Annotated in this window: 48 protein-coding genes and 2 pseudogenes (1 of these 50 cut by a window edge); 46 read left to right on the top strand and 4 right to left on the bottom strand. The window is 71.8% G+C overall.

Annotation, left to right across the window (positions count from 1 at the left end; genetic code table 11):
• Positions 1-199: the 5' portion of a protein kinase domain-containing protein gene (locus ABD369_RS02335; protein WP_344634479.1), read on the bottom strand. 2,096 nt of this gene lie to the left of the window's left edge; 199 of the gene's 2,295 nt are visible here — the first part of the coding sequence; its start codon is at positions 197-199; its stop codon lies beyond the left edge, outside the window.
• A gap of 536 nt (positions 200-735) precedes the next feature.
• Here ABD369_RS02335 and ABD369_RS02330 point away from each other — a divergent pair.
• From ABD369_RS02330 to ABD369_RS02210, 25 genes are all read left to right on the top strand, one after another.
• On the top strand, positions 736-1,683 hold the full coding sequence (locus ABD369_RS02330) for an ABC transporter ATP-binding protein (RefSeq protein ID WP_344634478.1): 948 nt from the start codon (positions 736-738) through the stop codon (positions 1,681-1,683).
• Positions 1,680-3,101: an ABC transporter permease gene (locus tag ABD369_RS02325; RefSeq protein WP_425557517.1), complete on the top strand. Its 1,422-nt coding sequence runs from the start codon at positions 1,680-1,682 to the stop codon at positions 3,099-3,101. Before ABD369_RS02330 ends, ABD369_RS02325 begins: the two co-directional genes overlap by 4 nt.
• A gap of 4 nt (positions 3,102-3,105) precedes the next feature.
• Entirely contained in the window at positions 3,106-5,856 is a 2,751-nt protein-coding gene (locus ABD369_RS02320) for a bifunctional YncE family protein/alkaline phosphatase family protein (RefSeq protein WP_344634477.1), read from the top strand.
• A gap of 839 nt (positions 5,857-6,695) precedes the next feature.
• Positions 6,696-7,679 carry an ABC transporter ATP-binding protein gene (locus ABD369_RS02315; protein WP_344634476.1) on the top strand — a complete coding sequence of 328 codons (984 nt, stop codon included), beginning with the start codon at positions 6,696-6,698 and terminating at the stop codon, positions 7,677-7,679.
• 71 nt (positions 7,680-7,750) lie between these two features.
• Positions 7,751-8,473 (top strand): ABC-2 family transporter protein, encoded by a 723-nt coding sequence (locus ABD369_RS02310; protein WP_344634475.1) that lies wholly within the window; start codon positions 7,751-7,753, stop codon positions 8,471-8,473.
• Entirely contained in the window at positions 8,470-9,252 is a 783-nt protein-coding gene (locus ABD369_RS02305; protein ID WP_344634474.1) for an ABC transporter permease, read from the top strand. Before ABD369_RS02310 ends, ABD369_RS02305 begins: the two co-directional genes overlap by 4 nt.
• A gap of 56 nt (positions 9,253-9,308) precedes the next feature.
• The gene (locus tag ABD369_RS02300) at positions 9,309-10,418 is read left to right on the top strand and encodes an SDR family NAD(P)-dependent oxidoreductase (RefSeq protein ID WP_344634473.1); all 1,110 of its coding nucleotides are present in this window, start codon (positions 9,309-9,311) and stop codon (positions 10,416-10,418) included.
• Positions 10,419-10,449: 31 nt separating this feature from the next.
• Positions 10,450-11,589 carry a phosphotransferase gene (locus tag ABD369_RS02295; protein WP_344634472.1) on the top strand — a complete coding sequence of 380 codons (1,140 nt, stop codon included), beginning with the start codon at positions 10,450-10,452 and terminating at the stop codon, positions 11,587-11,589.
• Positions 11,589-12,926 carry a glycosyltransferase gene (locus ABD369_RS02290; protein ID WP_344634471.1) on the top strand — a complete coding sequence of 446 codons (1,338 nt, stop codon included), beginning with the start codon at positions 11,589-11,591 and terminating at the stop codon, positions 12,924-12,926. Before ABD369_RS02295 ends, ABD369_RS02290 begins: the two co-directional genes overlap by 1 nt.
• Positions 12,927-13,003: 77 nt before the next feature.
• Positions 13,004-14,317, top strand: a complete 1,314-nt coding sequence (locus tag ABD369_RS02285; protein ID WP_344634470.1) for a glycosyltransferase — start codon at positions 13,004-13,006, stop codon at positions 14,315-14,317.
• Positions 14,318-14,376: 59 nt separating this feature from the next.
• Positions 14,377-14,661 carry an acyl carrier protein gene (locus ABD369_RS02280; protein WP_344634469.1) on the top strand — a complete coding sequence of 95 codons (285 nt, stop codon included), beginning with the start codon at positions 14,377-14,379 and terminating at the stop codon, positions 14,659-14,661.
• Positions 14,658-15,710, top strand: coding sequence for a cysteine peptidase family C39 domain-containing protein (locus tag ABD369_RS02275; protein ID WP_344634468.1), 1,053 nt, complete (start codon positions 14,658-14,660; stop codon positions 15,708-15,710). Before ABD369_RS02280 ends, ABD369_RS02275 begins: the two co-directional genes overlap by 4 nt.
• Positions 15,698-16,309, top strand: a complete 612-nt coding sequence (locus ABD369_RS02270) for a hypothetical protein (protein WP_344634467.1) — start codon at positions 15,698-15,700, stop codon at positions 16,307-16,309. Before ABD369_RS02275 ends, ABD369_RS02270 begins: the two co-directional genes overlap by 13 nt.
• Complete coding sequence (locus ABD369_RS02265) at positions 16,306-17,772, top strand: glycogen synthase (protein ID WP_344634466.1); 1,467 nt, start codon at positions 16,306-16,308, stop codon at positions 17,770-17,772. The genes ABD369_RS02270 and ABD369_RS02265 overlap by 4 nt, the downstream gene beginning before the upstream one ends.
• Positions 17,769-18,896 carry a hypothetical protein gene (locus ABD369_RS02260; protein ID WP_344634465.1) on the top strand — a complete coding sequence of 376 codons (1,128 nt, stop codon included), beginning with the start codon at positions 17,769-17,771 and terminating at the stop codon, positions 18,894-18,896. The genes ABD369_RS02265 and ABD369_RS02260 overlap by 4 nt, the downstream gene beginning before the upstream one ends.
• A complete protein-coding gene (locus ABD369_RS02255; protein ID WP_344634464.1) occupies positions 18,889-19,680 on the top strand; it encodes an SDR family NAD(P)-dependent oxidoreductase in 792 nt (263 codons plus the stop codon). Before ABD369_RS02260 ends, ABD369_RS02255 begins: the two co-directional genes overlap by 8 nt.
• The gene (locus tag ABD369_RS02250) at positions 19,677-20,552 is read left to right on the top strand and encodes a sugar phosphate isomerase/epimerase family protein (protein WP_344634463.1); all 876 of its coding nucleotides are present in this window, start codon (positions 19,677-19,679) and stop codon (positions 20,550-20,552) included. Before ABD369_RS02255 ends, ABD369_RS02250 begins: the two co-directional genes overlap by 4 nt.
• The gene (locus tag ABD369_RS02245; RefSeq protein WP_344634462.1) at positions 20,549-22,138 is read left to right on the top strand and encodes a GMC family oxidoreductase; all 1,590 of its coding nucleotides are present in this window, start codon (positions 20,549-20,551) and stop codon (positions 22,136-22,138) included. The genes ABD369_RS02250 and ABD369_RS02245 overlap by 4 nt, the downstream gene beginning before the upstream one ends.
• Positions 22,135-23,274, top strand: a complete 1,140-nt coding sequence (locus ABD369_RS02240) for an NAD-dependent epimerase/dehydratase family protein (protein WP_344634461.1) — start codon at positions 22,135-22,137, stop codon at positions 23,272-23,274. The genes ABD369_RS02245 and ABD369_RS02240 overlap by 4 nt, the downstream gene beginning before the upstream one ends.
• The gene (locus ABD369_RS02235; RefSeq protein WP_344634460.1) at positions 23,271-23,930 is read left to right on the top strand and encodes a D-sedoheptulose-7-phosphate isomerase; all 660 of its coding nucleotides are present in this window, start codon (positions 23,271-23,273) and stop codon (positions 23,928-23,930) included. Before ABD369_RS02240 ends, ABD369_RS02235 begins: the two co-directional genes overlap by 4 nt.
• Entirely contained in the window at positions 23,927-24,526 is a 600-nt protein-coding gene (locus ABD369_RS02230) for a D-glycero-alpha-D-manno-heptose-1,7-bisphosphate 7-phosphatase (protein WP_344634459.1), read from the top strand. Before ABD369_RS02235 ends, ABD369_RS02230 begins: the two co-directional genes overlap by 4 nt.
• A gap of 1 nt (position 24,527) precedes the next feature.
• On the top strand, positions 24,528-25,976 hold the full coding sequence (locus tag ABD369_RS02225) for a class I adenylate-forming enzyme family protein (protein WP_344634458.1): 1,449 nt from the start codon (positions 24,528-24,530) through the stop codon (positions 25,974-25,976).
• Positions 25,973-27,067: a galactose-1-phosphate uridylyltransferase gene (gene galT, locus ABD369_RS02220; RefSeq protein WP_344634457.1), complete on the top strand. Its 1,095-nt coding sequence runs from the start codon at positions 25,973-25,975 to the stop codon at positions 27,065-27,067. The genes ABD369_RS02225 and galT overlap by 4 nt, the downstream gene beginning before the upstream one ends.
• A 122-nt stretch (positions 27,068-27,189) precedes the next feature.
• The gene (locus tag ABD369_RS02215; protein WP_344634456.1) at positions 27,190-28,104 is read left to right on the top strand and encodes a GHMP family kinase ATP-binding protein; all 915 of its coding nucleotides are present in this window, start codon (positions 27,190-27,192) and stop codon (positions 28,102-28,104) included.
• Positions 28,105-28,118: 14 nt separating this feature from the next.
• A complete protein-coding gene (locus tag ABD369_RS02210) occupies positions 28,119-28,679 on the top strand; it encodes a chorismate pyruvate-lyase family protein (RefSeq protein ID WP_344634455.1) in 561 nt (186 codons plus the stop codon).
• Here ABD369_RS02210 and ABD369_RS02205 read toward each other — a convergent pair.
• On the bottom strand, positions 28,610-29,542 hold the full coding sequence (locus ABD369_RS02205) for a helix-turn-helix domain-containing protein (RefSeq protein WP_344634454.1): 933 nt from the start codon (positions 29,540-29,542) through the stop codon (positions 28,610-28,612). The two genes, ABD369_RS02210 and ABD369_RS02205, sit on opposite strands and share 70 nt — an antisense overlap.
• A gap of 330 nt (positions 29,543-29,872) precedes the next feature.
• On the opposite strand from ABD369_RS02205, the pseudogene ABD369_RS02200 reads away from it, so the two are divergent.
• A pseudogene (locus ABD369_RS02200) lies at positions 29,873-30,278 on the top strand (transposase); the annotation flags it as partial.
• Position 30,279: 1 nt separating this feature from the next.
• Here ABD369_RS02200 and ABD369_RS02195 read toward each other — a convergent pair.
• A complete protein-coding gene (locus ABD369_RS02195) occupies positions 30,280-31,089 on the bottom strand; it encodes a hypothetical protein (protein WP_344634452.1) in 810 nt (269 codons plus the stop codon).
• 696 nt (positions 31,090-31,785) lie between these two features.
• Here ABD369_RS02195 and ABD369_RS02190 point away from each other — a divergent pair.
• The 17 genes from ABD369_RS02190 to ABD369_RS02110 all read left to right on the top strand — a co-directional run bounded on the left by ABD369_RS02190 (position 31,786) and on the right by ABD369_RS02110 (position 51,004).
• On the top strand, positions 31,786-32,994 hold the full coding sequence (locus ABD369_RS02190) for a sedoheptulose 7-phosphate cyclase (protein ID WP_344634451.1): 1,209 nt from the start codon (positions 31,786-31,788) through the stop codon (positions 32,992-32,994).
• A 95-nt stretch (positions 32,995-33,089) separates the two neighbouring features.
• Complete coding sequence (locus ABD369_RS02185) at positions 33,090-33,464, top strand: cupin domain-containing protein (protein WP_344634450.1); 375 nt, start codon at positions 33,090-33,092, stop codon at positions 33,462-33,464.
• The gene (locus ABD369_RS02180) at positions 33,461-34,762 is read left to right on the top strand and encodes an aspartate aminotransferase family protein (RefSeq protein WP_344634449.1); all 1,302 of its coding nucleotides are present in this window, start codon (positions 33,461-33,463) and stop codon (positions 34,760-34,762) included. The genes ABD369_RS02185 and ABD369_RS02180 overlap by 4 nt, the downstream gene beginning before the upstream one ends.
• Positions 34,759-35,775 (top strand): ABC transporter ATP-binding protein, encoded by a 1,017-nt coding sequence (locus ABD369_RS02175; protein WP_344634448.1) that lies wholly within the window; start codon positions 34,759-34,761, stop codon positions 35,773-35,775. The genes ABD369_RS02180 and ABD369_RS02175 overlap by 4 nt, the downstream gene beginning before the upstream one ends.
• Positions 35,772-36,578, top strand: coding sequence for an ABC transporter permease (locus ABD369_RS02170; protein WP_344634447.1), 807 nt, complete (start codon positions 35,772-35,774; stop codon positions 36,576-36,578). Before ABD369_RS02175 ends, ABD369_RS02170 begins: the two co-directional genes overlap by 4 nt.
• Entirely contained in the window at positions 36,575-37,381 is an 807-nt protein-coding gene (locus ABD369_RS02165; protein WP_344634446.1) for an ABC transporter permease, read from the top strand. Before ABD369_RS02170 ends, ABD369_RS02165 begins: the two co-directional genes overlap by 4 nt.
• A 3-nt stretch (positions 37,382-37,384) precedes the next feature.
• A complete protein-coding gene (locus ABD369_RS02160) occupies positions 37,385-38,857 on the top strand; it encodes a hypothetical protein (protein ID WP_344634445.1) in 1,473 nt (490 codons plus the stop codon).
• 14 nt (positions 38,858-38,871) lie between these two features.
• Positions 38,872-41,001: a glycosyltransferase gene (locus ABD369_RS02155; protein ID WP_344634444.1), complete on the top strand. Its 2,130-nt coding sequence runs from the start codon at positions 38,872-38,874 to the stop codon at positions 40,999-41,001.
• Positions 40,994-42,136 carry a sugar phosphate nucleotidyltransferase gene (locus tag ABD369_RS02150; protein ID WP_344634443.1) on the top strand — a complete coding sequence of 381 codons (1,143 nt, stop codon included), beginning with the start codon at positions 40,994-40,996 and terminating at the stop codon, positions 42,134-42,136. The genes ABD369_RS02155 and ABD369_RS02150 overlap by 8 nt, the downstream gene beginning before the upstream one ends.
• Complete coding sequence (locus ABD369_RS02145; RefSeq protein ID WP_344634442.1) at positions 42,129-43,154, top strand: ROK family protein; 1,026 nt, start codon at positions 42,129-42,131, stop codon at positions 43,152-43,154. Before ABD369_RS02150 ends, ABD369_RS02145 begins: the two co-directional genes overlap by 8 nt.
• Positions 43,151-44,065, top strand: a complete 915-nt coding sequence (locus ABD369_RS02140; RefSeq protein ID WP_344634441.1) for a sugar nucleotide-binding protein — start codon at positions 43,151-43,153, stop codon at positions 44,063-44,065. The genes ABD369_RS02145 and ABD369_RS02140 overlap by 4 nt, the downstream gene beginning before the upstream one ends.
• Positions 44,062-44,607 (top strand): NUDIX domain-containing protein, encoded by a 546-nt coding sequence (locus ABD369_RS02135; RefSeq protein WP_344634440.1) that lies wholly within the window; start codon positions 44,062-44,064, stop codon positions 44,605-44,607. Before ABD369_RS02140 ends, ABD369_RS02135 begins: the two co-directional genes overlap by 4 nt.
• Positions 44,604-45,455 carry an HAD family hydrolase gene (locus ABD369_RS02130; RefSeq protein ID WP_344634439.1) on the top strand — a complete coding sequence of 284 codons (852 nt, stop codon included), beginning with the start codon at positions 44,604-44,606 and terminating at the stop codon, positions 45,453-45,455. The genes ABD369_RS02135 and ABD369_RS02130 overlap by 4 nt, the downstream gene beginning before the upstream one ends.
• Positions 45,439-47,535, top strand: a complete 2,097-nt coding sequence (gene malQ, locus ABD369_RS02125; RefSeq protein WP_344634438.1) for a 4-alpha-glucanotransferase — start codon at positions 45,439-45,441, stop codon at positions 47,533-47,535. Before ABD369_RS02130 ends, malQ begins: the two co-directional genes overlap by 17 nt.
• Positions 47,536-47,566: 31 nt before the next feature.
• Positions 47,567-48,532, top strand: coding sequence for an adenosine kinase (locus tag ABD369_RS02120; RefSeq protein WP_344634437.1), 966 nt, complete (start codon positions 47,567-47,569; stop codon positions 48,530-48,532).
• Positions 48,529-48,867, top strand: coding sequence for a hypothetical protein (locus ABD369_RS02115; RefSeq protein ID WP_344634436.1), 339 nt, complete (start codon positions 48,529-48,531; stop codon positions 48,865-48,867). The genes ABD369_RS02120 and ABD369_RS02115 overlap by 4 nt, the downstream gene beginning before the upstream one ends.
• 58 nt (positions 48,868-48,925) lie before the next feature.
• Positions 48,926-51,004: a radical SAM protein gene (locus ABD369_RS02110; protein ID WP_344634435.1), complete on the top strand. Its 2,079-nt coding sequence runs from the start codon at positions 48,926-48,928 to the stop codon at positions 51,002-51,004.
• 563 nt (positions 51,005-51,567) lie between these two features.
• Here ABD369_RS02110 and ABD369_RS02105 read toward each other — a convergent pair.
• Positions 51,568-51,846: pseudogene (locus ABD369_RS02105) on the bottom strand (histidine kinase); the annotation flags it as partial.
• A gap of 359 nt (positions 51,847-52,205) precedes the next feature.
• On the opposite strand from ABD369_RS02105, the gene ABD369_RS02100 reads away from it, so the two are divergent.
• The 3 genes from ABD369_RS02100 to ABD369_RS02090 all read left to right on the top strand — a co-directional run bounded on the left by ABD369_RS02100 (position 52,206) and on the right by ABD369_RS02090 (position 57,344).
• Positions 52,206-52,517, top strand: a complete 312-nt coding sequence (locus ABD369_RS02100) for a hypothetical protein (protein WP_344634434.1) — start codon at positions 52,206-52,208, stop codon at positions 52,515-52,517.
• 415 nt (positions 52,518-52,932) lie between these two features.
• Positions 52,933-55,563, top strand: a complete 2,631-nt coding sequence (gene lanL, locus ABD369_RS02095; protein WP_344634433.1) for a class IV lanthionine synthetase LanL — start codon at positions 52,933-52,935, stop codon at positions 55,561-55,563.
• Positions 55,564-55,574: 11 nt separating this feature from the next.
• Positions 55,575-57,344, top strand: a complete 1,770-nt coding sequence (locus tag ABD369_RS02090; RefSeq protein WP_344634432.1) for an alpha/beta hydrolase family protein — start codon at positions 55,575-55,577, stop codon at positions 57,342-57,344.
• Positions 57,345-57,671 lie beyond the last annotated feature (327 nt).

Genomic DNA, 57,671 nt, shown 5'->3' with positions numbered 1-57,671 from the left:
GCAGCTGAGCGACACAGGGGCTCTCGACGGAGCGGACGGCTTCGATCTCACGCCGGAAACGGTCCCGCACCGCAGGACTGTGCAGCAGGGCCGGCCGGATCGTCTTCACGGCGGCGAGCGTCCCGTCCTCGGCCAGCCCCAGCAGCACCTCACCCATGCCGCCGACTCCCAGCCGCTTCACGATGCGGAACGGCCCCACACTCCGTTCGTGAACATCTCCCACCGCGGCCCCTTCGCGTCCGTTGGCTCCGTCCCACCACGCTGACCATCGAGATGATGATTCCACAGCACGGACGCTGGATCAGCAGGAATCCCAAGGGGATTGAGGCAAGACACCTCCTCGGTGGGGCACCGGCCGGACCGACCCCGGAGAGCGAGATTGCAGGACCGTCCGCGCACCTCCACGCCGGGCCGCACACGGTCCGCGGGAGCGGCCGGGCGTACCCCGTCCGGGCTGCCGCGGGCGCGGTGCAGACCGGTCCCCGCCCTCGGACGGCTCGCCGAGGGGCGCGGACGCACCCCTGAGCAGCGGGTGACAACGCGCCCGGAGCCCAGGTGTTGGTGACCAGGTGAACCGCTTCCACCCGTCCTGCCACTCCCAGAGAAGCAACGGCAGTACCAGCCGCACGTCGCCAAAGACTCGACCGTCTGCTGTTTCATCGGTGTTCAACCGAGCGCTCCTGACGGCGCCCAGTCAACGCCCTACGTTTCCTGAGGGGATTGCGAGAAGGGGCCATGGGCGACACACAACTTGCCGCACGCGTACGTGGATTGACGAAGTGCTTCGGTGACGTCGTGGCGCTCGACGGTGTTGATCTGGACCTGGCGCCCGGGCGGATCCACGGGCTGGCCGGACCGAACGGTGCCGGGAAGACGACGCTGCTCGGGCTGCTGCTCGGGCTGGCCGTCGCCGACGGCGGCGAGTTGGAGGTGTTGGGCAGACCGGTCGGGCGGGCCCTGGCGGCGCCGCACGGAATGGCCGGATTCGTGGACGGGCCCGGGTTGTACCCGTCGCTGACCGCGCGGAAGAACCTGGCCGCGCTGGCGGCGCTGCACGGGAAGGACACGCGGGCGGGGCGGATCGACGAGGCGTTGGCCGAGGTCGGGCTGACCGAGGTCGCCGACGACCGGGTGCGGGGGTTCTCGCTGGGGATGCGGCAGCGGCTCGGGCTGGCCGCGGCGCTGCTCACGGATCCGCGGCTGCTGGTGCTCGACGAGCCTTCCAACGGTCTGGACCCGGCGGGCAAGCAGCATGTGCACCGGGCGTTGCAACGGCTCGCGGCCGACGGGGTGACGGTCGTGCTGTCCAGCCACCGCATGGACGACCTCCAGGCGCTGTGCGACGAGGTCACGATCCTCGCGACCGGGCGCGTCCGGTTCTCCGGCCCGCTGGAGAAACTGGCGGCCGAGAACCGCGAGCTCGAGCACCGCCTGCTCACCTCCGATCCGCGGACCGCGCGGCGGGTGGCCGCCGAAGCTGCGGGGGCGCGGGTCGTGGCGGAAGCCGGGACGCGGCGTGGGAACGAGGCACTGGTCGTGCGCGCCTCGGCACCGGCCGTCGAGGAGTTGGTGGCCGCGCTGGTGCACGCGGGCGTGCGGGTGCGCGAAGTCGCGCCCGTGGTCCCGCCGTTGGAGGCCGCATTCCTCGCCCTGACCGAACAGCAGCAGGAAGGTGAGCGATGAGCACGGCCATGGCCCCGGGCGCGGTGGCCGGTGCCGGCGTCGCACCCGAGGCGCGCCGGGTGCCGGTGAGCCGCGTGTACCGCTTCGAGGTGGTCAAGCTCGTCTCGCAGTGGCGGATCCGGCTGCTGATGCTGGCCTGTTGGACCCTGCCGGGGCTGTTCGTGGCCGCGGTGGCCCAGCAGGGGACGCTGCCGTCCGACACGCTGTTCGGCCGTTGGATGCACGCCACGGGCTGGGCCGGCCCGCTGGTGGTGCTGGGGTTCTCGGGCTCGTGGGCGCTGCCGCTGCTGACCTCCGTGGTCGCGGGCGACGTGTTCGCCGCCGAGGACCGGCTCGGGACCTGGCGGCACCTGCTGGTGATGGTCCGCTCGCCGCGGCGGATCTTCGTGGCGAAGGCACTGGCGAGCGGAACCGTGATCGTGCTGCTGGTGGCCGGGTTGGTGGGCGCGAGCACGGTGGGCGGGCTGGCCGCGGTCGGGAACAGGCCGCTGGTCGGCGTCGACGGGCACCCGCTGTCGCCGTCGGACGCGGCCGGGAGCGTGCTGCCGGCGTGGGGGTGCGCGCTGGCGCCCACGCTGGCGCTCGCGGCGATCGGGCTGCTCGGCTCCGTCATCCTGGGGCGCTCGCCGATGGGGCTGCTCGTCCCCGCGTTGGCGGCGGTCGCGATGCAGCTCGCGCAGACGCTGCCGCTGCCGGTGGCGCTGCGCCTCGCGCTGCCCGGCTACGCCTTCGTCTCCTGGAACGGGCTGTTCGCCAGCCCCGTGCAGCTCGATGAGTTGCTGATTTCCATCGTGGTCAGCCTGGTGTGGGTCGTGGTGGCGACCGCTGCGGCCTACCTGCTCTTCGTGCGGCGGGACTTCACCAATGGCAACGAGGACGGCGTGGGGCGCCGCGCGCTCGTCTTCGGGGTGCTGCCGCCGGCCGGGCTGCTCGCGCTGACCTTCGTGGCGATCGCCGTGGCCACGCCCTCGACGGGCTCGGGGATTTCGCAGGCGAAGGTGCAGCAGTCGGTCGCCACCGTGTTCGCGCACCTGTACCGGCTGCAGACCGAGCAACTGCACCGCCCTGCCGTCACTGAGGCACAGCTGCAGGTCACGGCGGAGTGCGAGCGGGGTGACGGCCAGGTCGACCCGGTGGGGCCGGGCAACGACTGGCGCTGCGTCGTCACCTGGCACCTGCCCGGTACGGCCGCGCCGGGGACGGCGATCTACCAGCTCGACGTCGCCTCGGACGGACGGCTGACGGCCGACGGCGACGGACCGAAGGAAGTGAACGGCTACTTCCTGGTGCACACCCCGACCGGGGACGCGCCGAACCCGCTGTGGCAGTTCGACGGCCAGGTCGAGTTGCTCTCCTCCGCAACGAACTTGGCGAGCCGAGCGAACTACGCGAACTCGACGAATTCAACGAAGGGATGACGCCATGCAGGTAACGCGTCGTCGACGCGTCCAGAAGGAGCACTTCGTCCTTCTCGGTCGGCGTACGGGCCGCCGTGCCACACTCGCCACGGCGTGCATCACGGCGGTGGCCGTGGCCACGGGCACGGCATTCGCGACCACCCATCAGTTCGGTACGGACCAGGTCGGCCAGGTCACCGCCAATGGCCAGGTCATCTCCAGCGACCAGTACATCGCCCCGTACGGCAGTCGGCTCGTCATCAACGACGGCAAGGTCATGGCGTCCACGGCCAGCCCGGACGGCGGTCACCTGGCCGCCTCGGTCGCCGACGGCGACGCGTCGCTGGTCGTGGTGGACCTGAAGACCGGGCGGGTGCAGCAGCGCGTCGGCAAGGCCAAGGTGGACGACCTGCACCTGACCGACGGGTCGGTCGGCCAGGCGGCCCCGGTGTACTCGCCGGACGGCTCGCAGCTGTGGCTGGGCCAGCTCGACGGCTACACCAGGTTCTCCGTGAACGCCGACGGATCCCTGTCCAACCCGGTGAAGGTGTCGATCCCGGCCGACGGGGACAAGCACGCGCTGGCGTCGGGTGCGGTGTTCTCCGCCGACGGCTCGACGGTGTACGCGGCGGTCAACGGGCAGAACCGGGTGGTCGCGATCAACGCGGCGACCGGAGCGATCGGGCAGAGCTGGACGGTCGGCAACGCGCCGCGCGGCATGGTGCAGGTCGGTCACAAGCTGTACGTCAGCAACGAGGGCGGGCGCGCGGCCACGCCCGATGACGACACGCTCAACTCCTACGGCACGCAGGTGCCGGCCGACCCGGCGACCGGTGCCACGACCACGGGCACCGTCAGCGTGATCGACCTCGCGGACCCGGCCGCCACCAGCGGGTCCATCGCCGTCGGCCTGCACCCGACGGCGGTGTACGCGAAGAACGGGGCGCTGTTCGTCACCGACACCGCCACCGACGACGTGTCGGTCATCGACACCAAGCAGGACAAGGTCGTGCAGCGGATCTCCACCAAGCCGTGGCCGGAGGCCTCGGTGGGCTACGAGCCCGACGCGGTGACGCTCACCGACGACGGGCATTTGCTGGTCACCCTCGGCCGCGCCAACGCGGTGGCCGTCTACCGCTACACCAGCCCGCAGGAGCCGGTCAGTTACGTCGGCCTGCTGCCCACGGACTACTTCCCGACGGAGATCACCACCGTCGGCTCGAAGGTGGTCGTCTCCAACACCCGCGGCGTCGACGCGCGGCGGCCCAACTCCACCGGCGCGCACAACACCCACGACACGACCTCCAGCCTGACCCGGTTCACGCTGCCCGGTGACCGGGAGATCCGGTCCCAGACCGCCAAGGTCTTCCGGCAGAACGGCTGGACCAGCGGCTCGGTCCAGACGGCCGGCCGGCACAAGGCGAAGCCGGTGCCGGTGCCGGCGCGGATCGGCGACCCGTCGACGATCAAGCATGTCTTCCTGATCGTCAAGGAGAACCGGACCTACGACCAGCTCTTCGGCGACATGGCGAAGGGCAACGGCGATCCGAAGCTGACCCAGTTCGGCACGAACGTGACGCCGAACCAGCACGCACTGGCCGAGCAGTTCGGGCTCTACGACAACACCTACGACATCGGCACGAACTCCGCCGAGGGCCACAACTGGCTGATGCAGGCCGACAACCCGGAGTACACCGAGTCCTCGGCGGGTGAGTACGAGCGCAGCTACGACACCGAGGACGACGGCCTGGGCCACCAGAGGTCGGGCTTCCTGTGGACGGGCGCGCAGGCGGCGGGCCAGGACGTCCGGGACTACGGGGAGTTCCACCAGTTCCTGACCAAGCCCGACGGCGCGAGCTGGCAGAACCTGTACTGCGACGCGAAGAACATGGACGCGACCGGGCAGGACAGCGCCTACCCCCTCAAGTCGTCGTCGCCGATCCCCTCGCTCAACAGCGTGTCGGTACCCGGCTTCCCCAAGTTCGACCTCGAGGTTCCGGACCAGTACCGGTACCAGATCTGGAAGCGGGACTTCGAGCAGAACGGTCCGGCCAACCTCAACATGCTGTGGCTGTCCAGCGACCACACCGGTGGTCCGGCGAGCCCGGCCGCGCAGGTCGCCGACAACGACCTGGCGGTCGGCAAGATCGTCGACGAGATCTCGCACAGCGAGTACTGGAAGGACTCGGCGATCTTCGTGGTCGAGGACGACTCCCAGGCCGGCCTCGACCACGTGGACGGCCACCGCGCCCCGATCCAGATCATCAGCCCCTGGGCGCAGCACGGGACCGTCGACAGCCGGTACTACTCACAGATCACGATGATCCGCACCATCGAGCAGATCCTCGGGATCCACCCGATGAACCAGAAGGACAGCGCGGCCAGCCCGATGGCCACGGCCTTCACCGACAAGCCGGACTTCACGTCGTTCACGGCGGTGCCCAACCGGACCGCGCTGACCGACGGCCTGTCCACGCCGCCCTCGTGCGGTGTCGACGTGCCCGGGGCTCAGGACGGCCACGCGGCGGCGGCTCCGGCCACGACCGCGCCGCCGGCGGCGGAGCAGGCCGTCGCGGCCCAGTGGGCCGCGTGGAAGGCGAAGCAGCGGCTCACCGGCCCGAACGCGGTGCCGGACTACGCGAACCCGGCGCAGATGAACCACCTGGTCTGGTACGAGACGCACAACTGGACCACCCCATACCCGGGCGAGAGGGAGATCCATGCGCCGGACGACGTGCCCGGCGCGTACCTGCCGTCCGCGGAGAACGACGGCTGATCCTGCTCCGATCCCGCTAGAACCCCGATCGGGCCCCGGGCCGGCGCCACCGCCGGCCCGGGGCCCGCCTGTTCCCACATGCGGATTCGGAGCCGGGATGCTTCAGCGCCCTCGCGCGCTGATCCCGGAGGGTGCGTGGGACCTGCTCGACGACCCCGCAGCGGCCGCGGCCGACCTCGGCACTCACCTCCCAGAGGAGGGCACACCGGTCTTCCCGCCAGGCCAGGCGCCAGGCCAGGAGCGGCATGGCCGGGATCCGCCGGACGACGCCGCGCAGCCTGGCGCCGGCGCCGGCCCGCTCGTGTCGGTCGGACCCGGAGCCGAACGTGAATCCGGCGTCCAACAGCAGCGAATCGCCGGCAGAGCGCTGGGCGTCGGGGCGGCGCGACCGGCGGGGGCAGAACCGTGTCGTGACGGTGGCGACGTCTGGTGGCGGCGATGCCACCCGCCCCCGACGCCGGCCCGCCCCGACTGCGGTGAATGACCTCGAGTGGTACTCGAGCGGGATTTCAACGTACGGGTGGCCCGTTTATGCAACTGCATAAACGGGCCATCCGCAACCTATGGTGATGCCTTCGGCGGGATTCCATACTGAGTGCGAGAGCACGGATGGACCAGCGGAAACCGGGAGAATAAGTCGTGAGCCGTCACAGAGTTGTCAAAGGATTAATTGTCACCGCTCTCGCCGTTGTCGGAGTCCTTGTCTCCGGGCCTGTGCGAGGCGCTGATTCACCGGTGATTACGCGAGCGGTCACGGCGGATTCCGAAGCGGCCTCGACCGTCACGGCCGGCGCGACGGACACGACTCCTGCGCTCGCCCCCGACAACCCGATCTGGCAGTGACGGATATCCGCGAGGCCCGGATCGTGGTCGAGGGGCTCCGGAAGAGTTTCCGGCTGCGCCCGGCCGGTGGGCGGTGGTTTCGGCGGGCAGCCGACCGGACGGCCGGTGAGGTCACCGCGGTCGACGGCATCGGCTTCCACATCGAGCCGGGCGAGGTGGTGGGATTTCTCGGGCCCAACGGGGCAGGCAAGACGACCACGCTCAAGCTGCTCTCCGGCCTGCTGCATCCGACCGCCGGGGAGGTTCGGGTCGGCGGCTACCGGCCCGCCGACCGGGACCGGGATTTCCTGCGTTCGATCGCTTTCGTGATGGGCCAGCGCCAGCAACTGGTGTGGGACATCCCGATCAAGGACTCCCTGGAGCTGAACCGGATCGTCTACCGGGTGCCGGACGGTGAGTTCCGGCGCACCCGGCAGGAACTCGTCGAGATGCTCGAGCTCGGCCCGCTGCTGGGCCGGACCGCCCGGACGCTGTCGCTGGGGCAGCGCATGCGCTGCGAGATCGCGGCGTCGCTGATCCACTGCCCCAGCCTGCTGTTCCTCGACGAGCCGACGCTCGGCCTGGACATCTCGATGCAGCGGCGGATCCGGACCTTCGTCCGGGAGCACAACCGCCGCCGCGGCACCACCGTCCTGCTGACGAGTCACTACATGGGCGACATCGCCGAGTTGTGCGACCGGGCGCTGGTGATCCACGAGGGCGGCCTGGTGTACGACGGCGGGCTGGACGCGCTCAGGGCGCGCATCGCGCCGTTCAAGCGGATCTCCGTGAAACTGCGGGGCGGGGCAGCAGAGCTCGGCAGTCTCGGCACGGTGGTCTCGCAGAGCTCGGAGGAGGCGGAGATCCGGGTCGAGTCCACAGCGGCGCCCGATGCGGTGGCCCGTCTACTGGCCATCGACCAGGTGTACGACTTCCAGGTCATGGACCCCAGCCTGGAGGACGTGATCGGGCAGTTCTTCACGGAAGGCCTGTCCCGATGAGGGCGGCACTGCTCCTGTACCGGGCGTACTGCGCCGGTTCGTGGGGCGTTCAACGGCGGTATCCGGCGGCCATGTGCATATGGGTCCTCGGGGTCGCCCTGGAGCCCGTGCTCTACCTGGCGGTCTGGCACACCGCAGCCGGCGGCGGGCAGCTGGGCGGGTTCTCCGGCGGCGACTTCGCCGCCTACTACCTGCTGGTCATGCTGGTGAACCACGTGAGCTACACCTGGTTCTTCATGGTGATGGACCGCAGGGTCCGCGAGGGTGGCTTCTCCGCCCTGCTGCTCAGACCGGTGCATCCGCTGCACGGGGACATCGCGGAGAACCTCACCTTCAAGGCCATCACCGCGGTGGCGGTGGTGCCGATGGCGGTGCTGCTCTGCCTGACCATGGAGGTCCGGTTCCGGCTCGGGGTGCTCGACCTGACGCTGGCGGCTCCGAGCGTGCTCACCGGCGCGGTGCTGCGGATGTCGCTGGAATGGACGCTCTCGCTGGCAGCCCTGTGGACGACCCGGGTGGAGTCGTTCGGACGGGTCTACGGGTTCGTGTCGCACTTCCTCGGCGGCTTCGCCGCGCCGCTGACGGCCTTGCCGGCCGCCCTTCACGCGACAGCGTCGTGGACGCCGTTCCCGTGGATGGTGGCGTTCCCTGTCGAGCTGGCCATGGGAAGGCACCCGGCAGCGGAGGCGGTCCGGGGGCTGCTCGTCCAGGCCGGCTGGCTGGTGGCGAGTCTGGTTCTGCTGCGTACGGTCTGGCGTCGTGCGCTCCGCCGGCACACGGCGGTGGGCGGATGAACCGGGCGCGACTGCTGACGGTCCATCTCCGTGCGGCCCTGAAGGCGGAGTTGCAGTACCGAGGAAACTTCGCGGCGCAGGCTCTCGACGCCGTCATCGGGCTCGGGGTGGCCCTGGGCGCGATCGAGGTGCTGTTCAGCCGGGTCGACAGTCTGGCCGGTTGGACGGCTCCGCAGTTGGTCCTACTCACGGGCATCTACCTGATCGTCGGCGGGATCGTGAACCTCGTGGTCCATCCGAGCCTGAGCCGGTTCGTCCGCGAGGTGTTGAACGGCACCTTCGATTTCGTCCTGCTCAAGCCCATCGACGCGCAACTGCTGGTCGGACTGCGCGAGGTGCAGGTCTGGAAGGCCGTGGACATCTCGCTCGGCTGCGCCGTGGTGGGCGTCGCCCTCGGCATACAGGGACTCCCCGGTCCGGCGCCGGTCGCCGGTGCGCTGCTCCTGGTCGGCGTCGGGGCGTGCCTGATGTGTGCGGTCTGGTTCATTGCCGCGACATCGGTTTTCTGGCTGATCCGTATTGACAATATTCTGGCGATTCTACAAAGCTGCTTCCAGTCGGCGAAATGGCCCGCCGGTGTTTATCCCCGATGGCTCAGGACGTTCCTCACGGTCGTTCTGCCGATGACAGTTTCGACCGCCGTCCCGGCAGAATTCGCGACCGGGCGGGGAAGCCTCCTCAGGGGAACTTTCGCAGTCCTCGCCTGCGGGGCACTGTGCGTACTTTCCCGATGGCTCTGGAAGCGCGGTCTACGGCGCTATGCGAGCGCCTCCTCCTGACTGCGGTGGAATTTCTGTCGCAGTCAGGAGATCCGACAACGAAAGGGAACATAACCATGTCCATCCGATCCGGTATTCCCACCTCGGCATTCTGGGCCGGTCGACCGGTCGTCGTCACCGGCGGCGCCTCCTTCATCGGCTCCCATCTGGCCGACGCCCTGGTGGCCCTGGGCGCCAGGGTGACCGTGGTGGACAACCTCAGCAGCGGTCTCCTCGAGAACATCGCGGACCAGGTGGCCTCCGGCGCCATCACCTTCCACGAGGCGGACCTGCGGGACGCCGCCGCGACCGAGCGGGTGCTCGCCGGTGCCGACACCGTGTTCCACCTGGCGGCGGCGCACGGCGGCCGGGGCTATGTGGACCTCCACCAGGCGGCGTGCGCGGAGAACCTCTACCTCGACGGCCTGGTCTTCCGCACCGCGCTCAAGTCGGGTGTGCGGAAGGTGGTGTACGCCTCGTCCGGCTGCATCTACCCGCTGCACCTGCAGGGTGACCTCAGCGTCGACCTGCTGCTCACCGAGGATCTGGCCGGCCCGCCGTACGACGCGGACGGCATGTACGGCCACGCCAAGCTGATGGGCGAGCTCACCCTGCGAGCGATGCACCAGGAGTACGGGCTCAAGGCCGCGTCCTGCCGCTACTTCACGGTCTACGGTCCGCGCGGCATCGAGAACCACGCGGTCATCGCGATGATGGCCCGGGCGCTGATCCGTCAGAACCCGTTCGAGATCTGGGGCGACGGCACCCAGGTGCGGAACTGGACCTACGTCGACGACATCGTCTCGGGCACCATTCTGGCCGGCGAGCACATCGACGACGGCAGCGCGGTGAACCTCGGTACCACCGAGCGGATCACTGTTCTCGAGGCGGCTCACATGATCTGCGAAATGGCTGGCTACCAGCCGGAGTTCGCCTTCCGTACCGACATGCCGACCGGCCCGGTCAACCGGATCGCCAGCTTTGAGCGCGCCGCCGATATCCTTGGCTGGCAGCCCGGCACGCTGTTCGCGGAGGGGGTGCGCAAGACCTTCGACTGGTACCTGGCGCACCGGGATCCCGCTCTGCTGGCGCAGAACCTCGACCAGCTGTTGACCGAGCGCGGTGTCACGCCCGGCGGTGCGTCCACCGGCGACATCGCCCCGGACACCGTCCCTGCCGCAGTCTGAGACGACTCCCGACCGACTCTGGGTGGATGACATGAACGATCGCCGGCTTCCGTCTCCCGAAGAGGTGGGGGGCGCTCTCGCGGAGCATCTCCGGCAGCTCGGGCCCAGCGGGCAGTGGCAGCACGGGCGCACGGTGAAGGTCCTCTCGACGGAGGACCTCTCCCCGGGGCTCGGGCAGGCCACCGTGCTGCGGGTGTCCGCAGACCTCGGAGACGGCGGCCCGGCCTCGTGGATCGCCAAGCTCCCGGCCGGGGGTAACCAGTCGCTGCTGGAACTGAGCGACCCGGCGCTCACCGAGCGGGAGACCCGGTTCTTCGGCAGCCCGCTGCGCGGGATCCTCCCGGACGGGCTCGCCACGGCGCCCGACGCCGGAGCGCTGCGGCACGGCGGCAGCGAGTGGATCTTCATGCGGGACGTCGGGGAGGCGATGGACCGGCGCTGGACAGTGGCGGACGCGCACCTCGTGGCCGCCCGGTTGGCCCGGTTGCACGCTCCGGTGACCGCCGACCCCGGCGTGCTGGCGACCCCCTGGTTGGAGCGGAACGGGTACGCGGGTTACGCGCACCACGTACCGGCCGGACACGAGAACCTCGAACTGCTCGGTCAGGACGAGCGGCTGGCCGGGCTGTTCTCACCGGAGCAGGTCCGGCGGCTGCACGGCTGTCTGGCCGCCCTCGGCCGGCTCACGGCCGTCGCCGACGGGCTGACCCCGACGCTGCTCCACGGAGATCTGCACCTGCGGAATCTCGGCCTCACCGCTGACCGGACCCTGGTGCTGATCGACTGGGAACACGTCGGGGTCGGACCGGTCGGCGTCGACCTGGCCACCTTCGTCTCGCTCTACCGCCTCTTCGGCGGCGAGGGAGAACCGGACGAGCGGGCGCTCCTCGCGGAGTACGGCACGGCCCTGAGCGAGATCGCGGGCCGCGACCTGCGCCGGGACGCGGAGCTGGGATTCGCCGTCTGCCACCTGACCTGGGGACTCCACCTACGTCTCGGGCCCGGCCTGACCGCCGTCCGCCAGGGGGTGTTCGACGGCTCCGCGGACGCGCTGTCGGCACACCTGGAGGACGTCCGGTCGGGAGCTCTGCGGGCGCTGTTCTGGGCGACCGAACTGGGCATCGGGGAAGCGGGCACCGGCGAGCTTCGCACCGGGAAGGAGGACAGCTGATGGGCCGCCGGTTCCTGATGTTCCCGTGGCATGTCGGTGCCGGGCACACCGGGCGATGCCTGGCGCTGGCAGGGCTGCTCGGCGCGGCCGGTCACGAGGTGCTCTTCGCCGCCGATCCGGTCGGCGACATGGTGCGCGCGGCCGGACTGCCGGTCCTCGGCGGGGCGCCCGCGATCCGCCGGTCCGGGCTTCGCGGCCGCGGCTATCTCGCGGTCACCGGACCGGACAACGCCTATGCCAGCGTGGGTTATTACCACCCTGCCCGGGTACGCGAGCACGTCGAGCGCGACCGGGAGCTGATCCGTCGCGTCGCGCCCGATGTGGTGGTCACCCACATGCAGCCGACCGCGGTGCTGGCGGCTCGGAGCGAGGGGGTGCCGGTGGTGTCCGTCGCCGACGCGGACTTCTTCGTGACCGGTACCCACGGCTGGATGCCCTGGATGGTGTCCGGGAGTGGCGGACCGAGACTGTCGCCCTTCCCCGCGAGTCTGCCCGCCTTCCGACAGGTGGCGCGGGAACTCGGGGTCCCGGCGCCGGAGGAGACCAGCGACCTGCTGGTGGGAGACCTGGCACTGATCGCAAGCATCCCGGACGTCGAGCGGCCCGCCGACCGCTACGCGACCGACCCGAGGGTCCATCACGTCGGCCCCCTGATCTGGGATCCGGACGGGGGTGGGGAGTTGGGCCACCGGCTGGCCGCGTTCGACACCGAGGACCGGACCCGGGTCTACGCCTCGGTGGGCGGCGGCGCGGTAGCCGCAGCCGGCCTGGCCACGGCCGCCGTGACGGCCGCGGGCCGGGAACCATGGGCGCTGCTCCTCGCCACCGGCCTGGCCGCACCACCCTCCTCGGTGCCGGCGGGCGCACGGGTGCTGCCGCACTCCTTCGGCGGGCTGAACGCGGCGGCGGCCTGGGCCGACGTGGTGGTGTGCCACGGAGGCCACAGCACCATCCTGGCCGGGCTGCTGGCCGGCAAGCCGGTCCTGGTGATCCCCGCCATGTCGGAGAACGAGGGCAACGGCCGGTACATGGTGGAGAGCACCGGCACCGGGCTCTGCCTCCTGAAGACGGAGGCCGGCGCCGCGCCCGCGTCCGTCGACACCGCCGCCCCGGCCGGCGGCGCCGAATCCGCGCCGATCGTGACCCGGTGGTCCGCCCCGGGCGTCGGGACCCGCGCGGAGCTGGACGGTGAGCTGCTGGCCGCAGCCGTGACCGAGCTGCACTCCGTCCCCTCCTACCGGGCCCGGGCCGAGGCCCTGGGCCTGCGCCTCCGGGCCGCCGCCGGCGAGGCTCCCGGACGCATCCTCGGTCTGCTGGACACGGCCGGGCTGCTGTAGGCCCTGTCCGGCCCGGCCGGCAGCCCTGCCCCGCTCCACTTCATTCCACAACTCGCCCCGACCACGGGAAAGTTCTGATGACACCTGCCACGCGTACCTTCCTCTTCAGCCCATGGAGTCACGGCGTCGGCTTCGGCTACATCGGCCGAGCCCTGACGGTCGCCACCGAACTGCGCGAAGCCGGGCACCGCTGCCTGTTCGCCTGCGACACAGCCGAGGGCATCGTCGCCCGATCCGGTTTCGAGGTGGTCGGTGCCCCCAGCGGGCACAACCGCGCGGTACCGGACATGGGCCGGCGCCAGGGCCAGTACATATCCATCGACACCCTGGACACCGCCTTCGCGATCGCCGGGTACTACCACGCGGACCGGGTCAGGGCGGATGTCCTCACCGACGTGGCGACCATCAGGGACTGTGCGCCCGATGCCGTCGTGGTGGACATGCAGCCCACCGCGGCGCTGGCGGCACGGCATCTGGGCGTGCCGGTGATCTCGGTCGGCGACTCGGACTTCTACCGCCCGACGGCCAACAGCTGGATGCCCTGGCTGCCGGACGAGGACATGGTCAGCCCGTATCCCTCGTGCGTGCCCGCCTTCAACACGGTCGCGGCCGAGCTGGCGGTCGACCCCGTCGACCACGTCACCGAACTGCTGATCGGGGACCTGACCCTGGTAGCCAGTGTGCCCGAGCTGGAGGCGGACCAGGAGCCCCTGCCCTGGCGCGAGGACATGCACTTCGTCGGGCCGATCTTCTGGGATCCGCCGTGGTCCACCGTGGCACAGACGCTGGCCGGACACGGTCGCGACCGCACCCGCATCTACATCACCCTCGGGCACGGCGGCAAGGCCACCGGCGATCAGCTCCAGCCGATCCTCGACATGTGCGCGGAGCTGGACTGCGCGGCCTTCGTGTCCCTGGGCTTCCGCCCCGACGACGCGCTTCCCACCCTGCCGCCGAACGTCCTGGCAGGCGGGTTCACCGGGATCTCCGAGCCGATCCGATGGGCCGACCTGGTGATCAACCATGGTGGCTACTCCACCGTTCTGACCAGCCTGATGCACGGAAAACCGCAGATCATCCTGCCGTTCATGTCCGAGCAGGAGGCCAACGGAGTGCTCTTCGCCGAAGCCCACAAGGCGGGCTTCGTCCTGCGCCGCACCTCCCGTTCGGACGGTGGGCCGCGCCACTTCACCCACCGGCTGCGCTACTCCGGCGAGTCCACCGATGGCTGGTGCACCGCCGAGGAGTGGCGGCTGGCCGTTGAGGAGGTGCTCTCGGACAGCTCGTTCGCCGCAGGTGCGGCCCGGATCTCCGGTGCGATCCGCGAGGTCACCGAGGCCCGGGCACTGACCCGGACGATCACGGCCTTCCTCGACCGCCGCAACGGCTGACGCCCACCCACCACTCCCATCCGCCCGGCCCCCTGTCAGGCCCCCCACCTTGGAGAATCATGTCCGGCCAGGAAGTCTTCGAGCAGATCCGCGAACTCATCGTCGCGGTCAAGAGCACCACCGCCCCCGTCTCCGCAGCGGAGATCACCGAGGACTCCGTCTTCGAGCAGCCGCCGTTGGCCATGGACTCGCTCGACTTCGCACATCTCGTCGTCAGCATCGAGGAGACCTTCGGGCTCATCGCCTACGACAGCGACTTCCTCAGCCTCAAGACCGTCCGCGACGCGGTGCAGCTGGTCCAGGACCGGTCGTCCCGGCCCGACGCCCGAGGGCACTTCGCGTGACCACACCGAAGACGGACATCGACTCGGCGCCGCAGGCGGCGGTGCCCGGGGCGGCCTTCACGGACGCGAGCTGCTACCACGCGACCCTCGGAACCCTGCTGCTGGAGCACGACGGCCGGGCCGAACCGGCGACCGTGCTCGGCAACACCGCCGCGACCCGCGCGCGACGGACCCAGGACGGCCCCGTCTTCGGCGACCTGGTCCCGGCGCTGATCGATTCGATGGCCGCCCGTGGTCACCGGGTCGTGCGCGGCCGGCTCGCCGACGAGGACGGGTGGGGCGGCCTGACGGCGGCGCTCCACGCCGGCGACCCGTTGGTCGTCGTCGTGGACACCTTCCACCTGGACCACTACTGGCTGGACCGGGGGCGGGTGCACGCCCTGCACGCGCTGACCCTGCGCCAGTTCAACCCGGCCGACGGCACGGTGCGACTGACCGACGCGGTCGACGTGACCTTCGTCGACAACCGGGTGCCGCTGGCCGATCTGGAACCCGCGCTGCTCGGCTCGGACATCGGCCAGGGCTGGCTCGAGGTGGCGGACTGGGGGCCGGTCGCCGGCACCGTCGGGGTCGGCTCGCCAAAGGAGCTTCAGGTCCATGCGGCCGCCCTCTCGGGGTGCGGCGGCGAGGAGCTCAGCGGCGTCGAGCTGGCCGCGTACCTGAGTGACTCGCTGGACCGGCTCTTCGAACTCACACCACGGTTGGCCCGGCCCGACGCACGTGGTGGGGCGGACGACGAGCGCCGGAGGGTGACCCGGCTGATGCGGGGCATGTGGAACTACCACCACACGCTGCGCTGGTTCGCCAGGTACCTGCTGGCCCTCCCGGCTGCCGACGACACGCGGCCGACAGCCGCCGCCGTCGAACGCGCCTCACAGGACTGGCTGGCGGCCCGCTCCATGCTGCTGCACTCGGGCCTGGCGAGCCCGGCCCGCACCGCGCGCTACCGGGACGAGGTCGCCCGGCGGCTCGGGCGGGTCGCCGGTGATCTCCAGGCGGCCGGCGAGCTGCTCGGGGGAGGACCGGAGGTTCCGGCATGGGAAGGCTGAGCCGCGCGTCCGTCCTGCGGGCGCTGGATCTGAGGGACCACCGGAACAACGCCGGGTGCGCCCTTCCGGGCGCCGCCGCCGGGACCGGCCTGGACGGCCTGGGCCGTTCCTTCCCCGCGGAGGAACTGCGCCATCTCGAGGACCTGATGGGCGGGCTTCCTCCGCGCTGGGGGCTCGGCGCGCCCGACAACGTCGAGTGCGTGGGCCAGCGGATCGACCTCCCGGAGCCCCTGCGGGTGCGCTCCCTCGGGGTCCTGGGCGCGTGCACGGGCGGCTCCTACCGGGACGAGCTGCTGCTGGAGAGCGGCACCCCGGGGATCGCCCGGCGTCCGGTGGGGCTGGGGCTGACCGACTTCCTGGCCGCCACCCCGGCGAACGGCGAGAGCTGCGTGGCAGCCTGCTCCTTCCTGCGGGAGAACGGCCGCGACGTCCAAGGGCCGGTCCCGCGGCTGTGGCGCCGGGAGGTCGAGCTCGAACCGCCCCACGACACCGTGGCCGTGTGGCTGCCGGTCAATCCCGACATACACGTGTTCGGCATCTGGGTGCATGCCGAGCCGGTGGACCGTGACCACGCCGAGGACGGGGAGGAGAGCCCGTGAGGTGCTTGTACATCACCCAGGAGTACGCCCCACTGTTCACCGAGGGCGGGCTGGGTCTCACCAGCCGCGCGCTCCCGGCGGCTCTGCAGTCGGAGCGCGGCATCCGGCACGATCTGGTGCTGCCCTACTACCCGTGGCTGGTCGAGCGGAGCGGTCACCGGGTGGAGGAGGTCTGCCGGCTGCCGGCCCGCTCCGTCGCCGGGGTGAGGGCCGAGGCGACGGTGGTGCGCCTGCTCGACCACGGGGGCCCCTGTGAGGTCTACCTGGTCCGGGCGGACCGCTGGTACGCGCGCGGCGGCCTCTACCGCGACGAGTCGTACGTCGAGTTCCCCGACGCGGTCGAACGGGCGGCGTTCTTCGGCTGGTGCGTGGCGGAGTGGGTGCGCCGTACGGGCATCCGCTACGACCTCGTCCACGCCAACGACTGGCAGTCGGGGGCGGCGCTCGCCCACCTGGCCGCGGCCCGGCGGGACGGGCAGCGGCCCAGGCTGCTGATGAACATTCACAGTGCGGTCTACCAGGGTGCGCTGACGGGCCCGCCGGACGAGCTCGGCCTGCCCGAGGAGGCGGTGGCCACACTCCTCCGGGCACCCGGCGAGGCGAGTCTGCTGCTGCTCGGGCTGCTCTCAGCGGACGCCGCGGTCACCTGCAGCCCCGCCTACGCGGCCGGACTGGCAGGTGAGTTCGACGGCACCGCCGTCGGTAGGGCGCTGGCCGACCTGTCACTCAGCGGGATCGTCTCCGGAGTCGACCCCGGCGTCTGGCACCCCGGAGCGGCCGGCCGCCCGACCCAGCCCTTCGACCCCGCGGACCCCGAGTCCGTCGAGGCGGGGAAGCAGCTGAACAAGCTGAGGCTGCAACACCGGCTCGGGCTACGGGAGGACGACGGCATCCCGGTGCTCGGTGTCTGCTCCCGGCTGGTCGCCGAGAAGGGCACCGACCTGCTGCTCGACGGGCTCCGGCCGCTCCTGAGGGCAGGACGGGCACAACTGGTCCTGGTCGGACCGGCCGTGGCCGAGCTGCGCGGGGCATGTGACGAACTGGTCGACGAGCTCCCCGGCGCGGTGGCCTGCCTGCCGCGGTTCGACCAGGAGGTCGCCTGGCTGGTGTACGCGGGCTCCGACTTCACCGTCATGCCCTCGCGCGCGGAGCCGTGCGGCCTCAACCAGCTGATCGCCATGGCCTACGGCACCCTGCCGGTGGTCACCCGGGTGGGCGGCCTGGCCGACACCGTCACGGACATCCGGACGGCACCGGCGGACGGCACCGGCTTCTTCATCCCCGAGCAGACCGCCGAAGCCGTTCGGCAGACCGTCATGGAGGCCCTCGACTGGCTGCGCGCCGATCCGGATGCGGTGGCAGCCGCTCGTGGCCGGGCCCTCGCCCAGGACTGGTCCTGGTCGCGTACTGCGGCCGAATTCTCCTCGCTCTACTCCCAGCTGACCGAAGGATCCACAGGATGACCCCGCGTACCGCGATCGTCACCACGACGATCAACATCCCCTACCTGCTCAAGGACTACCTGGCCCAGTTCGCGGCGTCCGGCCGTACCGACCTCGACCTGGTGATCGTCGGCGACCGGAAGAGTCCGCCGGAGACCCGGGGCTGGCTGGAGGGCCTCGACTGGGGAGGCAACAGCTGGACCTACCTCGACGTCGACGACCAGGAGAAGTGGAACGCCCGGGTTCCCGCGCTGGGCTCGCTGCTGCCGTGGAACTCCATCCAGCGGCGCAACCTCGGCTATCTGCACGCCGCCGAGCAGGGCGCCGAGGTGATCATCAGCATCGACGACGACAACCACGTCACGGAGGACGACTTCCTGGCCGGCCACTCCATCGTCGGCACCACTGCTGAGGTGGACTGCGTGCGGACGGAGGGAGGCTGGGCCAACGTCTGCAACCTGCTGCGGACCGACTCACACCGGATCGTGCCGCGAGGCTGGCCGCAGAGCCTGCGGCAACAGGAGGACACCTGGACGACCGTCCGGCGCACCGGCCGCGTCGTCGTCAACGCGGGACTGTGGCTGGGCGAACCCGACGTGGACGCCGTCAGCCGGCTCGTGACCCCGGCCGAGGTGATCGGACTGGCCGGCGACGCCAAGCTCCCGCTGGGCCTGGACACCGGGACGTGGTGCCCGTTCAACTCGCAGAACACCGCCTTCCACCGCGACCTGCTGGCGTCCATGTACCTGGTCGTCATGGGCCCCCGCTACCGAGGCGTGCGCATCGACCGGTACGACGACATTTGGATGTCCTACGCCACCCGGGCGATCGCCGACCACCTCGGCGACCTGGTCACCTTCGGCCGCCCCCTGGTACGGCAGGACCGGAATCCGCACGACCACCTGCAGGACCTGTGGGGGGAGTTGCCCGGCATGGTGCTCACCGAACGGCTGGTGGACGCCCTGCGCGGTATCAGGTTCACCGGCTCCAGCTACCTGGACTGCTACCGAGAGCTGGTCGACGCGCTCCGCTCCGCCTTCACCTCGGACGCGACCCCGGCGGAGGACCGCCGGTTCTGGGACGAGGTGCTCACCGGCATGTCGACCTGGACCGACATCTGCGAGGAGGTGGTCCTCGGTGGCTGACACCCAGCGCTTCGCCGACCGGGTGGCCCTGGTGACCGGCGCCGCGTCCGGAATCGGTGAGACCACCGCCAGGATGTTCGCCGCCGAGGGCGCGGCGGTCGTCCTTCTGGACATCCAGAAGGAGCAGACGCTCCGGGTGGAGCAGGAGATTCGGGCCTCGGGCGGTCGCGCGCTCGCGGTGCCCGGGGATGTCCGCAACGCCGACGACTGCCGGGAGGCCGTGGACGCGGCCGTCGCCACGTACGGCGGCTTGGACATCGCGTTCTGCAACGCGGGCATCTTCGAACGCGGCAACGTCGTCGACCAGACCATGGAGGAGTGGGACGTCCAGATCGACACCCTGCTCAAGGGGACGTTCCTCACCTGCAAGTACGCCGTCCCGGCGATGCGGGCGCGCGGCGGCGGCTCCATCGTCCTGAGCGGGTCCAACTGTGCGCACATCGGGTGCGCCGGCCGGTTCGCGTACACCGCCGCCAAGGCGGCCATGCCGGTGCTCGCGAAGCAGCTCTCCAACGATTGGTTCCACGGCGCCAACATCCGGACCAACTGCGTCTCGCCCGGGCAGGTGCTGACCGGTATGACGACCCGTACCTGGCAGCAGGAGACCGGTGCCGCCGAGGACACCCCGGTCCCGGACGCGGTCGCCGAACGCTGGCAGCGGCCGGAGGAGATCGCCACCACGGTGCTCTTCCTGGCGAGTGACGAGGCGCGGGACATCACCGGCGTCACCATTCCGGTGTCCCGGACCGCGCTGCTCCGAGTGGCCGGGATGCGGTCGCGATGAGTGCCACCACACCGCCGACGCTGCTGTGGCGGATGACGCCGCACGCGTACGCGTGGCGGCCCGCCGACGGGCGCACCGCGGAGGACGGTATCCCCGGCATCCTGCTACGGGGCATCGCGGACGCGGTTCACGGCGGTTACGACGGACTGGAGGCGAGCCTGAGCTGGGTCGGCGGTTCGCCGCAGGCCGCCGCCGCTGCCCGGCGCAGCCTCGAAGGGTGGGAGCTGGGCCTGGACTGCCTGTTCGTCCAGGTCAGCACCGGCATCCCGGACGAGGCCCTCGGTCTACTGGTCGAACAGGCGGTCCAGGCCGTGCCGCTCGGCTACCGGTTCCTCAACGTGGTGACCGTTCCCCCGGCCGCCGAGCGCCGTCGCTACCCCGCCGGTTACGACGGCGCGCCCGTCGCGATCGCGCGAGTCCTCGTCGAACTCGCGCGACGCCTGGAACCGCACGGCCTGGCGGTCTGCTGGCACCCGCACGAGACCGCGCTGCAGGGCGGCGCGCGTTTGGCCGAGGAGACCGTCGAACGGTCCCTCGGCGCACCCGTGCGGCTCTGCCTGGATCTCGGCTGCGTGGTGCGGGCCGGGGAGGACCCGGTGGACCTGCTGCGGCGGTTCGGGCCGGTGGTGCGCACCCTGCACGTTCGGGACGTCGCACCGGACGGCCGCTGGTGCGAGAGCGTCGGCGAGGGGGTTCTCGACCTGCCCGCCGTCGCGAAGGCCCTGAGCGACCTGCCCGCGCTCGGAGCCTGCGCGGTCGAGATGAAGTACGACCGCGACACCAGGGTCACCCGGACGCTGCGGGAGAACGCCCGCCTCAGCGCCGAGGTCCTGCGCGGGATTGACGGCTGGCCGACGGGCGGTACCCGATGAGCACGGCGAACCCGGCACCGGCCTCCCACCACGACACCATCGTGGTGGGAGGCGGTGCGGCCGGCTGTGCGCTGGCCGCCCGGCTGAGCGCGGCGGGCGACCGGACGGTGCTGCTGATCGAGGCCGGGCCGGACGACGCCGAGCTGGCACGGGCGATGGCGGAACCGGGCAGGTTACCGCCCGGAGCGGACTGGCGGCTGACGGCCCGGGTGCCCGGCTGGCGGACCGAGTTTCCGCTCCCGAGAATCAGGGCGGTAGGCGGGACCTCCCTGCTCCAGGGCGGGGTCGCGCTGCGCGGCCTGCCCGCCGACTACGACCGCTGGGCGGAGCGGGCCGGGGCATCCTGGAGCCACCGGCGGCTGCTGCCCGTCCTCGCCCGGGTCGAGGCGGACCGGGACACCGGGTCGACCGGCGTACTGGGCATCCGGCGCAGCCTGGCCGTTGAACGGCAGCCGCTGCACGAGGCGTTCCTCGACGGCTGCGGCGAACTCGGCGTGCCGTACTGCCCCGATCTCAACGCCCAGACCGCAACCGGCGTCGGCCTCGTCCCCCAGGCCCGCAGGGGGACCGTGAAGGAGACCGCCCGGCGCGCGTACCTCGACCCGGCACGCGCCCGACCGGGCCTGACCCTGCTCGCCGGCACGAGGGCCACCCGGCTGCTGCTGCGCGGTGGGCGGGTCGAGGGCGTGGAGACGGTCAGCGCCGAACGAGGGTGCGAGCGGCACCTGGCCCGGCACGTGGTGCTCACCGCCGGGGCGGTGGCCTCCGCCATGCTTCTGCTGCGATCCGGCGTCGGGGAGCCCGCCGAGCTTCGGGCGGCCGGGCTTCCGGTCCTGGTGCCGCTTCCCGGTGTCGGCACCAGGCTGCGAGACCACCCGGCGGTCTGGACCAGCTTCGGCCTCCGTTCGGGCCACGGCCGGCCGGACCCACTCTGGTTCCAGGTGATGATGCGGCACACCGCCGAGGACGGCGACGGACTGCCCGACCTCGTCCTGGAGATGTACCACGACTTCCGGCTGCTCCCGGCGCCGGCCGCCCTGCAACGCGGAGTCCTGGTGGCCTCGTTGTCGGCACCACGCGGGACCGGCCGGATCCGGCTCGACCCGCGCGGCCCGGACGGAAACCCGCTGATCGAGTTCGACTACCCCGCAGCGGACCTGGCGGATCTCCACCGAGCCGTCACCTTCGGGCACCGGGTGCTGCGCACCACCGCTCTGCTACGGCTGGGCGCCCACGCGCCCCGCCTGGTGAGTGTCGCCGGGCACGGTGGCCGCTCGGACACCCTGTTGCCGCGCGCACTGCCGGTGGCGGGGGGCTCCGCCTCCCCCTACACGGTCGGCGTGCAGGACGTGGCCGGATCCGCAGTGACCGCCCACCACCTGCACGGCGGCTGCCCGATGGGGCCCGACCCCGACCGGGGCGACGTCGTGGACGAGCGATGCGAAGTCCACGGAGTCGAGGGCCTCCACGTCGGTGACACCAGCGTCATGCCGACTCCGTTGCGTGCCAACACCCATCTGCTCGCACTGTGCGTGGCCGAGCGACTGGGCGAGCTGTTCACCCGAGACCCGAGGGATTCGACATGAGGGTACTGATCACCGGTGGGGCCGGATTCATCGGCTCCCACACCGCAGACCGCCTCCTCGACGAGGGCCATCAGGTCAGAGTGCTTGACGCGCTGCTGCCTCCGGTCCACGCCGACCGACGGTTCCCGGAGCACCTCCTGGCCCGTGGCGTGGAGTGGATCGACGGCGATGTCCGGGACCGCTCCGCGTGGGAGACGGCTCTGGATGGCGTCGACGCGGTCTACCATCTGGCGGCCTATCAGGACTACCTGCCCGACTTCTCCACCTTCTTCACCACCAACACCGCGTCCACCGCGCTGCTCTACGAGGTCCTGGTGGCACGCGGCCAGCGGCCGCAGCGGGTGGTGGTGGCCTCCAGCCAGGCGGTGTACGGGGAGGGTGCCTACCGCTGCCTGGACTGCGGCGGGGACGAGGTGCTGCGTTTGCGCGCGCGGTCCGTGGAGCGGCTCGACCGCGGTGACTGGGAGCTGCGATGTCCACGGTGCGGAGCCGTGCCGGTGCCGGACTGGACCGACGAGAGCGAGGTCAGCCCGCACAACTCCTACGCCATCTCCAAGTACGGGCAGGAGTTGGCCGCCCTCGCACTCGGCGAGCGGTACGGCATTCCCACCGTTGCGCTGCGCTACTCGATCGTCCAGGGCAGCCGGCAGTCCTTCCGGAACGCCTACTCCGGCATCCTACGGATCTTCGCCCAGCGGGTCCTCAACGGGCAGCCGCCGGTCTGTTACGAGGACGGCAGCCAGCTTCGCGACTACGTCTCCGTTCACGACGTGGTCCGGGCCAACCGGTTGGTGCTCGAGGACGAGCGCGCGGTGGGCCAGGCCCTCAACGTCGGAGGCGGCCGCCGGGTGAGCATTCTCGACTACGCCCGGTTGGTCGGTGAGTGCGCCGGGGTCGAGGTGACGCCCGAGGTGCCCGGGGCCTACCGGGCGGGCGACACCCGGCACGTCCTCTCCGCGATCGGCCGCTTGGAGCAACTCGGCTGGCGCCCCGAGGTGCCGCTCCGGGATGTCATCCAGGAGTACCTCGACTGGGCGGTCGCCCAGCCCGACTTCATCGACGGGACCGCCGAGGCCGACCTCCGCATGCGGAGCCTCGGCACGGTCCGCCAGAGCACATCGGCCAGGACGTCATGACCACTGTCCCCGCACCGGCCCCCACGGGACCGGACCTCACCGACCCGGACCCGGCGGCCGCTGCCCGGGGGTACGTCGAGGCGCTCCGCCTCGCGCTCGCCGACCTCCCGGTCCCGGCGCTGCTTCCGGTACTGGGCCTGCTGGAACAGGCCTACCGCGCCCGCCGGACCATCTTCGTCTGCGGCAACGGCGGCAGCGCGGCCACCGCGTCCCACATGGCCGTCGACATCGTGAAGAACACCAGATTCCCGGGCGCGCCGCCGGTCCGGGCGGTGTCCCTGGTCGACCACGTGCCGGCGCTGACCGCCTGGGCCAACGACGAGGGCTACGAGACCGTGTTCAGCGGCCAGTTGGCGGGCCTGCTGGAGCCCGGGGACGTCGTGGTGGGCATCAGCACCAGCGGCAACTCGCCGAACGTGCTGCGCGCCCTGCGGTTCGCGCGCGAGTCGGGGGCGGTCACCGTCGGGCTGCTCGGCTCGCCGGGTGGGGCTGCCAGGGAGCTCTGCGACGCCTTCATCGCCGTTCCCGGCGGGAGCATCGAGCGCGAGGAGGACATCCATATGATGCTGGTGCACGTCATCACCAGACACCTGCGCTCGGTGGTGCGAGGGCGAGCTCAGCCGGTCTTGGCGGGCACAGTGGCCGGGACCCGGTGAGCGGCCGCCCGGCGGTGTTCCTGGACCGCGACGGAACCCTGACACTGCCCCGGCACTATCCGAGCCGGCCGGCGGACCTGGTCCTCCAGCCGGGGGTGCCGACGCTGCTGCGGGCGCTGCAGGCCCAGGGCCGCCTGCTCGTGGTGGTCACAAACCAGTCCGGCCTGGCCCGTGGTTACTTCGGCCAGGCCGACCTGGCGGCGATGCACGACCACCTGCGCGACCGACTGGCCGAGTCCGGGGTGCGGCTGGACGGGATCTACCACTGCCCGCACCATCCGGACGGCGTCGTCGGGCAGTTGGCGGTCCGGTGCGGCTGTCGCAAACCCGAACCCGGCATGCTGACCGCAGCGGCGGCGGATCTCCGCATCGATCTCCGGGCCTCCTGGATGGTCGGGGACGTCCTCGGCGATGTCGAGGCGGGCCGGCGGGCCGGCTGCCGTACCGCGCTGGTCGGCGGCTCGCTGCCGCCCACCGGCAGCACGGCCGAACCCGACGTCGTCGCACCGACGACGGCCGAGGCACTCCGGCACATCCTGGCGTCCGCCGGGCGTACCAGGTCCACCGGATCCGTCCAGCAGGGAGGTGTGCGCTGACATGGCCGCCGACTCAGCCCACGACCGCGTCGTGGACCTCGACAGCCTCATCGACGGCCTTCCCGACTCCGAGCAGCCGGCCGTCATCGTCCCCGGACGACGGGTCGTGTCCTACCGTGCCCTGCGCCAGATGGTCGCCGAGCGTTCGGTGCTGCTGGCCGACCGGATCGCTCCGGGAATGGTCGTCGGGGTGAGCGTGTCCGATCCTGCGGGGCTGCTGGCCTGGAGCATGGCCGCCCTGCGGCGCGGTCACGCCGTCTACCTCACACAGCCCGACCTGCCGGCGTCCGAGGCCGAGGGGATCGCGAGCCACGAACGGGCGGTCGCCCTGGTGGCGGACAGTCCCGCCGGCGCGACCGGTGAGCTGCGGATGCTGGCGGTGGCAGATCCGGTCCGGGACGCGCGGCCCGGTGTGCACTTCCACACCTCGGGGACCTCCGGAGTGCGCAAGGCCGCGATCCACGAGGCGCGGGCGCTGGCGGCGGAAGTCGCGGCTGTCCTGCGGAGGGTCGGTTACCGGCCCGGCGTGCGTGTACTGTGCGCGGCTCCGTTGCCGCACGCGTACGGCTTCGTCATGGGCGGCCTTGCCGTGCTGGCGGCCGGAGCCAGTGCGGTGGTCTCCCGGCCGCTGACCTGGCGTCAGTTCGGCGCCTGTCTGGCCCAGTGGTCGCCCGAGGCGGTGGTGGCGGTCCCCGCCCTGTACGACTTGTGGGCCGCGGGCGCGCCCGCCCCGTCGGCTGTGGAACCGCCACGGTTGTGCGTCAGCGCCGGCGCCCCGCTGGCGGCCGAGACGGCCGCTCGGTTCGCGGCGTCCTGGGGCAGGGCGATCTCGCAGCAGTACGGCTCCTCGGAGTGCGGGGCGGTCTCGATCGATCTGGACGCCTCCCCGGACGCGCGATGCGTCGGCGCCCCGTACCCGGGCGTGACGGTGACCGCCGGTACCGCCGATGCCCCGGCGGCTGTGGTCGTGCGCAGTGACCACGCGGCCTCCGGGTACGTCGGGGCCGCCCAACTCTCCCTTCCGGTGGACCCGTTCACCCGTGACGGGGTACTGACCGGCGACCTCGGCTGGCTCGACGGGCAGGGGCGGCTCCACCTGACCGGCCGGGTCACCGACGTGATCAACGTGCACGGCCGGAAGGCGGACCCTTACGAGATCGAAGCGGTGATCCGCCGCGCGGACGGTGTCGGGGAGGCGGCCGTGATCGGCGTGGACGCGGCCGGCGGTGACCAGTGGATCGCGGCGTTCGTGACGGCGTCGCGGGCCTCATCCGGTTCACTCTCCGAGGCCGGACTCTTCGAGCACTGCGCAAGGTCGCTCGCTCCCCACCAACTGCCGCGCCGCTTCATCGTGCTGGCGGAGATCCCGCGCACACCGACCGGAAAGCCCCGGCAGGCGGAGCTGATGGAGCTGGCCCGGACGGCGGCTCCGGGGGGAGGGCCGTCATGACCGCCACCCGGAGCAGCGACCGGCTCCCGGACGGGCGGGAGATCTACTACTACGGCGAGGCCCCGATCCTGGCCGACCCCTCGGACGGGCCGAGCGCGGGGCACTGGACTCCCGACCGCTCGGAGCTGCGCTGGGATCCGCTGATGGAGGAGTGGGTGATCGTCGCCCCGCACCGCCGTCGGCGGGCGGCGGCGACCGGGGCGCTCTGCCCACTCTGCCCCACGCGTGGCGACGACCTGACGGAGATTCCGGCCGCCCGGTACGACGTCGCGGTCTTCGAGAACCGCTTCCCGGCCCTTTCCGGGCCCTGGACGGCGGACTTCGCTCCGGTCGGACCGCTGCCCAGATCCGCAGCGGCGGCCGGCCGTTGTGAGGTGATCAGCTACAGCAGCGAGCACGACGTCACCCCGGCGCTGCTTCCGGCTGCTCGGCTGGTCACCGTGATCGAGGCGCTGGCGGACCGGACGGCCGAGCTGGGCGCGATGCCGGGCGTGCAGTACGTCTTCTGTTTCGAGAACCACGGAGCCGAGGTCGGGGCCACCGTCTCCCACGCGCACGGCCAGGTTTACGCCTACCCGTTCGTGCCGCCGCGGATCGCCCGGATGCGGGACGCGGCCCGCCACTCGGCGGCCCGGGGTGCCGGCTGCCTCTTCTGCGAGGTGCAGCGGCAGGAGGCCGCCGGCTCGCGGGTGGTGGAGCGCGGCGATCACTGGACGGCGTTCGTGCCGTACGCCGCGCGGTGGCCCTACGAGATCCACCTCTACCCTCGGCGCCACCTGCCGGATCTGGCCGCCCTGACCCCGGCCGAGCGGGCGGAGCTGGCGCAGCTCTACGGCTCGGTCCTGCGTCGGCTGGCCGGACTCCCGGGCGGGCCGTTGCCGTACATGGCGCTCTGGATCCAGGCGCCGGTCACGGAGGACCGCGAGGTCTTCCACCTCCATCTGCAGATCTTCACGGACCGCGCGGGTACCGGCGGACCGAAACGGCTGGCGGCGGGCGAGCTCGGTGCCGGCGTCTTTGTGAGCGAGGTGGACCCGGAGCGGGCCGCCGAGGAGCTTCGCGCGGTCCGGACATCAGCCGGACTCGAATGAGCCGGACTCGAAGAACGGAGAGAACCTTGTGGATCAGCAGTGCACCCCTCCGAATCTCCCTGGCGGGGGGCGGGACCGACCTGCCGGTGTACGCGCGCAGGTTCGGCGGCACCGTCGTCGGGGTGAGCACGAACCTACGGGTGACGGTCGTCGGCCGGCCCGGCGGTGCGGGCACGGAGGTCCGCGCCTGCCTGGACTCCTGCGCCGCCGTCCCGTCCGCTGACGGGCTGTCGAACCCGTTCGCGCGGGCGGCTCTGGGAAGGCACTGGGACGGTGGTCGAATCCAGCTCGCCTCGTTCGGTGACGTGCCGGGCGGGACGGGCATGGGCAGTTCGGCGGCCTTCTGTGTCGCCCTGATCGGCGGGCTGACCAGCGGTCCGACGGGGCGGCAAGGCGGGTTGCGGGGAACCGAACTGGCCGAAGCAGCCGCCGCGATCGAGATCGAGGCACTGCATCGGCCGGTGGGAAAGCAGGACCACTACCTCGCCGCGCTCGGCGGGTTCCGCCGACTGCGGTTCGAGCGGGACGGTACGGTCGGGGCGGAGCGCATCGAACCGGACCCCGCGGTCGTCCGCCACCTCGACGAGGAGCTGCTGCTGTTCTTCACGGGCATCACCCGGGACGCCGGGGCCGTCCTGGCGTCCCAGGGCGACAGCGTCCGGGTGGGGGACCGGGAGGTGGAGAACCGGCTGCACGAGATCAAGGAACTCACCGCGGTCGTCGGGGACGCACTGAGCACGGGCGACACGGGTCTGCTGGGGGCGGCGCTGGGGCGCCACTGGGAGATCAAGCAGACTCTCGGCTCCGGAGTGACCCTCCCGGCGGTCGACCGCGCGTACCGCGACGCCCTCGCCGCCGGGGCCACCGGGGGAAAGCTGATCGGCGCGGGCGGCGGGGGATTCCTACTGCTGCACGTGCCCACGGCCGCGCAGCCCACAGTCCGTACGGCCCTCGCCGCGCACGGTATGGACGAGCAGCCGTTCGGCCTGGACCGCTGGGGCCATCAACTCGTCCATGTCGGCGAGGTCGCTCGATGACTGAAAGTCAGAAGATGCTCGAGACAACGGAGATGATCGGATCGAGGCCGCCGGCGACGGACGGCTCGGTGACGAGGATGCTGCTGGCCTCGGACGGATCCACCACCCGGTTGCTGCAGGCGATCACCGGACAGCCGCTGGCGGTGCAGGTCGATGCACAGGGCGAGACCCGGGCTGCCGGGTTGCCGCCCGCCATCCGCGCGGTACTCGGACTCACCGACGACGGTGCGATCGTGGTCGAGCGGCGCTCTCGCCTGCTGACCCCGGAGCGACGGGTGGTCAGCATCAACCACGTGGTGCTCGACCCTGCCGCCGTCCGTACGCACGGGGCACCCGACCTCGCCGTTCCGATCGGAATCCGGCTGCGGGGCGATCGTGTCCCGCAGTTCAGGGAGCTGGTCGGCAGTGGTACCGGGACGTGGCTGCCCGATGGGGCGTCGACTCCCGCGGCCTGTGCGTTCAAGGCGTACCTCATCCACGACAGCAGCGGGGGGCTCATCTATGTTCACGAGTCCTTCAACCCCGGCGTTGTACCACCACCCAGGCTCGTGGGGCCAGGCAGCCAGCCCCGGTGAGCCGCGTGCAGGCCGGCCTGGAAGCGACTGGTGGCTTCCAGGCCCAGCATCAGGTCCGCGGCGATCCGCCGGGCGGTGCGCGGGCTGACGCCCAGCCGCTTGGCGATCGCGTCGTCCGTCATGCCCTCGCCCAGCAGGCGGAGAGCGGCGGACTCCTGGGGGGTGAGACCTCGGTGGTCCTGCACGGGACGGCGGGCGAACTCGGTCGCTGTGGACCAGAAGGCTTCGAACAGCGCGTGGAGCGCGGCCAGTGCGCCCTCGGCCCGCAGGACGACCGCTCCGCGCGAACTGTCCGCACTCTCCGTGGGGACCAGCGCGACCCGGCGGTCGAAGATCACCATCCGCACCGGGAGCGCGGCGACGGTGCGGACGTCGTTCCCGATCTCGGTGAGCCAGGTCAGATAGTCGGAGGTGGCCGGATTGTTGCGCGCACTGTCGAGGTAGATCGTGCGGACCTTGACCCCGCGGTCCCGCAGTTGCTCGTCCAGTGGCCGGGCCGCCGCGATACTCTCCGGCAGATGAGCCCCCTGGGGTGCGAAGGTCAGGACCTCCTCCTGGGCGTCGCGGGAGAGATCGGAGAGGAAATCCCGCACCTGGTCGAGCCCGCTGAGCTGCTCGACCGCCGGCTGGTCCACGCGCGGGCTGAGGATGGCGTATTCGGCTATCAGCTTGGCCGCAGCGGCTCGTTCCAGCGCCAGCCGGTGTTGCTGGGTGGCCAGTTCCGCCTCGCGGGCCAGCAGGAGAGAGCCGACTGCGGCCTCCGGCGGGAGCGGCCGGACTCCCGCGGGGCGGTCCCGGGCCGGGCGGAGCAGTCGTATCCGAACCAGTTGCTCGAGCGCCGTCGCCAGCTGATTTTGAGTCAACTTCGTTTCCTTGAGGATGAGTTCAAGATCATCGTGGGGTCGGGCAAGGATCGCCCGGTAGACCTCGTCCGCGATCGGATCCAAACCCAGAAGCTCACTCATGCGTATCCCCAGTCCGCCACTTCCGTCTCAGTGGACAGTCTTGCCGCTTGCTGAAAGGTATTGCAAGGGGTTGCAAATGGGTAACGGCTGGATTAATCGGCCCAAGTGGCGCGAACCGCTGAGTGGCCGTCGCGGGGCAGGCTGCTTCGTGGCCGAAACAGGAAGCCTGGCCATGCCTCCCCGCGCCACGCGGTGACCGTGGCGTCGGCGGTGGAACCCGGTGGTCCGATGACGAGGTGTCATGGATCTGAAGAGGCTTGCCTGTTGCGCCGGGCGGGGGCGCCGGATGCGCGCCATGTCCGCGGCCTGCTCGGCCCGGTCTGCCGCAAGAACGGCCGGCGGCCGGCCGAATACGCCGGCCACGCCACCTCTGACGGGCTCCGGCACCTGCTCGCCGGTGCCCGCTGGGGCGCGGGCGAGATCCGCGACGAGCTTCAGGACTACGTCGCCGAACGCCTCGGCGAGGGCGACGGAGTCCTGATCGCCGACGGCACCGGCTCGGTCAGGAAGGGCGCCACCTCCGCGGGCGGGCAACGCCGGTACTCCGGTACCGCCGGCCGCATCCGAGGTCTGCCGGACCGGGGTCCTCGCGGCCTGCGCCTCCGCCCGCAGCGGGGCCCTGGTGGACCGGGAAGCTATCGACCGGTGGGTACGGGCTGAGCGTCCGGCGTCCGGCGGCCACGCCCGGCATCGGCGAACTCCAGGGCGAAGTCCAGCGTCATCCGCTTCTTCTGCTCCACCCCCACGTAGTGCCTGACGCGGACCTGGGCCTCGCCCGTGCCTTCCGGGCCGGAATCCCAGGAGACCGGAAAGCAGGCGGACGGCATGTTGTAATCCTGCTCCAAGGTGGCCGACCGCACCTTCTCCATCACGTAATTCCAGGCGAGCTGGCCAACCGAGAACGATGCGATCGGGTCGCGCTCCTCATCCAGGAAGTCCAGTGCCAGCCGGAATCCGGCTGAGAATTCCTCGCGGGTGTCGCCGGCGAGGACCATGAAGCCGATATTCCGGGCGACCGCCGACCGCATCGCCCCGGGTTCCCGGTCGTTCACGAATGTGGTGAAGCGGCCGTAGATCTCGGAGCCGCGGCGGTCCCCCAGCGTGCTGATCAGGTCGGGAGCGGCGGCGACGCGCACGTGGGAGACGAGGCCGAAGACGTCGGAGACGTCCCCGGTGAACAGCATGTCGACGTCGAACCAGACGACCGGTTCCCGGAACCAGGGGTGGAGGCAGGCCCTGAGGGCGTCGACGGAAGCGTGTGCCGGGCTCAGCAGGGTTGACCGCGACTGATCGAGCAGTTGCTGGACGGTCGGGTCCGCGCACTCGGCCACGATCCGGGAGGCCGGGACCGTCGCGAACCTGGGATCCATCCCGACGATCTCGCCGACCATCCGGGAGAAGACCCCGGCGCGTGGATCGTCCGGGTCGTACTCCGGGACGATCATGGTGACTCGGTCGAATCTCTGGGTCCGCAGTAGGGATATCATCGACGCGACCGCAAGATTGCAGTGCGTGAAGTCAAAATATGTGACGTAGTGAATTCTGCCAGTTCGCACGGCTGCACCTCGCAAATTCCCGAGATTGTCCAAAGGCTGATGCTAGTGCCGCCGGGCTGCGATCCGCAGGGTCATTCGCCTTCCTGTTTCGGCCATCCGGGTGGCCTGTCCTATTCAGGTCCAAATCGGTTGGAGGCACGGCGATGGCCCGGTCCTCCCGCCAGGGCTTCGGCGTGGTCGAGTGACGTCCGGTTCGTGACGGTCTGCCGGTCTGTCGACCCCGGGGGCGTGACAGGCGCGGTTTCCAAGATTATGGGGTCGCCGGGAGGGGCCGTCGTTCGCGTTCGCCGGGCGCCGGTCCGATCTCTCGAGCTTCGGACGGGCTCCCTCGCCGTGGTGTGCCGCGGGAACCCGGGGGAGGCCCGTATGGAGGGCTGGTGGGACCTGCGCCGGCCGGAGTCTCGGTCCGGGGCCGGCGTCGAGATCGTGCACCAAGGGCTCGAGGGGTGCAAGATCGCAAGTTCTTGCTGAACCTTTCCGAAGATCCTTGCCTGACTGTCGGTCACCTGTTTGAATCACCTCTCGTGTTCCTCCATTTGACGGGCAGTCCGATCTGGATGCCGACTGAGCCGAGGGGTCGTGGCGGTGCAGACAGCAGTTGCTGAACCCGGAGTCCGCAGCGACGGCGCGGGTTTCACGCTCGTTGCACCGGAGCGGACTTCGTACCGGGTCGACATCACGGACGGAGTGTTCGGGCCGGACAACCCGCTGCTGGCCGAGTACTGCGCGGGCCGTCGGGTGATCGCGTTCCTCGGCCCTACCGTCCACCGGCTGTTCGGGCAGCAGCTGCGCCACTACCTCGCTTCCCGGCTGGCGCCGGGAAGTTGGAGCATCGTGGTGATCGGAGGCGGTGAGGGGCGCAAGACGATGGCCTCGGTGGAGGAGATCTGCGCCCACGCCAAGTCCGCCGGGCTGGACCGGCACGGTGTGATGCTGGCCGTGGGCGGCGGGGTCACCTGTGATCTGGTGGGGTTCGCGGCGGCGATCTACTGCCGGGGTGTGCGCTACATCAAGGTCAACACCACCCTGGTCGGCCAGGTCGACGTCGGTGTCGGCATCAAGACCGGCGTCAACGCCCTCGGTACGAAGAACATGCTCGGGGCGTACCACCCCGCCCACGCCTCGATCAACGACCCGGCCCTTCTCCGCACCCTGCCTGATCGTCAGGTCAGGTGCGGCCTGGGCGAGATCGCCAAGATGGCGATCATCAAGGACGCGCGGCTCTTCCGTGTACTGGAGGAGTGCCCCGAGGTGTTCCGGCGACCCTGCCCCGCGCCGTCCTGGCTGCCCGCCGTCGCGGGCGGCGAGCGCGGGCTGGAGGACTATGTGCTGCGCACCGCGATGGCGCTGATGCTGGACGAGCTCTGTCCGAACCTCCGTGAGCACGACCTGGCCCGCCTGGTCGACTTCGGCCACACCTTCGGCCCGGTGATCGAGACGGCCAGTGACTACCGGATCGCGCACGGGGAGTCGGTGGCCATCGACATGGCCATCTCCAGTCAACTCGCCCAGGTGCTCGGCCTGATCGGCCCCGAGGACGCCGACCGGATCACCCGGCTCATCGTCGGCCTCGGTCTCCCGGTCCACGATCCGCGGACCTGCACGCCCGAACTGATGCAGCGCGCACTGCGAGCCTCGTGGGAGCGGCGTGGCCGCAAGCTGCACTTGGTGGTGCCCAGCGGGATCGGCTCGGCCGTCTTCCTCGACGACCTGGCGGACGTTCCGGCCGTGGCACTCGAGCAGGCGCTGGACGTGCTGGCCGGTTTCCCCAGCGCGCTCGCCGTGGCCGGCTGATCAGTGCCGTTCGCCGACTGCCGCCCACGCCCGCACCACGCCTCGACAGGAGCCGCACCGAGATGAGTACCGCCGAACCGACACCGGCTCGCGATATGACGAACCGTCAGATCACCAACCTGAACGAGGACTTGCTCCAATCGATCACCGGCGACCACGGCGGCGCCGGCACGATCCTCGCCCACCGGGTCTACCGTGCGGACGACGCACCGGCTCCCATCGCCTTCATCGACCTGGTGGTACTGCCCCCGCACACCTCCATCGGCCTGCACCGCCACGCCGACGACCGGGAGACCTATGTGATCCTCTCCGGCCGCGGCCGGATGACCCTGGACGGTTCGGAGTTCGAGGTTCGCGCCGGCGACGTGATACCCAACCGGCCGTACGGTGAGCACGGTCTCGCCAACGACACCGAAGCCGATCTCCAGCTGCTGGTCTTCGAGATCGGACCGCTGGACGGCGACCGGTGACCGGCCCCCGCCAGCTGGACTGGCTGGCCCGCGAGGCCGCCCACCTGGCTCCGGGTGCCTCGGAGGAGTCCGCGCTGGGCCGCCGGGTCTTCGTGGAAGGACGCGGCGCGGTGCTCACCGACCTGGACGGCAACCAGTACATCGACCTCGCGGCCGGCACCCTCACCCAGTCCCTCGGCCACTGCCACCCCGAGGTGGTCGGCGCACTCACCGAGCAGGCCGCCCGGCTGTGGAACGTCCACGACTCCGCCACCGCCGACCGCGCCGAACTCTGCGAACTGCTCGCCCGGCTGCTGCCCGAGGAGCTCGACACCTACGCGTTCTTCTCCACCGGCGCCGAGGTCGTCGAGGCCGCCCTGCGTGCCGTCCAGGCCGTCGCCGAGCCGGGACGCAACCGGATCGGGGCGCTGCGCCACGGCTTCCACGGCAAGACCCAGGGTGCCCGGATGCTGGTCCACTGGGACATCGGGCACCAGTCCCTCGCCGGAAACAGCATCCTCGGCTACTCGCCGTACTGCTACCGCTGCCCGCTCGGCCTGGAGTACCCCTCCTGCGGCGTTCGCTGCGCGACGCTGGTACGGCGGCACATCGCCGAGAAGCCCAATGTGTCGGCGCTGGTCTTCGAGCCTGTGCTGGGCGCGGCCGGCGTCATCGTTCCACCCCCCGGGTACTGGGAGCAGATCGCCGAGAGCTGCCGGGAGAACGGCGTCCTGCTGGTCGCCGACGAGGTGCTCACGGGCGGCGGACGGACGGGGACCTTCCTGGCCAGCGACCGGCTCGGCATCGAGCCGGACCTGGTGACCCTCTCCAAGGGCCTCGCCTCCGGCTTCCCGTTCGCCGCCCTGGCCGGCCGCTCCGCGGTGCTGCGCCACCCCGACGCGGCCAGGGCCGGCTCGACCGCGTCCACCTACTCCAACAACCCGCTGGGCATCGCCGCGGCGAAGGCGACGCTGGAAGTGGTGGCCCGGGACAGGCTGATCGGACAAGTGCGTGTCCTGGGCGCGCTGCTGGACGACCGGCTGGCCGAACTCCACTCCCGCTTCGAGGTGTTGGGCGAGGTGCGGGGCATCGGCCTGCTGCACGGGCTGGAGTTCGTCCGCGACCGGGCCACCCGCGAGCCGGCGCCCGAGATCGCCCGCGCGGTCTACCTCGCGGCCCTCGACCTGGGCCTGCGGGCCTCGATAGGCGGGCACATCATCCGGCTCGCCCCGCCGTTCACCATCGAGCCCGCGCTGCTGGAGGAGGGCATCGCCCTGCTCGCCCGCGCGCTGGAACGCGCCGTGGAGGCCGCCCGGTGATCGTCGCGGAGAACCTGGTCAAGGAGTTCAAGGTCCTCGAGCGCAGGCCCGGACTGCTCGGCAGCCTCGGCACGCTGTTCAGCCGGGAGTACCGCGTGGTGCGCGCGGTGGCCGGGGTCTCCTTCGAGCTTCCGGCCGGAGTCAAGGCCGCGTACATCGGAGCCAACGGCGCGGGGAAGTCCACCACCATCAAGATGCTGACCGGAATCATGCGTCCGACCTCGGGGCGTTGCCTGGTGAACGGCCTGGAGCCGTACCGGGAGCGGCGGCGCACCGCGGCCGGCATCGGTGTGGTGTTCGGCCAGCGCAGCCAGCTCTGGTGGGATCTGCCCGTTCCGGACTCCTTCCGGATCCTGCGCCGGATCCACGAGATCCCCGATCCGGTGTACCGGCGCAACATGGCGCGGTACCGCCAACTGCTCGATCTCGACGCGCTCGGCTCCACGCCGGTACGGCAGTTGAGCCTGGGGCAGCGGATGCGCGCCGAGGTGGCCGCGAGCCTGCTGCACGACCCGGCGGTGGTGTTCCTGGACGAGCCCACCGTCGGCCTCGACCTGGTGCTCAAAGAAGCCGTCCGGGAACTGGTCAACCAGGTCAACGCGGAACTCGGCACCACCGTCCTGCTCACCAGCCACGACATCGGCGACATCACCGCCATCTGCGACCAGGTGCTGGTGGTCAACCACGGCGAGGTGGTGCACCAGGGCACCATGCACGAACTGCTGCGCACGGCCGACACCCGGGCGGTGGTCTTCGAGTACCGGGACGGGCCCACTCCGGAACAGGCCGTCGCCCTGGTGGAGGACCGGCTCGACGGCGCGTCGGCCGGCCGGATCGACGGCGGGCGGATCAAGGTCGAGTACCCGGCCCGCCGCTGGTCCGTCCGGCAGGTGATGGGCTTCCTGCTGGAGCACTTCGACCTCACCGACTGCGTCGCCCCGGAACCGGACCTGGAGACGGTGCTCCGCCGGATCTACGCCCGCCGGGCGGGGACGCGGGAGGTGCCGGTATGACGGCCGCCACCCTGCGCCGGTACGCGCCGTTCGCCGTCGGCAGCCTGCAGAGCCTGCTCCGGTACCGGTCGATGTTCCTGATCAACGCTCTGACCGCGACCACCGCCGTAGGCGTGCAGGTCGCCCTCTGGCGCGCGGTGTACGCCGGCGGGGGCCTGCCCGGCGGCTACGACCTGCCGCGGCTCACCACGTACGTTCTGCTCGCCCAGGTGCTGGCGCTGTTCCAGTCCAACCGGGTGGACGAGGAGGTCGCCGGGGAGGTCCAGCGCGGCGACATCGCCGTCTCGCTGCTGCGTCCGGTCAGCTATCCGTTGGCCCGCTTCGCAGCCGGCCTGCCGGTGTCGCTGACCAACGCCACGCTGGTCGCCGTCCCCGTGGTGGTGCTGTACGCCCTGTCGCTGCCGCTCTCCGCTCCCAGCCCGGAGGGCGTGCTGCTCTTCGGTTGCTCCGCCGTCCTGTCCCTGGTGATCGGCTTCGGGGTGAACCTACTGGTCGGCCTCGCCGGTTTCGTCACCACCAACATCTGGGGAGTCCGCGTGGTCAAGGACAGCGTGGTGGCGTTCTTCGCCGGGCAGGTCGTGCCGCTGGCGCTGATGCCGGGCCCGCTGGCCGCGGTCGCGCGGGCGCTGCCCTTCCAGGGCATGGTCGACGGGCCGCTGCGGCTGCTCCTCGGCCGCTACCACGGGCCGCTGGGTGCCGCCGCGATCCTTGGCGTGCAACTGGCGTGGGCCGCGGCGCTGAGCGGCCTGGCCGCGCTCGCCTGGCGCGGGGCGGTGCGCCGGGTGGAGGTGCTCGGCGGATGAGGCCCGTTTCCACCACGGTCCGCTACGTCCGGCTGACCTGGCAGCTGAGCGCCGTCAGCGTGCACCGGCTGACGGAGTACCGGATGGACTTCCTGCTCGGCGCCGGCGGCCTGCTGCTGCGGGTGGTCTGCCAGGTCGCGGTGATCGGCATGGTCTTCCGGCAGGTCCCGGAGATCGCCGGCTGGCACTACGACCAGGTGCTGTTCCTGCTCGGGTTCTCGCTTCTGCCGCGTGGCCTGGACCGGATGTTCACCGACCAGCTGTGGATCCTGGCCCGCAAGCTCGTACAGAACGGCGAGTTCTTCCGCTACCTGATCCGGCCGGTGCACCCGCTGTTCTCGCTGCTGTCCGAGCGCTTCCTCTACCCGGACGGCTTCGGGGAGCTGCTCACCGGCGCCGGGCTGGTCTGGTACGCCGCCGGCCGGCTCACGCTCACTGCGGACACCACCCGACTCCTGGTGGCCCCGGTGCTGGTGCTGTGCGGCACCCTGATCCTCGCCTCGATCAAGACGCTGTTCGCCTCGCTCGCCTTCTGGACCACCAACAGCTTTCCGGCCCTGTACGCCGCGAACCAGCTGGGCGACTTCTCCGGCTACCCCCTCGACCTCTACCACCCGTCGCTGCGGTGGCTGCTGACCTGGCTGCTGCCCTACGCGTTCACCGCCTACGTCCCCGCCTCCTACCTGCTGTTCGGTCGCGCTCGGCCGCTGCCCTGGCTGTTCGCGGTGACCGCGGGCCTGGTGGCGCTCGCCCTGGCCGTCTGGCACCGGGGTGTGGACCGCTACGAGATGACCGGGAGCTGATCCTTGGAAACCCTGCTGTCGGACGACCTCGCGCCCGCCACGGCCGCCCTCCTGCGTGCGGCCCCCTGGCTGGACGAGACCAGCCGCCGCTCCGGGCGCTTCGAGGTGCTCGACCAGGCCGCCCTGGGCGGGATCCGGCTGCTGCTGGTCGGCGCCGGGGGCGACCCGGCAGCGTCGGCCGATGACTCCCGCTGGTTCGTCCCGGTCCTCGACGACGACCCGGGCCGGGCCGCGACCGGCGCTGCCGCCTTCGACCGGGCGGTGGTCGACGCGCTGCGCGAGGGACTGCGGCTGCCCACCCGGCACGGCAACGTGATCGAGTTCCACGGTGAACCCGCCCCTTACCGGGGCCAGCTGCCCTTCGAGCCGGGCTGGTGCTCCAACGCCCTGTCGCTGCTGGACCTCGGCGGTACGGCGCACGCCCACAAGACCTACCGCCGGGTCAGCGGCGGCACCCGCGAGCCCGAACTGCTGCGGCTGATGAGCGGCAGCGGCCGCACCCAGCAGCCCGTCGGCGACTACAGCTACGTGGACACCGCCACCGGGCGGCGCGAACCCCTTGGTGTGGTCTACCGCTACGCCGAGGGCGAGGGCCTCAACGTCCCGCTGAGCGCGGGGATCCGCTCGCTGTGGCCGCTGGTGCACGCGGGCGCCGACCCGGAGGCCGCGGTCACCGCGTCCCAGCAGGCCCTGGTCGCGCCGCTGCGTGCGACCGGGAGGTTCCTGCGCGACTTCCACCGGGATCTCGCCGAACGCCTCGGCTCGTACCCGGAGTTCCCCGCCGCCGGGTGGCTCGCCGAGACCGCCGAGCGGCTGGCGGCACTGACCCCGTTGATCCGCGCCGACGCGCGCTTCCCCGTTCCGGTGCGCGAGGCCGCCGTCCGCGGCCTCGACGCCGAGTTCGGCCGCATCGCGGAGCTGCCACCGCGGCCGTGGCCGAGCGGCCCGTGCCATGGCGACCTGCACCTGTCGCACCTGGTGCGCCGGGAGCGTTCGGACACCTCCTGGGAGTTGTGCGTCATCGACCTGTCCACGGGGCGGTCGGACCCGGCCGATCCCGGCACCGCCCAGTCGCCCTGGCAGGACCTGGCCGCCCTCCGTCGCGGCGTCGAGATCTTCACCGCGGACGAGTTCGCCGACCACGCCGCGCAGACCCTCGGCATGGACCCCGAGGACACCTGCCGCACCGCCCTGCTCCAGGCGGCCGGTGTCAGGCCGGACACCCCCGGCTGGACGGCGGAGCGCCTGGCCGCACTGGAGCGGCTGCGCCGCGCCGCCGGCCGGTGGGCCGTGCGGGTCGGCGACCTGCTCGTCGGCCGCGACCCGGATCTCGGCGGGCACCCGGCGTGGCGGCTGTTCCGGCTACGCCGACTGCTGCACGAACTCGACTACGCCTACGCCCACGACCGCGCCTACCACGCCGCGATCAACCTGCGGCACGCCGTCGAGGCCGGCGGCCTCCCGGCCGCCCGATGAAGGAGCGACATCCCGTGCACGTCATCGAGACCTACTTCGAGTGCGGGGGCTTCGACCACCGCTTCCTGCAGGGCGGCATCTCCGTCTACCTGTGGAACCTGTCCAAGGCGCTCGCCGGACAGGGCCACCGCGTCTCCGTCGTCACCCCCGCCCACGGCCGCCTCGACGACCTCCGCGCCTCCTACGACCTGGAGACCCTCGACTACGAGGACAGCTACGAGCTGCCGCTGGTGCTCGACCCGGCAACCTGGGCCGCCTTCCCGCCCGAGGTCGGCATCCCGCTGACCACCACCGCCCACCGGCTGCGCCTGGACGGTGTGGACCTGTACTTCCTGTCCAACCGCCTGCTGGACGAACTGCCCGACCGCTTCTACCCGCCCTACCACACCAAGGGCAGCGACCTGGTCTTCTTCAAGCCGCTCGGCTACCAGGTGGACACCGTGCGGTTCGTCCGCCGGTACTTCGCCGACGAGAAGGCGCTGATCCACGCACACGAGCCGTACTACCACTACCTGCTCCCCGCGGCCTTCCGCGACGACCCGTCCAAGCTGGTCGTCGGGACGGTGCAGAGCAACATGCCGATCACCAAGAAGGTCTACCGGCCCAAGGTCGAGCGGTTGTTGCGGTTTCTGGACGCCCAGGTCACGCTGCCCGCCGAGGACGAGGCGCCGGATCGGTCGTGCAGCGAGCACGAGACCGTCCTGAGCGCCTATCAGCAGCGCACGCATCTGCACTACGAGTACGGCCCCGGGCACGTGCGGATCTACGACCTCGTCGCCGACCACGCCGATCTGCTCGACTTCCTGTCGCCGGGGCACCTGGCGTTCTACACGGACTTCGCGGACACCCCCTTCGAACGGCCCTTCACGCGACTCCCGGTGCGCGAGACGGTGGCCCGCAACGCTCACAAAAGCTTCGTCGGCGGCTGCGCCATCGGCTCCCGTTGGACCGACGCGGCACGGCCCGCCGCGGACCGGGCGGCGGTCCTCGGCGGGCTCGGGCTCGACCCCGACCTGCCGACCTTCTTCCACAACGCCCGCTACGCGGTGAACCACAAGGGGCAGGTCGAGCTGTTCCGGGCGGTGGACCGGGTCCTCGACGAGGGGCTTGCCGCCAACTTCGTGCTGCGCTGCATCAGCGACGGCGGGATCGACGACCCGTACCTGCGCGAGGTCGTCGAACGCCACAGGGGTCGCATCCACCTGGAGTGCGAGCGGGTCGAGGAGCAGCGGATCCTGGAGTACGCGGCATCCTCCGACTTCTGCCTGTTCCCCTCGAAGTTCGAAATGGACACGTTCCTCATCGCCCAGGGTGAGGCCATGTCCGTCGGCGCCGTGCCCATCGCCACCGCCCAGTTGGGCATGGCCCACTTCGGGCACGTCGCCGACCCCCTGGACGGCCCCTTCGCGGAGCGGGCCACCGGCTTCGCCGTCAACCGTTCCTTCGCGGAGGACGACGCGCTCCTCGTCGACGCCCTCGCCGCGCGCATCCGCCAGGCCGCCGCCCTGCTGCGCGAGCGCCCCGAGGAGTACCGCCGGCTCCGGGCCAACGCCATCGCCACGGCAAGGGAGTTCACCTGGGAGCAGGTCGCCCGGCTCCACCTGGAGGCATTCACCCCGCTGTGGGAGGAACGCCGCCCCGAGCCGGACGCGGACCTGCTGCTGCGGCACGGCTGGTTCGACCTGCTGCCGGCCGAGGCCTACCGCACCCGTCCGGACGCCATCGCCGAGGCCGCCGCCAGGTTCGGCGACGCCGACGCCTACCGGCGCTGCCGTGAGCTCGACCCGACCGCGGCGCACGCCCTGTTCGAAGCGGCCTGGCTACGCGCCGACTTCGATCGCTGCGCGGCGGCCGCCGAGGCCGACCCTTTGCTGCGCGCCCGCCTGTCCGGGCGCCGCACCGTGGCGGACGGCCGGATCGTCTACCGCCTGCCCCACGCGGAACGCGTCGAGGTCGTCACCCTCGCCCCGCCCGGTCCCGGCCGCCGGGAGGTCTCCGTACGCCCGCTGGAGCGCACGGCGCCCGGCGTGTTCGCCGGTGTCCTCGGCGGTGAACGCGAACACATCCACCCTGGAGGGGAGTTGACCCTGCTGCTGACCCTGGCCGACGGTCGCTCCGCCTGGGACGTGGTGCGCCATGACTGACGGGGTGCGCGCCGCGCTGCTGGCCGGCGGCGAGGGCCGCCGCATGGGTGCGCTCGGCTCGGGTCGGCTCAAGCCGCTGGTCCCGTTCGGCGGCTCCTGCCGGCTCATCGACTTCTCGCTCGCCAACGCCGAGGCCTCCGGCTTCGGCGAGGTGCTGCTGCTGTCCCAGTACGAGGAACGGCAGTTGATGGACGACCTGTACCGCACCTGGTGGCGGCCCGGTTTCCGGGTCCACTTCGGGCCCTACGACCGGGCCTATCGTGCCGGCGAGGGCTACCAGGCCCCGGACCGGACCACGCCGCCGGAGCGGGGTACCGCGGACGCGCTGATCCGCAAGGCCCCGTACCTGTTCGGTCCGGGCACCTCCGAGGTCCTGGTGCTGCACGCGGACCACGTCTACCGCTTCGACTACCGGCCGCTGATCGCCGCCCACCGCCGTTCCGGCGCCGCGCTCACCCTCGCCTACCAGCGGATCGAGCGGCGCTACGTCCACCTGTTCGGCATGGTCGAGTTCGACACCGCGGGCCGGCTCACCTCCTTCGTCGAGAAGCCCGCCGAGCCGACCAGCGACCTGGTCTTCGCCGCGTTCTGCGTCTTCGACGCGGCCCGGCTGCACCACTACCTGGAACGCCTGGACGGCACCGACTGGCAACACGACATCAGCAGGGACGTCATCCCGGCCATGCTCGCCGGCGGCGAGCCGATCCTCGGCCACGAGGTTCGCGGGCACTGGGAGGACATCGGTACTGTCGAGCGGTACCACCGGGCCCACCTGGCGCTGCTGGATCACGATCCGACCATGACGGTCGATCAACTACCGTGTACCGTACGGTCCGCGATGGCGCGCCGACTGGTCACCGCGGGCCCCGGACTGACCCGCAGCCTGGTCGCGGCCGACCTGGCCAACGACGGACTCGTCGAGCACAGCGTCGCCTTCCCGGGCGCCCGCGTCGGGGCCGGGGCGCGGGTGCGCCGAAGCGTGCTGCTGCCCGGCGCCGCCGTCCCGGCCGGGGCCGAGATCGACGGCGCGATCGTTCTGGAGGACGGCACCGTGCAGCAGGTAGCACCCCCGCAGCCTGCCGGGGCAGTCCGGACCGCAGTGGTCCTGCCCGCCCTGGGAGGCCTCCGTGGCTGACGCTTACACGGTCGTCGACGTGGGTGGCACCACCCTGCGCACCGCCCGCTACGAGCCTGCGACAGACGCCCTGACCGACATCCGCCGCATCCCGACCGAGGGCTTGGCCCGCCATCCCGGCGCCCCGGTGCCGCTACTGCAGGCCAAGGTGGCGCGGCAGCTGGCCGACCTGACCGCGGAGGCCGTGGCGAGGCACGGCAGTCACGCGCTCGGCGTCGCCTTCGCCGGACCGGTCACCGCCGACGGGCGCGTGCTGACCGCGCCCACCATCTGGGGCGAGCGCGGCGGGCCGCTCCCGCTGCGGGTGCCGCTGGAGGAGCGGCTCGGGCTCCCCGTGGTCGTCGTCAACGACCTGACGGCCGCCGTGTGGCGCTACGTCAAAGGCCCGGACGAGGCCCCGTTCTGTCTGATCACGGTGAGCTCGGGCATCGGCAGCAAGGTGTACCGGGCGGGCGAGGTGCTGCTGGACGCCGAGGGCCACGGCGGCGAGCTCGGCCACTGGACGTGTGATCCCTCCCCGCATGCGCCGCTGTGCGACTGCGGTCGGCGCGGCCACCTCGGCGCGATCGCCTCCGGCCGCGGCATGCTGGCCGCCGCGCGCCGCGCCGCCCACGCCGATCCGGAGGGCTACGCCCGCTCAGTGCTCGCACGCACGACCCCGGATCCGGACCGACTGGACAACCCGGCCCTGGTGGCGGCGGTCCGCGCTGAGGACACGTTCGCCACGGCGGTGCTGCGGGGCGGCCTGGCCCACCTCGCCTGCGCCATCACCTCGGTGTTCACCTCGATCGGCGTGCGCCGGTACATCCTGATGGGCGGCTTCGCTCTCGCCGTGGGCCCCCGGTACACCGCACTGCTCACCGAGGAGTTGGAACGCCTCGGCTGCTTCGGCCTCGATCCGGCGGGGATCCGCAGGATGGCCGTGCTCGGGGCGCCCGACGACGACCACGGCCTGATCGGCGCCGGACGGCTACTGGCGGCGCGGGGCGCCACGCACCGGGTGGTGACGGCCGCGTGACCTCCACCGTGCCCCGCACCGACGGGGCGACCACGCTGATCGTCGGCAGCGGCTTCGTCGGCCGCGCGGTGGCCGCCCGGGTGGCCCGTGACGGCGGCCACGCCGTGCTGGCCTCCCGCCGCCCGCCCGACCGGGTGGGTGCGCCGTGGATGTGCCTGGACGCCTCCGACCCGGCCGCCTGCGCCCGCGTCGTGGACCGGGTCCGGCCCGACCGGCTGGTCCTGGTCCACGGGCCCTCCGACGTCACCTGGTGCGAGGCCAACCCGGAGCGCGCCGAAGAGCTGCACACCGCTGCTGCGGCCCACCTCACGGCCGCCGCGGCCGGCCGCCGCCTCGTCCTGGTCTCCACCGACAACGTCTTCGACGGCTCCCGCCCCGACAATGACGAGTCCGCCGACCCCGCTCCCGCCAACGCGTACGGGCGGGCCAAGCTGGCCGCCGAGCGGATCGTCCGCGCCGCCCCGGACACCACGGTGCTGCGGGTGAGCCTGGTCTACGGCTGGGAGCCGGCCGACTCGGCGAAGTGGCTCAACTTCTTCGCCGCCTGCGCCCATCGGCTCCGCTCGGGGGAGACCGTCGAAGCCCCGTACGACCAGTGGACGACCCCGGTCCTGGTGGACGACGTCGCGGCGGTGACCGCCGCCGCCCTGGCACCGGGTGCGCCCGCGCTGCTCCACCTCGGCGGTCCCGACCGGGTGTCCCGCGCCGCCTGGGCCGAGGCGATCGCCGACGCTCTGGGCGTGCCGCGCACCCGTGTGCTCCGGGTGCCCCGGGCCGGCGGCCGGTACGCGAGCCGCCCCGCCCACACCTGTCTGACCAGTTCCCTCCTGGACGACTTCCTCCTGCGGCACGGGCTGCGGGTGCGCGGCGTCGCCGAGGGGGCCCGCGAGCTGCTGGAGGCCCGACCGTGATCCGCACCGTCCGCTCCCGTGAGGTCTACCGCAACGCGTGGATGACCGTCCGCGAGGACGACGTCCTGGGCCCCGACGGCGGCCCGGGCCTGTACGGAGTCGTCGACAAGCCCGACTACGCACTGGTGATCCCCCGTCAGGGAGACGGCAGCGTGCACCTGGTGGAGCAGTACCGCTACCCGGTCGGCGGACGCTACTGGGAGTTCCCCCAGGGCTCCTGGCCCGTCGGCCACCGGGGCGCCGCGCCGCTCGACCTGGCCCGCGCCGAGCTGCGCGAGGAGACCGGACTCCGGGCCGCCCGGATGACCTACCTCGGTCGGCTGCACGTCGCCTACGGCTACTCCAGCCAGGGCTGCCACGTCTTCCTCGCCGAGGAGCTGACCCAGGGCGCGCCCGAACGGGAGGCCACCGAGGCCGACATGTGCCAGCGCCGGGCCGACCCGCAGGAGTGGCGCGAGCTGGTCCGCTCCGGCCGGATCACCGACGCGGCGACGCTCGCCGCACACACCCTGCTGATGCTGCACCAGCCGGAGGGGCGATGACCGCGCCACCCCGCTTCACCGTCGTCGCCACCGATCTGGACGGCACCCTGCTCCGCGACGACCTGACGGTTTCCGTCCGCACTCGCACCGCGCTCGCCCGGGCACAGGCGTACGGCGCCCGCCACCTGGTCGTCACCGGCCGCCCGGCCGGCAACCTCCGCAGTCTTCTGGCGTCCCTGGGCTACGGGGGCCTGGCCGTGTGCGGCCAGGGCGCGCAGCTGTACGACGCCACCGCGGACCGGCTGCTGTCCACGGCCCGCCTGGACCGGCCCACCGTACGGGCGCTGGTCGACCGGATCGCCGAGGCCGCCGGACCACTGGAGTTCGGCGTGGTCACCGCGGGCCTGACCGGGGAGTTCCTGGTCACCAGCGCCTTCGGCGAGCGGGTCCGGCACGGGTGGCGCCTGGTGTGCGACCCAGAGGAGCTGTGGGCGCAGCCGGTGGAGAAGGTGCTGATCCGCGGCCGCCGGACGGACGACGACCGGCTGGCCGCGTTGGCCGCGCGGATCTGCGCCGGCCGGGTCGCGGTCACCCACTCCGGGGAGGGCATGGTCGAGCTGTTGCCCGCCGGAGTCAGCAAGGCCAACGGGCTGGCCGCAGCCGCCCGTCTGCTCGGCTTCTCCGCCGCCGACACCGTCGCGTTCGGCGACATGCCCAACGACATCCCGATGCTCGACTGGGCCGGGCACGGCGTCGCCATGGGCAACGCCCACCCGGACGTGCTCCACCGTGCCGACGAGATCGCCCCCACCAACGGGGAGGACGGCGTTGCCGCGGTCCTGGAGCGACTCTTCCCACCCGCCCATCACCACACAGAACCGGGCCGCACCCATGCCCCGCTCCGCTGACATCAACCGCGACCTGGCCGAGCTGGCCCGCCTCCACGGTGTGGCGACCCGCTACACCACCGACCTGGGCCGGCCGGTCGACATCTCGCCCGACACCCTGCGCGCCGTGCTCGCCGCCCTCGGCGCCGACACGAGCAGCTCCGCCGGCATCCGCGAAGCCCTCGCCGAGCGCCAGGAGGCATCGGCCCACCGACTGCTGCCGCCCACCGTGGTGCTGCGCGCGGGCCGTCCGCCGACCGGCCTGGCCACCCCGCCCGGGGCCGAGCTGTGGATCGAGACCGAGCAGGGCACCCGCCACGGGATCGGCGCCCTCGGCAAGGAGCTGGTTGACCTCCCCGTCGGCCGCCACGTCCTGCACGCCGAACGCGACGGCCGGGCCGAGGCCGTTCTGCTGCTGGTCGCCCCGGAACGCCTGGCAGGGCCGGGGCGCCGCCACTGGGGCTTTCTGGTGCAGCTGTACTCGCTGCTCTCGCACCGCTCGTGGGGTTTGGGCGACCTCGGCGACCTGGCCGAACTCGCCTCCTGGGCGGGCGGGCTGGGCGCAGGGTTCGTCCTGCTCAACCCGCTGCACGCCTACGCGCCGGGGCCGCTGCCCGACCCCTCCCCGTACCGGCCGAGCAGCAGGCGCCACCCCGACCCGATGAACCTGCGCGTCGAGGCCGTCGCCGGGTTCGCCGAGCTGACCGGCGACGACCGCGTGCGGGCCGACCGACTGCTCGCGCGGGCACGGGAGTCGAACCAGCGGGTGCGGGCGGGCGCACTGATCGACCGGGAGGCCGCCTGGTCCCTGAAGCTCCAGGCACTGGAGCTGGCGCACCGGGTCCCGCTCGCTCCCGCCCGGGAGCAGGCGTACCGGCGCTATGCCGAGGCCGGCGGTCCCGGGCTGGACGACTTCGCGCTGTGGTGCGCGCTCGCCGAGGTGTACGGCCCGCGTTGGCGCTCCTGGCCTGACGGGCTGCGCACTCCCGACGGCACCGGGATCGCGGCTGCCCGGGCCGCGCTCGGCGACCGGGTCGCCTTCCACCGGTGGTTGGCCTGGCAGGTCGACGAGCAACTCGACCGGGCGCAGTCCGCCGCGACGGAGGCGGGCATGGCGATCGGGCTGATGCACGACCTCGCAGTGGGCGTGGACCCGGAGGGCGCGGACGCCTGGTGCTTCCAGCCGTACCTCGCCGGCGGGATGACGGTCGGGTGCCCGCCCGACGACTTCAACCGCAGCGGGCAGGACTGGGGGCTGCCACCCTGGCGCCCCGACACCCTGGCCGCGTCCGGCTACGCGCCGTTCGCCGAGGTGGTGCGGGCGACCCTTCGGCGGTCCGGCGCCCTGCGCCTGGACCATGTGATGGGCCTGTTCCGGCTCTGGTGGATCCCCGAGGGCGCCCCGGCCGACCAGGGCACCTACGTCCGCTACGACCACGAGGCGCTGCTGGGCGTGCTCGCCCTGGAAGCGCACCGGGCCGGGAGCATCGTCATCGGCGAGGACCTGGGCACCGTCGAGCCCGGGGTGCGCGAGGAGTTGACCGACCGAGGCATCCTCGGTACCTCGGTCCTGCGGTTCGAGTACGCGGGCGGCTCGGAGGAGCGCTCCGGGCCGTTGCCGGCCGAGGAGTGGCGCGCGGACTGCCTCGCCACGCTGACCACCCACGACCTGCCCAGTACGGCCGCCTGGCTGGACGGCGAGCACGTTCGGCTGCACCAGCGGCTGGGCCTGCTCACCCAGCCGGTGGACCAGGCCGAGGCCGCAGCGGCCACCGAACGCGACGGCTGGCTGGCGGAGTTGGGACGGTGCGGGCTGATCGGACCGGACCGCCCGGCGGAGGAGACGGAAGCCGGGGCCGTCCCGAGCCGCGAGACGCTGGCCCTGCACCGCTTCCTCGCCCGGACCCCGGCGAAACTCCTCGGCGTCTGGCTCCCGGACACCGTGGGCGACCGGCGCCCGCAGAACCTGCCCGGCACCTCCCACGAGTACCCCAACTGGCGGCTCCCCGTGGCCGATCCGCAGGGAAACACGTTGACGCTGGAGGACGTGCGTGCCCACCCGGGCCCGAGGGCGGTCGCCGAGCTCTACCGCGACCTCTGACACCATCCGCAGCCGAGAGGAATCCCATCCCATGAGTACCAAGACCGACATCCTCGTACTGGGCGGCGCCGGCGTGGACACCATCGTCCACGTCCCCGAGCTGCCGCTCCCGTACGCCGACAGCTACATGATCAACCCGGGCATCGTGACCCGCGCAGGGCAGAGCGGCGACTTCGTGGCCCTCGGCGTGACAGCCCTCGGCCTGCGCACCCACCACATCGACCTGCTCGGCGACGACCCCGAAGGCGACCTGGTCCGTGCGTTCCACCGCGACCTGGGCATCCCGCTCACCGAGGTGCCCTCGGTCCAGGGCACCAAGCGAGCGGTCAACCTGGTCGGCCCCGACGGGCGGCGGCTCTCGCTGTACGACAACACCCGTTCCCAGGAGAGCGACCGCCTCCCGGACGCCACGGTGCGCGCCCTGGCCGCGGCCAGCCGGCACGCCCACGTGGTGATCACCTACCCGTGCGCCCTGGCGCTGCCCGCCCTGCGCGAGGCCGGCGTCACCATCTCCACCGACCTCCACAACTGGGACGGTGTCAACCCGTACCACGAGCCCTTCGCGCTTGCCGCGGACCTCGTCTTCCTGTCCACCACCGCCCTCGCCGACCCAGAGCGCACCATGCGCGACATCGCGGCGCGCGGCCGGGCTCGGATCGTCGTGGCCACCGCCGGTGCGGAGGGCGCGTACCTGCTGGCCGACGGGGAGCTGACGCACGTCCCCGCGGTCACCCCGCCCGCCCCGGTGGTGGACACCAACGGCGCCGGCGACGCATTCGCCTCCGGCTTCCTGCTCGGCTGGCTCGCCGGCGAGAACGTGTACCGCTGCGCGCTGTACGGCGCGGTGGCCGGAGCGTACGCGTGCACGGTGCCGTCGACCCGCGCCGATGCCATCGGCCGCGACGACCTGCTGGCTCGGGCCACCGATCCGGTGCTGACCTCGGACCCGGCGGTGGGGACCGCCCGGAAGGCCGCGTCCGCCGAGAGCGGCGCATGACGTACACGGCGGCGGATGGGCTCCGGTCCGGCTACGACGTGGTGACACCCGGTGGGGGCGTAGCCGGCCGCGTGCCGGCCTCCCGGCTGAGCGAGGACCCGGCACGGACCGTCCGCCTCGTGAAGGCCGGGCCCGACCACGGGCCTGAGCAGGAGGCATGGCCGCGTCCGCCGTCGGACGCCCGTGCCCTGCCGCGCGCCGGTGTCCGGCAGCGAGGCGCCGAGGTCCACCGCATCCGCGCCCGAGTCGTGGGCGGCTCCTCCCGCGTCAACGGGTTCCGGCACGCGAAGTGGTACGCCCTCTGGACCGCCGCACGGGGCGCCCCACCGCCCTGACCGGCCCGGTGCCACCCCTTCCGCCCCCGCCGCCCCTACCGTCGGAGAACCCACACCCGTGACCGCGCGCATCACTCCCGCGACCGCCGCCCCCCAGACCGATCCCCAGAGCCGGCTCCAGTCGGCCCGTTTCTACATCACCTTCCGCTGCAACTCGCTCTGCGGCTACTGCAATGTCTGGCAGGACGACAAGTTCAAGGGCTACCAGGAGCTCACCCTGGAACGGGCCTGCCAGATCCTGGACGAGCTGTACGAACTCGGCGTCCGCTACGTCGACTTCACCGGCGGCGAGCCGGTGCTGCACCCGCACATCAACGGGATCGTGCAGTACGCCAAGTCGCTCGGCATGACGGTGGAGATCACCAGCAACGGCATCCGCTTCGCCAAGCACATCGACGCGATCGTGCCGTACGTCGACACCATGAACGTCTCCCTGGACACCCTCCGTCCCGACCGCTACCGTCAGATCCGCGGCGTTCCGACCCTGGACCGGGCGCTCGACGTGATCCAGCGGGTGATCGCCGCCGGCTCCGGCAACCTCAAGCTGATCTGCGTGGTCACCCGCGAGAACGTGGACGAGATACCGGACCTGCTGCGCTTCGCCCAGGAGAACCGGATCACCGTCTACTTCTCCGGGATGTTCGACTACTTCGACGAGCAGGACACCGTCCGCGACACCAACCGCACGGCCCGCAAGCTCAAGCTGATCGAGCAGAACGGCAAGCCGCTCGTGGCCCCGGCCGGACGGGCCGGGCGGATGAACGAGTCGGAGCCGACCACCGACCTGGTCGCCGCCGAACTCATCCGGCTGCTCTACCAGCCGTTCGCGCTGATCAACCTGCACTTCCGCAAGTACGGGGAGAACCTTGACCCCACCGCCCCGACCGACTGCTACGCCAACAAGCGGATCCTGACCGTAGGCCCGGACGGGCGGTTGGTGCTGCCCTGCTACCACGCTTTCGACAACTCGGTGGAATGGAACCGCCCACTGCGCGAACTGGTGCAGGAGCCGGAGTTCCTGCGCGTTCGCGACGAGGAGGTCGGGCACCGCACAGAGTGCCGCAGCTGCACCGTCTTCCCTTACATCGGGCTCTCGTTCAGCTACCGGTTCGACAAGGTCTTCCTCTATCAGGCGATCTCCGAGGAGATCGCCAAGGTGAAGACCCGCTTCGTCGATCCGCTCTCGCCCCAACCAGCTCTGGACCACGACGCGTTGCAGGCCGGCTACGCGGAGCTGGAAAAGCTGATCGACAACGGGCTGCCCACCCCCCTGCCGCCCCTCAGCTCCGATCACTTCTACCGCTTCGAGGCCACCGGTACCGGCGTCGCCACCGAGTTCACCACCGGGGAGCTCAGCCTGGCCGAACTGCTGGGTGACCACGCGCAAGCGGAGTGCTGGGGGATCCAGCGATCCCCGCACACCTGGATGCGGCTGGTGTACCGGGACCTGGTCCCCGCGCTCAAGGAGCTCGCCGACGCCGGCATGCTCCCGCAGGAGGCCTACGAGACCCTGGTCGGCGAACTCTACGAGGTCCAACTCGCCTGGTGGCAGGGGTACCTCGCGCGCTATTACCGCGGCTGCGAGGACGCCGACACGCACGGGGCCCAGCAGGTGCTCGCCCGCTTCCTCGAGCGCACGACGGCCCTGCTGCCCGACGTCCCCCGCGCCACACGGGTACGCGAGGTACTGCTGCACGCCGGCTGCGTCCTGGGCCTGGCACCCGAACAGCTGGCCCCGCTGGCCGTGCACGGCTCCTTCCCCGAGGCCGGCCTGGTCGCCAAACACCTGCTCCTCACTGCCAGGTACTCCGACCTGTCGAAGTACGCGGAGCTGCTCCCAGCGCAGGCCGCACAGCCGCTGCGCCTTGTCGTGGAGGAGCCGGATGACGCGGAGGACGCGGCCGGGCACGGGCACCTGGATGCCGAGACCGCGCGACTGCTCGGTTACCAGGACCGGGGTGGTGCGGTCGATCAGGCCACCGCCGAAAGGCTGGTCAAGGCCGTCCTCGCGCTCGCCCCGGAGCAGCGCGCCGGGTTCGCCGAACGTCTGCTCGCGCACGAGCTGTGCGACCCACAGGCGTTGCGCCGGCGCGGCGTACACCTGCGGGAGCGTGCGGTCACGAGAGAGACCTGCTGACGGGGGCAAGGGGTCGCAGGTTCGAACCCTGCCGTCCCGATCAGCGTTTCCGTGAGCAGACCGGCCGTTTCCGCAGTGATGCGGAAGCGGCCGGTCTGCTCGCGTGCTCCCGGAACCGCGCCGACGGCCGGCCCCGCCGTTGGGCGACGCATGTCGATCCGCCATGCGGCGACCCAGTGGCATGGCACCTCCGCGACGACCGTCGTCGGGCCGCCATCGGGACTGGTGACCCGCAGCCGGCCGTCGACCGCGTGCACCCGGTCGTCCAGGCCCTGCAGTCCGTGTCCCTTGCCCAACGCCGCGCCGCCCACTCCGTCGTCCGTCACCCAGCCCCGCAAGCTTCCCCCAGTGTGGCGCATCCCGATCGTGCACCGGCGGGCGTGGCTGTGCTTGGCCACATTGGTCAGGGCCTCGGCGACCACGAAATACGCGGCCGTCTCGACCGCGGCGTCCGGCCGCCCGTTCACGGGGCCGGCATCGAGCTCGACGGGGACGACGCAGCGCGCGGCCAGGGCGGAGAGCGCCGCCCGCAGTCCTCGGTCGGCGAGGATCGGCGGGGCGATGCCGCGCGACAGGGCCCGTAACTCCTCCAGCGCCTCCTGCGCCTGGACGATCGCGTCGGCGAGCGCCTCCCGGACGACCTCCGGCCTGCTGTCGAACTGATGCCGGGCGCGGCCCAGTTCCATCGCCAGACGGACCAGCCGCTGCCGGGGCCCGTCGTGAATATCGCGTTCGAGCCGACGCAGGGCCACAGCCTCGGCCGTCACCGCGGCAACGGCCTGCGCACGGGCGGTGTCCCGCTCCTTCTCAAGCCCGCTGATCCTGCGGTGCAACGCGGACATGTCGGACAACAGCGCCTGTCCAAGCCCGGCCTGGGCGGCGACGCACGCCCGGGTCACCAGCGGCAGGGTGAACAGCAGCAACAGACCGAGTACAGCGACTCAACGAGCGTGCGACGCCCCACGCGGACGGCGAACCCGGCACTCTGCCGCCACCGGCCTGCAACCGCGGAGGGTAACGACTCAGCCATGCCCCCAGCATAATCTCGCCCGCTCCGGACCGGCCGATCCGGTTCACGATCCGAGCAGCAGCCGACCGGGACGCGGACAGCCTCTGAAACGCCGTCATATGGGCGGGCCCGGCCCGGTTCAACGCGGCACTGCTCGGTGGTGAGCTGCTGCGGCCGGCGGAACTGGCCGAGATGAAGACCATCTCACCGGCAGCCGCGCCCGGTGAGTACGGCCTGGGCCTGCAGAAGTTCTCCGTCGGCTGCGGCGACCTCTGGGGCCACTCCGGCAGCGTCCCCGGCTACGAGACCCTGGTCGTGGGCGATCCCTCCGGACACCGGCAGCTGGTCATCTCCGTAACCCCCTACGACCAGTCGAAGGCCGGCGCGCTCGCGTCGGCCGGTGCCAAGCTGCTCGACCAGGCCGCCTGCGGCCGCTCAACCGGCTCTGCACGACCGGCCCTTGGATCGACCACCTGGGATGTCGCCGGTATCGGGCAGCGGTGAAAGACCGACCGGCAACAGACGCCGGCCAGTCGTAGCGGACCGCTCCCTGGCGAGCGACCGAGAGCGTGGGCCCGGTCTTCGACGGCGTCCGGCAACGGTGAAAGGCGTGCCGGAACGCGCGTTACGCGAAGGCATCAAGGCCGGTCCCTGACCAGGGCGTCTTCGCAACGTGGCTGACGAGACGTCGGTGATTCGAAGGTTTTCCTCAGGCGACGATAAGGACGTCTGAACGAGCGTCCCTATCGTCTTCGGTGTGGCGGCTGGAAAGCCGCGCGACGGTGGCCATGGGAGGTAGTTCGTGGGTGGTCTGACGGATGCATCGGGGGCCGGACAGGACATTGCTGCGCCGGATGCCTTCCTCCTCGAAGACCTCGTCCGGGCCGCGGCTGTTCGCTCGGGGGCGGATGAGTGGCGGATGCGGGCCGACCGGTTCTGGTTCCGTCTGGAGCCGCCCAAGCATGTCGGTCGTCGGCAGGGGTGGAAGCTCCATGTGTCCGCGACGCCGTTGTCCGCGGCGGTCGTGCTCGCGCGAACCGCGCCGGTTCTGTTCGAGCGAGGCTGCTCGTTCAAGTTCGCGCGCAGCCTCGAGCAGGTGTCCCACCTGGTCTCCACTCGGTGCGACAGGGGCAGCGGTGGGAAGTTCCTGACCGCCTATCCCGACGACGACGAACACTTCCGTGAAGTGGCTCAGCTGCTGGACCGGGCGACCACGGGCCTCCCCGGCCCGGCGGTGCTCTCGGACCGGCCCTACCGGCCGGGCAGCCAGGTGTACTACCGGTACGGGGCGTTCCTCGGCCTGCGCCGGCTGAGCAATGACGGTTCGTACGAGGCCGTGTTGGAGGCCCCGGACGGCTCGCCGGTCAGGGACAGCCGTCGTGCCTGGTTCTCGCCGCCCGCGTGGGCGCCCTCGCCCTTCCCCGAGGGCGTCGCCGCTCCGGCCGCGCCGCAACGGCCCGACGTGGTTCTGCTCAACGGACGTTACGCGGTGCGGCGAGCGCTCCAGCATGCGAACAAGGGCGGGGTCTACCTGGCGGAGGACCGACTCGGCACCGACCAGGTGGTCGTCAAGCAGGCGCGGCCGCACGTCGGTTCGTCGCTCACCGGCGCGGACGTCCGGGACGCTCTGCGCAATGAGGCCCGGGTGCTCGACCTGCTTCAGGACGACGGGATCGCGCCGCGCAGGCTTGAGCTGTTCGAGAAGAGCGGCAGTCTCTTCCTGGTCGAGGAGTTCCTCGACGGTCAGAACCTCGATTCCTGGGTGCGCCATCGGCTGCTCCCGCGCACCGATCACGGCCTGGACCTGGCGCGGGCCCGGGAGATGTCGCTGCGACTGGTCGCGTTGGTAGAGGCCGTCCACGCCCGCGGGTTGGTGCTGCGCGACCTCAAGCCGGGCAATCTGATCGTGTCCCCGGACGGAGCGGTACGGCTGATCGACCTGGAGCACGTCTGCGTGCCCGGGGAGGCGGTTTCGAACGCCTACACGGTCGGCTACGCGCCCCCGGAGCAGATCACCGCCGGGCGCTTCGGCCCGGCACTCGGCCCTCGTGCCGACCTGTACGCCCTCGGAGCGACCCTGTACTTCCTGGTGTCGGGTGTCCCCCCGCTGCTGCCGCAGGACGAGGCGCAGGACGGCGACCCGGCGCGGTCGGCCGATGCCCGGCTGCGCGCGCTGACGACGGCGATGAGCCGCCTCAACACCGCGCTGCGGACCCTGGCCGAGCCCATTCTCGGATTGCTGGCGGAGGACCCGGAGCAGCGGTGGGACCTCGGCCGGGTCCGACGGTTCCTGGAGCGGCCGGGCCCGGCTCCCGTTCCCGTCACGGCCGCCGCTGCGCCACCGCGCGATGCGCTCGACCGCGCCCTCCGCGACGGTCTCGACCATCTGGTGGCGACCGCGCGTTACGAGGACCCGGAACAACTGTGGGACTCCAGCGAGTTCGGCGCGGGCACCGACCGGTGCAGTGTGCAGCACGGTGCTGCCGGGGTGCTGGCGGTGCTCACCCGAGCGGCTGCCGAGGAGGAACGGCTGCGGGAACCGGTGCGCCGGACCGCCGAGTGGCTTCGCGTCAAGGTGCGACAACTCCCCAGGCTGTTGCCAGGGTTGTACTTCGGCTCGGCCGGGACGGCCGTGGCGCTGTTCGAGGCCGGGCGCCTGCTCGGCGACGAGGAGATGGCCGCCGAAGCGCTCGACCTGGCGGCCGCCATCCCCCTGGACTGGCCGAATCCGGATGTCTGCCACGGCCTGGCCGGCGCCGGCCTCGCGCAGCTTCAGCTCTGGCAGGCGACCGGCGACACCCGGTTCGAGGACGGTGTCCGCAGGTGTGCGGATCAGCTGGTGGAGTGCGCCGAGCCGAGCGGGCAAGGGGTGTTCTGGAGCATCCCGCGGACCTTCGACTCCGCGCTCGCCGGGCTGAGTCACTACGGCTTCGGCCACGGGGTCGCGGGGGTCGGTGCTTTCCTGCTGGCCGCCGGGTTGGAGACGGGTGATCAGTCCTGTCTTCGGCTGGCCCGCGCTGCCGGGGAGACCCTTCTCGCGGCGGCGGGTCCTGACGACGGGTGCGTCACCTGGCCTTCGGAGCGCGGCAAGGCACTCGACCCGGTCCAGCCGATGGCCCTGCACTGGTGCAGCGGGGTGTCCGGGATCGGCACGTTCCTGGTCCGCCTGTGGTCCGCCACCGGGGAGGAGCGGTTCGCGGTGCCGGCCGAGCAGGCGGGCACGACGGTGCGGTACACCCGGTGGCAGGCGTCCCCGGCCGCGTGCCATGGACTGGCCGGAAACGGCGAGTTGCTGCTGGACCTGGCAGAGGCCTTCCCGGATCGGGGACACCGCGCGGGCGCCGAGGAGATCGCCGAGGCGATCCTGGTCCGCGACGTCCTGCGCGATGGCCGAAGGGTGTGGCCGGACGACACCCAGCGGGAGGTCATCGCCGATTACGGTACCGGGCTGGCGGGTGTGCTGGGCTTCCTGCTGCGGCTGCGCGACTTTGGCCCACGGCTCTGGCTGCCCGCCTTCCGGGCACCGGCCGAAGCGGGGGCCGCCCGATGAGTACGGCGGCGATGTCCGCCCCGGCGACCGGGACGCAGACGACGAGGCCGACGCTTCGCACGAGCATCCGCTTCTCGGCCGACGGCCGGTTCGCAGCGGGTCTGGCCGGCTGCGATGGCCGGATGTGGGTCGAGCTGTGGTCGTTCGACGGCTCATCGGCACAGTGGCGGGCCCTGCCGTCCGACGCCGGGGAGACCCTGCGGACGCAACCGGTCCCGACACTCGACGGGCGGGTCCTGGTCCTCCGCCCCGGACCGGGGGGTCATCGGCTGACACTGCTGCAACACACCGGGGGTGCGGTCGAGGAGCGGCTCCTCGGCACCGTGGCCACCCGGGGAGCACGGCTGCTCGCCAGCCCCGATCCAGGCCTCCTGGGATGGCTCGTCACCGCGGGAGACTCCATGTCGGTGTGGCGGATCGAGGCCGGTGGCGACCCCACTGTCGCCGAGGCCCTGCGCAGCTCCGAGCGGTTCGGCGGAGGAACCTGGCTCGACCGGGCCGGGCGGCTGCTCTCGGTGAGCCGACGAGTCGGGGGACGGGCCGTCCCCGCGGTGCTGGACCTCGCCACGGGTGATCTCGTACCGGACCCTGCTCTGCCGGGCAGTACGGCGGGCGAGGTGGTGCTGGCCTCCACCGACTCCGGCCTGCGGGTGCTGGTTTCCCGCGCTGGAGCGGAACTCACGCTCGCTGGACCGGATCTGACGGTACGTCGGATACCTGGATTGGGCGGAGAGGTCCGTCCGCTGGCTTTCGCTCCCGGTGGGCGCCGCGTCGCCCTGCACGCGGCGGTCGGCGCGCGCTCCGAGGTGGTCGTCTACGACGTCGACACGGACCGCGTGTCGCGGCTCCACCTGCCGGAGGGTGTGGTGCGGGGGCAGGCCGGCTGGACGGCTGCCGGGCTGCGGTTCCCCTTCTCCGCCCCCACACTGCCGACCGGCATGGCTCTCGTCGAGGAGAACGGCGGATGGGCCTTCAACGGCTCCGAGCGGGTCGGCGTCGAGGCGCACACCGAGTGGCTGGACGGTGCCGGGGGGCCGGTGGAGGCCGTCGTCCACGGTGGGGCCGGCTGGTGGCGCAGGCCCCGGGTCGTGATCGCCCTGCACGGCGGTCCGCAGGCGCACTGGGACCTCGGTCACCAGCCGTTCCTGCAGCGCCTGGCCGCCACCGGAGCCGGGGTGCTGGCCCCCAACCAGCGGGGCAGTACGGGATACGGCCGCGCCCACCGGGACGTGCTCAACGGTTGCTGGGGCGTGCCGGATCTGGCCGACGTGCTGCGGATAGCCGACGAAGTGGCGCGGCGGCGCGCTGCCCTCGGTCTGGCACCCCCTGCCCTCTTCGGCACGAGCTACGGTGCCTACCTCGCCCTGCTCGCCGCCGGATTGCGCCCGCAGCTCTGGAGCGGCTGCCTCGCGGTCGCGCCCTTCCTGTCCGGCCCCCACCTCCACCGGGAGGCGCTCCCACCCACCAGGGCCCTGCTCGAGCGGCTGGACGCCTTGCGGGAACCGCCGGACGAGATCGGCGCCCGCGACCTGGCCCGGGTGTTCGCCGCACGGCCGCCGAGCGGACTGCCGCTGTTCCTGGTGCACGGCCGCCGGGACGAGGTGATCCCGGTCGGCCAGTCGCGGGAGCTGCGCGAGGTGCTGCTGCGCGCCGGGTGGACCGAGGGGCGGGACCTGTTCTGCCACGAGGTGCCGCTCGGCGGTCACTCCCCGCTTGACGACGGTACGGCGGAAGCCGCCCTCGTCGACGCGGCCGCCGGTTTCCTGACCGGCACCCCCTGAGTCTCCGCGGCCGCCCGGCCGCGGTGTTCCGTCCTGCGCGTAGGAGGAGGTGAACGGACATGGAGATCGATGCCGTCGAGGCCCTGGAGATGCTGCCGGGCGATGAGGCCGAGGGCCTGTTGATCTGCGCCAGCACGTGCAGCTGGACGTGTTCCTGGACCAGCGCCGCCGAGTGACAGTTCGTAGGTAACCCACCAACGAGAAGGAGAGCACCATGGAGATCGAGATCGTCGAGGCCCTGGAGATGCTGCCGGGCGATGAGGCCGAGGGCCTGTTGATCTGCGCCAGCACGTGCAGCTGGACGTGTTCCTGGACCAGCGCCGCCGA

The organism is Kitasatospora cystarginea (genome assembly GCF_039533515.1).
Taxonomy (GTDB): domain Bacteria; phylum Actinomycetota; class Actinomycetes; order Streptomycetales; family Streptomycetaceae; genus Kitasatospora; species Kitasatospora cystarginea.
This window is presented reverse-complemented; position numbering and strand designations above follow the sequence as displayed.

Bases quoted from the DNA above. Each gene is read 5' to 3' on its own strand.
- ABD369_RS02330 (WP_344634478.1), top strand. From the start codon at position 736: ATGGGCGACACACAACTTGCCGCACGCGTACGTGGATTGACGAAGTGC.
- ABD369_RS02325 (WP_425557517.1), top strand. From the start codon at position 1,680: ATGAGCACGGCCATGGCCCCGGGCGCGGTGGCCGGTGCCGGCGTCGCA.
- ABD369_RS02320 (WP_344634477.1), top strand. From the start codon at position 3,106: ATGCAGGTAACGCGTCGTCGACGCGTCCAGAAGGAGCACTTCGTCCTT.
- ABD369_RS02310 (WP_344634475.1), top strand. From the start codon at position 7,751: ATGTGCATATGGGTCCTCGGGGTCGCCCTGGAGCCCGTGCTCTACCTG.
- ABD369_RS02305 (WP_344634474.1), top strand. From the start codon at position 8,470: ATGAACCGGGCGCGACTGCTGACGGTCCATCTCCGTGCGGCCCTGAAG.
- ABD369_RS02300 (WP_344634473.1), top strand. From the start codon at position 9,309: ATGTCCATCCGATCCGGTATTCCCACCTCGGCATTCTGGGCCGGTCGA.
- ABD369_RS02295 (WP_344634472.1), top strand. From the start codon at position 10,450: ATGAACGATCGCCGGCTTCCGTCTCCCGAAGAGGTGGGGGGCGCTCTC.
- ABD369_RS02290 (WP_344634471.1), top strand. From the start codon at position 11,589: ATGGGCCGCCGGTTCCTGATGTTCCCGTGGCATGTCGGTGCCGGGCAC.
- ABD369_RS02285 (WP_344634470.1), top strand. From the start codon at position 13,004: ATGACACCTGCCACGCGTACCTTCCTCTTCAGCCCATGGAGTCACGGC.
- ABD369_RS02280 (WP_344634469.1), top strand. From the start codon at position 14,377: ATGTCCGGCCAGGAAGTCTTCGAGCAGATCCGCGAACTCATCGTCGCG.
- ABD369_RS02270 (WP_344634467.1), top strand. From the start codon at position 15,698: ATGGGAAGGCTGAGCCGCGCGTCCGTCCTGCGGGCGCTGGATCTGAGG.
- ABD369_RS02260 (WP_344634465.1), top strand. From the start codon at position 17,769: ATGACCCCGCGTACCGCGATCGTCACCACGACGATCAACATCCCCTAC.
- ABD369_RS02250 (WP_344634463.1), top strand. From the start codon at position 19,677: ATGAGTGCCACCACACCGCCGACGCTGCTGTGGCGGATGACGCCGCAC.
- ABD369_RS02245 (WP_344634462.1), top strand. From the start codon at position 20,549: ATGAGCACGGCGAACCCGGCACCGGCCTCCCACCACGACACCATCGTG.
- ABD369_RS02240 (WP_344634461.1), top strand. From the start codon at position 22,135: ATGAGGGTACTGATCACCGGTGGGGCCGGATTCATCGGCTCCCACACC.
- ABD369_RS02235 (WP_344634460.1), top strand. From the start codon at position 23,271: ATGACCACTGTCCCCGCACCGGCCCCCACGGGACCGGACCTCACCGAC.
- ABD369_RS02225 (WP_344634458.1), top strand. From the start codon at position 24,528: ATGGCCGCCGACTCAGCCCACGACCGCGTCGTGGACCTCGACAGCCTC.
- galT (WP_344634457.1), top strand. From the start codon at position 25,973: ATGACCGCCACCCGGAGCAGCGACCGGCTCCCGGACGGGCGGGAGATC.
- ABD369_RS02210 (WP_344634455.1), top strand. From the start codon at position 28,119: ATGCTCGAGACAACGGAGATGATCGGATCGAGGCCGCCGGCGACGGAC.
- ABD369_RS02195 (WP_344634452.1), bottom strand. From the start codon at position 31,089: ATGATCGTCCCGGAGTACGACCCGGACGATCCACGCGCCGGGGTCTTC.
- ABD369_RS02185 (WP_344634450.1), top strand. From the start codon at position 33,090: ATGACGAACCGTCAGATCACCAACCTGAACGAGGACTTGCTCCAATCG.
- ABD369_RS02170 (WP_344634447.1), top strand. From the start codon at position 35,772: ATGACGGCCGCCACCCTGCGCCGGTACGCGCCGTTCGCCGTCGGCAGC.
- ABD369_RS02165 (WP_344634446.1), top strand. From the start codon at position 36,575: ATGAGGCCCGTTTCCACCACGGTCCGCTACGTCCGGCTGACCTGGCAG.
- ABD369_RS02150 (WP_344634443.1), top strand. From the start codon at position 40,994: ATGACTGACGGGGTGCGCGCCGCGCTGCTGGCCGGCGGCGAGGGCCGC.
- ABD369_RS02130 (WP_344634439.1), top strand. From the start codon at position 44,604: ATGACCGCGCCACCCCGCTTCACCGTCGTCGCCACCGATCTGGACGGC.
- malQ (WP_344634438.1), top strand. From the start codon at position 45,439: ATGCCCCGCTCCGCTGACATCAACCGCGACCTGGCCGAGCTGGCCCGC.
- ABD369_RS02120 (WP_344634437.1), top strand. From the start codon at position 47,567: ATGAGTACCAAGACCGACATCCTCGTACTGGGCGGCGCCGGCGTGGAC.
- ABD369_RS02115 (WP_344634436.1), top strand. From the start codon at position 48,529: ATGACGTACACGGCGGCGGATGGGCTCCGGTCCGGCTACGACGTGGTG.
- ABD369_RS02100 (WP_344634434.1), top strand. From the start codon at position 52,206: ATGAAGACCATCTCACCGGCAGCCGCGCCCGGTGAGTACGGCCTGGGC.
- lanL (WP_344634433.1), top strand. From the start codon at position 52,933: ATGCGGGCCGACCGGTTCTGGTTCCGTCTGGAGCCGCCCAAGCATGTC.
- ABD369_RS02090 (WP_344634432.1), top strand. From the start codon at position 55,575: ATGTCCGCCCCGGCGACCGGGACGCAGACGACGAGGCCGACGCTTCGC.